Genomic DNA, 57,671 nt, shown 5'->3' on the forward strand with positions numbered 1-57,671 from the left:
AGCATGCAGCTGCGTCCGGGTGATATTCTCATTATGATGACCGATGGTATTTATGATGCGCCCGGATATGCCGTTAATAAAGAGATATGGATGAAGCGGTTAATCCAGGAGCTGGAGGGAGATGATCCTCAGGATATGGCCGACAGCCTGCTGGAAAAGGTTATCCGTTATCAAGGCAATGAAATCCATGATGACATGACCATTGTCGTCAGCCGGGTCGATCATTATCATCCGGAGTGGTCCAGCCTGCATATGCCTGGCATCGGCCGGATGGAGCGCCCGCGCACGGTCAGCTAGTAAGGTAATCTATCATCTAACTCACGTTATTCTTTCGTGAGCTATAAATGGAAGCAATGGATTATCCTAATTCGGCGGGGCCTTATCTACCCCGCCGCCCTTTGCGCCGCCCCGTTTCAAAAGCCGTTGGCTCGGCGGCGTTCTTTTTCAGGTTTCAAACATAACGTGAATCTATGGGACGGAGAGGAATTTTGGAGCTGGAGAAGCGTCAGCGTTCGCCTTTGTCCCCGGATTTGCACCATGTGGCCAATTCAATAAATCCGGGGACAACAGCGATCGGAAGCCCAAAAGTTCCTCGCAGTTCCCCGAGTTCACTATTGTTTTTATCTGAATATCTCCGCTAAGCGGCGTTTGAAATCTCTCAACCTTGGATATGCTATAAACAGATAACAAGGCAAAGGGGAGTGAACGGTCATGAAGCAAATTCTGCTCATTACGGACGGATGTTCCAATGTGGGGGAGAGTCCGGTGATGGCTGCGGCGCATGCCCGGCAGGAGGGAATCACCGTTAACGTGGTTGGCGTGGTCGATTACGGAACCATTGGCCAGCTGGGAAGCCGGGAGATTTCCGATATTGCCAAAGCAGGGGGCGGGCTGAGCCGGATTGTCGGAACGCCGCAGCTGGCGCAGACCATCCAGATGATGACCCGCAAAACTGTGGTTCAGACCATTCAGCAGGCGGTTAATAAAGAGGTAAAAAAAATACTCGGCGAAGGCTCGCTGGAAGAGCTGCCGCCATTGAAACGTTCGCAGGTCGTTACCGTCGTAGATGAGCTGACAGAAACCTCGCCGCTGCGCATCGCACTGCTGATTGACGCAAGCGCAAGTATGAAGCCTAAACTGGGTGCCGTAGAGGATGCCATCCGTGATTTGGCCCTCAGCCTGGAAGCGCGGGAAGGAAGCAGTGAGATTTCCGTGTTCCATTTTCCCGGGCGCTCGAGCAGTGAGGAGGCTATGCTGGATATGGACTGGACGAGCAATGTGTCGGAGGTCCGCTCGCTGTTCTCCAAGCTGAAAATGAGGGGAGCCACGCCTACAGGACCGGCTATTTTCAAGGTGCTCGAACATTACCGTTGTGATACACTGGATGAACACCGTGGCCGCCTTCCGGGCAGGGATCACGATGAAAGAGAAGGGATGATTGGTGGGTATGTCGTCTAATCCGCCCTACCCTGTCGGTACCGTTATTAGCGGCAAATGGCGGGGAAACCGTTATGTCATTGAACGGATGCTGGGAAGAGGGGCCAATGGAACCGTATATCTCGTGCAAAGAGAAGGCAGACGGGAGCGGTATGCGCTCAAGATCGGAAACGATACGCTTGAGCTGCAGTCAGAAATCAATGTGCTGACCTCGCTGCAATCCTGCCGGAAGCGAAGTGAGTTTCGCGCCCGCCGTGAATCCGCGCTGTCCTCTTACCTGCTGGAGTCGGATGATTTCAAAGATGGAGAGCATACCCCTTTTTATGTGATGCGTTACGTTGAAGGTAAACAGCTGCACCATTTTTTGGCCAAAAACGGGATCTCCTGGCTGGGGCTGGTAGGACTGAAGCTGTTAGAGAAGCTGCAAACGCTGCATGAATGCGGTTTTGTGTTTGGTGATCTCAAGCCCGAGAATGTAATGGTATCCGATTACGGCGAAGCCGAACTGATCGACTATGGCGGCGCAAGTCCCATGGGACGCAGTGTGAAGCAATTTACCGAATGGCATGACCGCGGATTCTGGAATGCAGGCAGCCGTACCGGCGACGAGAATTATGATCTGTTTGCTTTTGCCGTTCTCTGCCTTCGTTTGCTTAATGAAGACGGGCTGAAAGCCGCTGCCCAGCAGCTGCCGCAGACAAGAAGCGTCGATGAACTGATTAAGCTGGCCAAAAGTTTGCCCGACAGGAAGCTCTCCTCTTGGCTGTGTCTTGCACTGAAAGGCGGATTTCCCGGTTCCGCGCAGGCTGCTGAGATCTGGAAGATTCATATATACGGAACGCGCAAACAGCCGAAGGATGCCATGGCGACCCCGCGCTGGCTAAAAAGTGCGTTTGGGTTATCGTTATTTGTGCTGGCTTTTACGATTTATTGGGTATTGCGTTTTTGACCTCATACATATACCGGAATGCTTGCCATACCGGTCAAAGATTGTGTAAATGATAGGGCAAGAAAGGGAGCACCGTATGGAGCAAATGAATGAGCTTGTGGAATCCGTAATGGAGTCTGCAGACGAGCACGGGCTGTGGGCGCCCCATGACACCATAGTAGTCGCAGTTTCCGGAGGGCCGGACTCTGTGGCTCTTTTGCGTATTCTGCATGAAATATCCGTGAACCGGATACCGCTAAACCTGGTATGTGCCCATGTGAACCACGGGTTCAGAGCCGAGTCCGTTGAGGAGGCGGAGTTCGTCCGGCAAATGGCCGGGGAGCTAGGGGTGCCTTTTGAGCTGGCCGAGTTTGATATCCCTTCCCTTGCCAAAGGCAGCGGGCTTGGCCCCGAGGGGACGGCACGCGAGAAACGCTATCAGTTTCTGATCGAGACCGCGCACCGCTATGGCGCACGCTCCGTTGCACTGGCACATCATGCCGATGATCAGGCGGAGACGGTGCTTATGCGACTGTTGCGGGGCAGCGGACCTTCCGGTCTGGCCGGAATGCGCTGGAAGAGGACAGAAAAAAAGGTGGAACTCATCCGCCCCTTCCTGCGTATTAACAAAACGGCTCTTGTCGGGTTATGCCGGGATGAAGGGTTTCCCTACGCCGAAGACGCCAGCAATCTGCTGACCAAATACAAGCGGAATGTCATCCGGCTGGAGGTGCTACCTTCACTGGAAAAGTACAACCCGAAAGTCAAACAGTCGCTTCTGCAATTGTCCGAAATTGTCGGAGCCGAAGATGAATTTATGGAGGCGAACGCAGCAAAATGCTTCGATGAGCTGGTTTTGATGAAGCATGGAAAATACACCTTTAAGAGAGCTTTGTTCGCGGCCATACCCTCCGCTTTACAACGGCGTTTGATTAAACTAATATTAAATTATCTGTCGGCGGATTCATCGACCCTGGATTTTTCCAAGATCGAGGCTGTACGCCGGGGTACGCTGCAGGAACACCCCACCGTATGGAGTTTGGATTTGGGTGGAGGTCTAATCTGTGTGCGGCAATATGATACAATTTTGTTCTCGTCCAAGCCTCCGCAGCGGAAGGTAAGTTATACATATCGCCTGTCTTTGCCTCATTCCCGGCTTTTGCTGACGGAAATAGGAAAAGTAATGACGATGACGGTGCTGGAGAAAGAAACTTTTTTAGTACAGGGGGAGGACTATGGGAAGATGTCGGCTTGGTTTGACAGCGATGAGCTGGTCCTGCCGTTGACCATTCGTTCCCGATTGCCTGGAGATACCATAAGGGTTATGGGATTAAACGGAAGCAAAAAGGTAAAAGATATTTACATTGATGATAAAATACCTTCTTCCGAACGCTCTGAGATTCCCCTCGTTTGTGATGGTTTGGGCAATATCGTCTGGATTCCGGGCGTAAGGCGCTCGATGCATGCCGCAGTAGGGCGGCACACGGCCTCGGTTCTTCTCTTGTCTCTGGAGGACATGGAGCAGCACGAAGAAGCGTAATGGTCGAAGTAAGTCTTTCATAGTATAACTTAGGAGGTTCGCAAGTTGCAGAACGATATTCAAGAAATCTTGATCAGCGAAGAAGAAATCCAACAAAGAATCAGGGAGCTCGGCGCCCAGCTGAGCGCAGAATATGCAGGACGTACGCCATTGGTAATTTGTGTGCTGAAAGGCGCGTTTATCTTTATGGCAGATTTGGTTAAAGTCATCACAGTACCTGTTGAGATGGATTTCATGGCTGTATCCAGCTATGGAGCATCCACCAAATCTTCCGGTGTGGTCAAAATTATCAAAGATTTGGATGCGTCAGTTGAAGGACGCGATGTACTGATCGTCGAAGACATCATCGACAGCGGTCTTACACTCAGTTATTTAATTGAAATGCTTCAAGGACGCAACGCTGCTTCCATTTCTGTGGTTACCCTGTTTGATAAACCGACAGGACGCACTGTTAATCTCGAAGCTGCCTATACCGGCTTTGTGATTCCTGATGCTTTTGTAGTCGGCTACGGACTCGACTATGCCGAACTGTATCGGAACCTCCCTTACGTCGGTGTACTGAAGCCTGAAATTTATTCCAAATGAGCTAATTGACAGCCTTAGATCCACGGATCAGATTTCCGGACCTCTGAGCATTTGAGGACTCTGGGCAGGCTATGGTACAATAACTTGAGCGTTGTGAGAGGAGGTAGGGGATGAATCGGTTCATCCGGAATTCTGGTTTTTATTTGATTTTATTTTTAGTCGTGGTGGGCATTGTCCAGTTTGTGAGCAATGGAAATGAATCCGCCGATTTCCCTAGATACGATGAATTAAGGCAGGAATTGAAAGACAATAATGTGAAGAGCATGACGATTCAGTTTGAAGGCAATGCTTTTGCCGTTACTGGTGAATATAGAGAGCAGCCGTCAGATGCCAAATCGAAAAATTTCTCCACATTTGTTCCTCCTACAGACAAGGCCCTTGATGAGCTTATTGGAGCCAGCGAAGTCAACGGTGTAGAGCTGGTTACGAAAAAAATGGAAGGTGACAGCATTTGGCTGACATTCCTTTCTTCCATCATTCCGCTGGTTATTATGTTCATCCTGTTCTTCTTCCTGTTCAATCAGGCACAGGGTGGCGGCGGCAAAGTAATGAATTTCGGCAAGAGCAAGGCCCGGTTATATAATGAAGAGAAGAAGAAAATCAGCTTTGAGGATGTTGCAGGGGCTGATGAAGAGAAGCAAGAGCTGGTGGAAGTTGTGGAATTCCTCAAGGATCCGCGTAAATTCGCAGCTGTAGGCGCACGTATTCCTAAAGGGGTTCTCCTTGTAGGCCCTCCAGGGACCGGTAAAACCTTGCTTGCCCGTGCAGTTGCCGGTGAAGCAGGCGTTCCGTTCTTCAGTATTTCCGGTTCCGACTTTGTGGAAATGTTCGTAGGTGTCGGTGCTTCCCGTGTACGTGACTTGTTCGAAAATGCCAAGAAGAATGCACCATGTATCATTTTTATTGATGAGATCGATGCAGTGGGACGTCAGCGCGGCGCCGGACTGGGTGGCGGACATGATGAACGCGAACAGACACTTAACCAATTGCTTGTAGAAATGGACGGTTTCGGCGGCAACGAAGGCATTATTATTGTCGCAGCTACCAACCGTGCAGATATACTTGACCCGGCATTGCTTCGTCCGGGACGTTTCGACCGTCAAATTACGGTTGACCGCCCAGATGTTAAAGGCCGTGAAGCTGTACTTAAAGTTCACTCCCGCAACAAGCCGCTTACGAAAGACGTAAGACTTGATGTTATCGCCAAACGCACTACCGGATTTACCGGTGCCGATCTGGAGAACCTGCTGAATGAAGCAGCTCTGCTCGCTGCACGCCGCAACCGCAAGGATATTACCATGCGTGAGGTAGATGAAGCGATTGACCGTGTAATTGTAGGTACCGAGAAGCGCAGCCGCGTGATCAGCGACCGTGAGAAGCGTATTGTAGCTTACCACGAAGCCGGTCATACGATTGTCGGTTACTTCCTGGAACATGCAGACATGGTTCACAAAGTTACGATTATCCCGCGCGGACGCGCAGGCGGATATGTCATTATGCTTCCTAAAGAAGACCGCATGCTTGTTACGAAGCAGGAATTGCTTGATAAAGTAACCGGACTCCTCGGTGGACGTGTTGCCGAAGAGATGTTCATCGGTGAAATCGGCACAGGCGCATACAGCGACTTCCAACAGGCTACGCGTATTGTCCGCAGCATGATTATGGAATACGGTATGAGTGATAAGCTGGGACCTATGCAGTTCGGTACATCCCAAGGCCAGGTCTTCCTGGGCCGCGATATCGGGCATGAGCAGAACTACAGTGATTCCATCGCTTATGAAATCGACCAGGAGATGCAGAACTTTATCCGCAGCAGCTATGAACGCTGCCGGGAGCTGCTTACCAAGCACTCCAAGGAAATGCACCTCATTGCCAACACCTTGCTTGAGAAAGAAACGCTGGAACTGGATCAGATTAGAGAATTGATCGAGCAAGGCTATCTGACTGAAGACGGTAAACCGGAAGAGACTCCGGGTGTGACACACGAAGCCGGCGAACCCGTTATTGATTCTATCGGTGATGTGCGTGTCCGCATTCAAGGCAAGGACGACACCTCTTCTACAATTCCTGATCTGACCAAGGATATTCCGAATAATCCGGAGTCCGGGGATGGAAATGATTCTAACGACGGCAATAAAGACGGCGGCGGAGGCCTCGTCTAAAGAGCCCCTTAACTGAATGAAGCTACGCAAGCTCGTCCGGAGAACCTTAAAGTTCTCCGGATTTTTTTCGCCTTTAGGCTTCCTGCCGTACAGCTTGATCGACTCCCGGTTACATTGACAGAGGGTGGAACCTTGTGTACATTAGTGATTAAATATTAAATAATGGATAACTATCTATAGCAGAGCTGAGTGGCTGTGCAGATCCGCAAGGAACATATAATCTATTCGAATGTAGAGCCGGCTTACGCCGTGAAGAAATAAGGGGGAGAACTAACCGTGGAAGCTCTGGCGCTTGAGCGCAAGCAGGAACAAAATCGCGAACTTCGTGTGCGCCTCGAACAGCTGAAAAAAGAACGGAATGCAATCATTTTGGCTCATTATTATCAGCGTGATGAAATTCAGGAAGTTGCCGATTTTCGGGGGGACTCTTTTTTACTCGCTCAAAAAGCAGCGGAGACCGATGCGGAAGTGATTGTCTTCTGCGGTGTTCATTTCATGGGGGAAAGCGCTAAGATTCTGGCGCCTAACAAAACTGTGCTTATTCCTGATGAACGCGCCGGTTGTCCGATGGCCGATATGGTCAATGTAGATGGCTTGCGCAAGCTGAAAGCACAGCATCCGAATGCTAAAGTGGTGACTTATATCAACTCGTCGGCTGAAATTAAAGCAGAGACTGATATTTGCTGTACCTCTGCCAACGCTGTGAAGGTCATCGAATCACTCGATGCGGAAGAAATTATCTGGGTGCCGGATAAGAATCTGGGCCAATATGTCCAGGATCAGACGGGCAAGAAGCTGATTATCTGGGAAGGTTATTGCAACACTCATGATATGCTTACCGTTAAAGATGTAGTGGAAATGAAAGCAAAATATCCGGAAGCCGAGTTTGTGGTGCATCCGGAATGCCGTCCTGAAGTGGTTGCCATGGGCGATTATGTAGGCAGCACCACCTCGATTCTTGAATATTGCCGGAAATCGGACCGCCGGCAGTTCATTGTTGGGACAGAAGACGGTACCGGATACCAGCTCCGCTTGGATAGTCCGGATAAGGAATTCCATTTTGCAACGAAATTTCTTGTATGCCCTAATATGAAAGTCAATAATTTAAAGAAACTGGTCAAATGCCTGGAGACGATGAAGCCGCAGATTTACGTACCGCCCGCTGTCGCCGACAAAGCCAGAACTTCCCTAGAGCGCATGCTACAAGTCCGGTAGCATGCGCTACTCTTTCGTTGAAACAGGTGAAAAGCGGTCATGATTCCACAGTATTTGGTTGATTTCGACCTTCGCGAGCTTCCCACAATAAAGACAGATTGCATTGTTATCGGTTCAGGTATCGCCGGATTGTTCACGGCTATTAAAGCGAGTGAAGACCGGCATGTCATTATGATTACTAAAAAATCGCTGATGGAGAGCAATACTAGATATGCTCAGGGAGGAATTGCCGCTGTAATAGCCGAAGATGACTCTCCGGCATATCACCGCCAGGATACACTAATGGCTGGTGCAGGGCTCTGCTCCTCGGCTGCTGTTGATGTATTGGTGAATGAAGGACCGGGCGGGGTGCATGAGCTGATCCGGCTCGGCACCGTATTTGACAAGGAAGATGGCATATTAGCTTTGACTCAAGAAGGAGCACACAGCCACCGCCGGATTCTGCATGCCAACGGGGATGCTACGGGCTTTGAAATTGTGCGTGCACTCTCTGAACAGGTTACTGAACATGACAATATAGAGGTATGGGATGATCATTATGTTATTGATCTCGTTACCGAGGGCGGCGAATGCCTTGGGGTACTGGTACAGCGGCCGGGCGGAGGCAGATTGTTCCTGCAGGCCGATGCAACGATTCTATGCTCCGGGGGGGCGGGACAATTGTACCGCTATACTACTAATCCGGAAGTTGCGACAGGAGACGGCGTAGCCATCGCTTACCGGGCCGGAGCCCATGTGCGTGACATGGAATTTATCCAATTCCATCCGACGGCGCTTAGTTATCCGGGAGCCCCGAGGTTTCTGATCTCGGAAGCGGTACGCGGCGAGGGCGCCGTGCTGCGCAATATCAATGGAGAGCGGTTCATGGAACGATATCACGAGCTGCTGGAACTGGCACCCCGCGATATCGTGGCCCGGGCCATTGTCAGTGAGATGGAGCTGACCAAATCAACCTTTGTCTATTTGGATATTACGCATGAATCGGCCGATATGGTCAAACATCGTTTCCCCACGATATATGAGACATGTATGGGCTACGGACTGGATATTACAACGGACTGGATTCCCGTGGCTCCTGCTGCGCATTATATGATGGGGGGCATTAAGACCGATCTCAACGGAGAGAGCAATATCTCCCGTTTATTCGCCTGCGGTGAGGTGTCTTCCACCGGGGTGCATGGTGCCAACCGCTTGGCTAGCAATTCTTTGTCCGAGGCCATTGTGTTCGGACGGAGGATTATTGAACGCATTCGCCAGCTTCCTCCGCTCCGGCGGGAGACGATTTCGGCAGGCAGTCAGCAAGGCCGTGTTGAGTCTCCCACACAAGCTATTGTGGAGCGGCGGCTTAAGCTGCAGAAGGTAATGGTCCGTTACGCCGGATTGCGGCGGAATGAGGAGATGTTGTCCAAGGGGCTGGAGGAATTGAAACGGCAGCTGCCGATTTTTGCTTCGGCGCTGACCAAACGTGAGGAGTACGAGTTCGCCAATATGCTAACCTGCTGCCTGCTGATTACGGAATCGGCTTTGGCGCGGGAGGAGAGCCGCGGAGCACATTACCGTGAAGACTATCCGCTGCGGAATGATGCAGAGTGGCAGAAACATCTGCTCCAGATTCGCGAACTGGGAATAGTGGAGGAATTAAGTGATGATGTTTAATGGATATAATGAAGAGCTGGTACAGGCAATTAAAGGCTGGCTGCAGGAGGATGTCGGCTCCGGGGATATAACGACCCGTACGACGATACCTGCAGGCCATGAGTCCAAGGGTATTATTCATGCCAAAGAGGACGGCATTATCTGCGGAATCCCTGTAGCGGAGCTTGTGTTTGAGATTGTAGATCCGTCGCTTGTGTTCACGGCACTGGTGCAAGAAGGCCAGGGTGTGTCCAAGGGAACGGTCATCGCAGAAGTTGAAGGCAGCACGCATGCGATCCTCACCGGGGAACGGCTGGCACTTAATTTAATGCAGCGGTTGTCCGGCGTGGCTTCACGTACCGCCTCCTTCGTTCAGGAGCTTCATGGCTTGCCGACACGTCTGGTGGATACGCGCAAGACAACACCCGGTCACCGGATGCTGGAGAAATACGCTGTACGGGTCGGTGGTGGAGCGAATCACCGATTCGGATTATATGATGCGGTAATGATTAAGGACAACCATATCAAAGGCGCTGGCGGAATCCGTCAGGCTGTAGGACGTGCACGGGCTAATATTCCGCATACAATGACGATTGAAGTAGAGACGGAAAACCTGGAGCAGGTGGAGGAAGCACTTGTTGCCGGAGCCGATATCATCATGCTTGATAATATGTCTCCTGAACTGATGAAGGAGGCTGTGAGAAGAATTAAGGCGAAATCGCCTCATGTCAAGACTGAAGCATCGGGTAATGTGTCTTTGGAAACGGTTCGCCGTATCGCGGAGTCCGGCGTTGATGTAATTTCAGTGGGCCGTCTCACCTATTCTTTCTCCAGTCTGGATATCAGTCTGGATCTGAATGCGAAGAAGGAGGGCCCGCTGTCATGATGCTCGCCGTCGATATCGGCAATACCAATATTGTTCTCGGTGTGTACCGGCAGCGTGAGCTGCTGCACCACTTCAGGCTTAATACTGCACGCCAGTCCACTGTGGATGAGTATGGAGTTCTGATCCATAATCTATTCAGCATGTCGGGCCTTTCGGTGAAGGATATCGAAGGAGTTATTATCTCCTCGGTAGTTCCGCCGCTTGTTCAGGTCATCGTGGAGATGTGTGTGAAATATATTGGCAAGGATCCGCTGCTGGTAGGTCCAGGAATCAAGACTGGGCTTAACCTGCGCTATGAGAATCCGCGTGAGGTAGGCGCTGACCGGATTGTTAATGCGGTTGCTGCCATTGAGCAATATAAATGTCCGCTCGTAGTTGTTGATTTCGGAACTGCGACTACCTTCGATTGCATTGACGCAGGTGCCAATTATCTTGGCGGGGCGATTGTGCCGGGACTCGGCATTTCTACGGAGGCTTTATATCAGCGGGCTTCCAAACTGCCGCGGATTGAGCTGGAGAAACCGAAGAAGGTAATCGGACGGAACACGGTCCACGCTATGCAGGCAGGGATTATTTTCGGCTATGCCGGGCAGGTTGAAGGGATTGTAAGGCGCATTAAGCTGGAAATGAATGCGCCGGTGCTGAAGGTCATCGCTACGGGTGGACTTGCCCCGCTCATTGCCGGTGAAACGGATTGTATTGATGAAGTGAACCCAATGCTGACGCTGGAAGGTCTGCGTATTATTTATGACCGCAACAAATAAAATAAAGGAGGAGTATGCACCCGATGGATAACAAAAAGGACCGGCTGGTCCGGGGAACGGCGCTGGGTGGCAGAGTCAGAGCTTTTGCTGTGCGCACGACAGCGCTGGTTGATGAATTGCGGCGCAGACATGATACGTATCCAACGGCTACAGCCGCACTGGGCCGTACAGTTACCGCTGCAGCCATGATGGGCGCAATGCTCAAAGGTCAGGAGAAACTCGCCGTGATGGTCAAAGGCAATGGACCGATCGGACAGATTACTGCAGAATCAAATGCTTTTGGAGAGGTACGGGGTTATGTGACCAACCCGCATGTTCATCTGCCGAGCAATAGTCTTGGCAAGCTGGATGTCGCAGGAGCCGTGGGTACGGAAGGGTTTATTGATATCAGTAAGGATTTAGGCATGAAGGAGCCCTACCGGGGAAGTGTGCCGATTATTTCCGGTGAGCTCGGCGATGATTTCACGTATTACTTTGCAGTTTCCGAACAAACGCCGGCTGCGGTGGGTCTTGGTGTACTGGTTGAAACCGATAACTCCGTGCGCGTAGCCGGAGGATTTATTGTACAACTGCTTCCAGGGCTTACGGATGAAGAGATCACCGAGATTGAGCGGGCGGTAGGGGCGCTGCCTTCAGTAACCGCTTTACTGGAAGAGGGGCTGGAACCCGAAGAGATGCTCCGTTATCTTTTACCGGATGCAGTGATTATGGATGAGCTGGATATCAAATTTGTCTGCCAATGCTCGCGTGAACGGGTGGAGCAGACACTGGTCAGCTTGGGTGAGAAAGAGCTGGAACGTTTGATTGAAGAAGATGATCAGGCTGAGGTTGTCTGCCATTTTTGCAACGAGGCCTATGTTTTTAATAAGGATGAATTGCAGGTTATCCTGGATCAAGCGAAATCGTAGGGCTGGGGATGATGACAAGACAGGAGCGCGCGCTGCGCAATGCCGTTATTCTACTGGCTGTCGCGACTTTGATGCTCGGAGGTCTTTTATTCTGGAGTTTGCGGGCGATGTCCATTCTTAAAGGAGAGCCGGCGGACGGCGAGTCCCCGGACATCGCCTCTGCGGGAGGCCAACCGGTAACGGATCAAGCCTGGGTGGATGAACTCAAAAAAAAGTACGGTAATGATGTGCTGCTGGGCATGCTTAATCATATTGTAGTCGACAAAGAGGCCAAGGCTCTTGGTGTTGCTGTGACAGATGAGGAGATTGAGCAGGAATTGAAGCGCAGCATGACCGGTTACGGTTCGGAAGAGCAATACTATGCCCAGATGCAGTCGGAGCTGGGGCTTTCCCGTCAGGAAGTGCGTGAAGAAGCGGTGTATCGCCTGACTCTTCAGGCAGTCGCAACTGCAGGCATTACCATTACTGATGCGGAAATTGATAATTATTTAGCGGAGAATTCCGAGCGGTTCACACCGAGGAAAGAAATGCAGCTCTCGATAATCAAGGTGGCCACCTACAGCGAAGCTGAGCGTGTAATGGACCGGCTGGAGCATGGAGAGGAATTTGCTGCACTTGCCAAGGAATTGTCCATAGATGAGGAGAGCCGGGGGCGCGGCGGCAGCATCGGAACGGTGGAGGAGGAGGATCCCTTTTGGCCGGAAGATCTACTGAAGACGGCAGCGCAGCTGGACGAAGGGGATATCGCAGGTCCCCTGCAGACGGGCGATGATTATGCCATTATCCGGCTGGAGAAAATGATTGATCCCAAAAGCCAGGATCAGACGGAAATCCGTGAGCAGGTTCGCCGGGAGCTGGCACTGGAGCAGGCGGCTCCATTACAGCAGGTGGAGAGTGATTTGCGCGCTAAATATGATACAGCGATATATATTGACAACAGCCTGCAAGATTGATAATATGAAATTAAATGGAAAACCTACTGTTTTAGTCGGAAATAGATGGCGGCGAATCATATTTGGCCGTGGAACAGCGCTATAACTTGGTGCTGCGGTGTTGAATCTCCTGGTGCACACCCGGAATTACAAGCTGAAGACTTATGTATGTCACAAGTTATGCACCCATATATATCATTTATCATTCCAAGGAGGTTTTTACTCATGGCTAAAGTCGTCAACAGTGTAACAGATTTGATCGGAGGCACACCGCTCGTTCGTCTCAATCGTATTGTTCCTGAAGGATCAGCGGAAATTTATTTGAAGCTGGAATACCAAAACCCGGGCTCCAGCGTTAAAGACCGCATTGCCCTCAGTATTGTAGAAGAGGCTGAGAAGGAAGGTCTTCTGAAACCAGGCGGCACGATTGTAGAAGCAACCAGCGGCAATACAGGTATTGGCCTTGCGCTTGTAGCTGCAGCCAAAGGTTATAAGGCTATTATTGTTATGCCGGAAACGATGAGCCTTGAGCGCCGCAATCTGCTGCGTGCTTACGGCGCAGAGCTGGTGCTGACTCCAGGATCGGAAGGTATGAACGGTGCGGTTAAGAAAGCGGAGCAGATCTTAAGCGAGAACCCAAGCTTCTTCCTGGCTGAACAATTCAAGAACAAAGCCAACTTGAAAATCCACCTTGAAACAACCGGCCCGGAAATCGTGGAAGCCATTGAATCCATTGGTGGACCGCTGGATGCTTTCGTCGCTGGTGTGGGTACAGGGGGAACTATCTCCGGTGCAGGTGAAGTGTTGAAGGGTCAATATCCTGATGTGAAGATTTATGCGGTAGAACCAGCTTCTTCGCCAATTCTGGCCGGCGGCAAACCGGGACCTCACAAAATTCAGGGGATTGGCGCAAACTTCATTCCTGAAATCCTCAACCAGGACATTTACGATGAGATCATTCACGTAGAGAACGATGAGGCATTTGAAACTGCCCGTCGCGTGGCTAAAGAGGAAGGTGTGTTGTCCGGTATTTCTTCCGGTGCAGCTGTATTCGCGGCTCTTAAAGTAGCTAAGGAACTGGGCGCAGGCAAAAAAGTAGTTGTGATCATCCCAAGTAACGGCGAACGCTACTTGAGCACACCGCTGTATAACTTCGAAGCATAATTGCTGACAAAGCAAATCACTAAGAGTCCTCGCATCCGCTAAGACAGGGATAACGAAGGCTCTTTTTTGTGCATGATGAAAGATATAATCTTTCCTGTGCTTCCACAGCAGATGAGGCTGGAGTCAGTCGAAACGGTTTTTTTCAGAAAATCCATAATTCAGGCTTTTCAAAGCAGCACGAAGTACAGTATACTGACAGGCAATAAACTTTAGATTGCTTAATGCAAGAAGCGCAGACTTCACAAGACTTAAGCGAATGCTTACGAAGCAAGTTTTGTTACGAAGCAATTTCAAGAAGCGCAGCTTCACAAAACTTTTAGGAGGATGGCTTTGGAAATCATAACGGCTTGGCAGGATTGGGAGCAGTGGGCACAAGAGGACTGGAGCCTCCTCCCTTTAATCATAAAATCACCGCAGGACAAGGAGGGCTTGCCCTCTTCCTGGATGAAGGCCTGGCAGCTGGCCTCCCCCTATTCAGTGGTGCTGGAGAGCGGGAAAGGCGGACGATACACATACTTGGGGTTGCGGCCCGTTTCAGTACTAAAAGGAAAAGGCGGGGATGCCGAGGTGCTCAGCTTGTCCCCGGAGGCAGCGGGAACGAATGAACCTGTGCCGCAAGCTGTGGAGCTGCAGGGAGAGCCGCTGAAAGTGCTGCAAAACTGGATGAGCGGCTTCTCCTCACCCAAACTGCAGGTTGCCGGCCTGCCCCCGTTCCGTGGAGGCTGTGCGGGGTTCCTCAGCTATGATGTAGTCCGCTCTCTGGAGCAGCTCCCTGTGCTTGCCCAGGATGATCCCGGATTTCCGGACTATCTCTTCATGCGGCTGGAAGAGCTGTGGATCTATGACCATCTTGAGAACACGCTCTATTCCATTGTGCATGTGCCGGTTGCTGCGGCCAGCTCGTCTGATCTGGCCGCTCTGAAGTTACTGTATCAAGACGCAACCGTCAGGGCAGAAGGCATGGTCGAACAGTGGCATGGGATCTGCTCTGCTCCCGGCCTGGAGGAAGACCGCGAAGAGGAACGTGGAATTATCGCTGCTGTTGAATCAAGCGCCGACCTGTCCGGTGAATGGCCAGGCATGACCTCTGCTTTCTCGCCCGGGCAATTCCAGCAGGCTGTGCTTGACGTTCAAGAATACATCCGCCAGGGGGATGTATTCCAGGTCAACCTGTCGCTGCGCCAGGAGGCGCAGCTGAATACCTCGCCGGAGGATGTGTATGAATGGCTGCGCAAGCTTAACCCGTCCCCGTACATGGGGCTGCTGCGCTCGCCCGGCTTCGCGCTCTCCAGCGCTTCGCCGGAGCTGCTGGTCAAGCTGCACGGGGACAAGGTCAGCGCACGCCCCATTGCCGGTACCCGGCGCAGGGGCCTGACTCCCGCGGAGGATGCCGCCATGGAGGCGGAGCTGCGCGGGAGCGAGAAGGAGATCGCCGAGCATATTATGCTTGTCGATCTGGAGAGAAACGATATCGGCCGGGTCGCGGCCTATGGATCGGTCAGCGTGCCGGAGCTGCTGACCGTGGAGCGATACTCGCATGTCATGCATCTCGTCTCGCAGGTCGAGGGCAGCATCGCCCCCGGCAAGGATGCTTATGATGTCATGGCCGCCTTGTTCCCCGGCGGTACTATTACCGGCGCACCCAAGGTGCGGACAATGGAAATCATCGAGGAACTGGAGCCGGTACGGCGTGGTCCATATACTGGATCACTGGGCTGGATTGACTATAACGGCAATATGGAATTAAATATTATTATAAGAACACTGGCAGTGAAGGACGGAGTCGGATATATTCAGACGGGCGCGGGCATTGTGATTGATTCCGATCCGTACCGCGAATACCGGGAATGCCATAATAAAGCCAAAGCGGTCGTGAAGGCGGTTCTCTGCAGCGAGCATCAGCAGGAATTGCGGACGACCGGCGGCGCCGAAGGGGGAGCAATACAATGATCTTGGTCATCGATAATTATGATTCCTTTACGTACAATCTGGTGCAATACCTGGGTGAGCTGGGGGAAGAAGTGAAAGTATTCCGCAACGATGAAATCAGCATTCAGGAGATAGAGGCGCTGGCTCCGGACCATATTTTGATCTCTCCCGGACCTTGTACGCCGAACGAAGCCGGCATCAGTCTGGAAGTGCTGCAGCATTTCAAGGGGAGCATACCGATCTTTGGAGTCTGTCTCGGGCATCAGGCTATCGGACAGGCCTTTGGCGGCAATGTTATCCGTGCGGAGCGTCTGATGCATGGCAAAACATCGCCGATTCACCATCACGGCACATCCGTATTTGAAGGACTGGAATCTCCCTTTACCGCAACCCGGTATCATTCCCTGATTGTAGAGCGTGAGAGTCTGCCGGATTGTCTGGAGATTACAGCCGAGACTGCGGAAGGCGAAATTATGGCCCTGCGCCATAAAGAGTACCCGATTGAAGGCGTGCAGTTCCACCCTGAATCGATCATTACCGATCATGGGCACATCATGCTGCGCAACTTCCTGAAACGGAGAGCCGGGGAAACGGCATGAAATATATAGGACTCAACAAAAGCGTAGTTGAGGCTAAAGACGCCGTGGTCTCCACTTTGGATCACGGTTTTTTATACGGTATGGGCTTGTTTGAAACCTTTCGCACCTATAACGGCGTGCCCTTCCTGCTGCGCCGTCATCTGGACAGACTGGCTGATGGCTGCAGGCAGCTAGGCATTCCATTTGAACCGGATGAGGCATCCTTGCGGGACTGGATTACACGGGTGATGGACAAAAACGAACTGAAGGATGCCTATATACGGTACACAGTTACCGCCGGGGAGGACATTCTTGGTCTTCCGGCTGGTGACTATAGCCGCCCGAATCATTTGCTCTATATCAAAGAATTGCCGCGCCAGCCAGCCGCGCTCTACAGCGAAGGCAAAGGGATCCAGCTGTTGCAGCTGCGGCGTAATACCCCCGAAGGACCGGTAAGGCTGAAGTCACTCCACTATATGAACAATATACTGGCCAAGCGGGAGCTTGCCGGATATGCCTCTGCGGCCGGCGGCACGGAAGGGCTTATGCTGACTGCAGAAGGGAATATTGCTGAGGGAATTGTGAGCAATATTTTTTTCATCAGCAATGAGGTGCTGCATACGCCTGACCTGGCTACAGGCATCCTTCCGGGAATTACCCGGGAAATGGTCCTGAAGCTGGCTCCTGCCGCCGGACTCCGTGTGGAAGAGGGGTTGTACCGCTGGGAACAGCTTCAGGCTGCCGATGAGGTGTTTCTCACCAATTCGGTGCAGGAGATTGTCCCGGTTACCACACTGTGGCACGGTGATGAGGCGCTGACTGTAGGCACAGGGCGCTGCGGGGCACACACGGCGCAATTGATTACTTTATACAGGGAAAGGACGGGAGAGCCGGTATGAGACCCGTAATCTATAAGCGGACCTACCGCTGGAACAACAGCGAGCTGGTCCTTGGTGACCGAACATTAATTATGGGCATTTTAAATGTAACCCCGGATTCCTTCTCTGATGGCGGACTATGGACTGAACCGGATCAAGCGGTAAAGCATGCGCTGCAAATGGCTGCTGAAGGTGCTGATATTATCGATATAGGCGGAGAGTCAACCCGTCCCGGCCATCAACCGGTAAGCCTGGAAGAGGAGCTGGCCCGTGTACTGCCTGTTATTGAGAGTATCCACCGCGCTGCACCTCAGTTGATATTATCCATAGATACCTATAAGGCGGAGGTGGCTCGTCAGGCGATTCGGGCAGGGGCGCATATCATCAACGATATTTGGGGGTGCAAAGCCGATCCTGATATGGCAGCTGTGGCAGCTGAGGCGGACTGTCCGATTATTTTGATGCACAACCGCCACGACCGGAATTATCAGAATTTGGCCACGGATATGGCGGCTGACCTCAATGGCAGCATCAACCTGGCGCTGGAGGCCGGGGTGAAGCCGCATAATATCATCCTTGATCCAGGCATTGGCTTTGCCAAGGATTATGCGGAGAATTTGCAGGCGATGATGGTACTGGATGAACTGGCGATGTTGGGTTATCCCATGCTGCTTGCCACTTCCCGCAAAAAATTCATCCGTACCGTGCTGGACCTTCCGTCTGATGATGTGATGGAGGGAACCGCCGCTACCGTTGCATTCGGCATTGCTCAAGGCTGCCAGATTGTGCGGGTGCATGATGTGGCCATGATGAAACGTACCGTACTTATGTGTGATGCGATGCTCTATGCCACCTCTCCGCGGGTGCATGAATAGGTGGCTATTGCTGAACGAACTATTTTGTATTAGAAAGCAGGTATCAGGATGGATAAAATGAAGCTGCACCGCATGGAGTATTATGGATATCATGGTGTGTTCGAAGAGGAACGCAAGCTTGGACAACGTTACTATATTGACCTGGAGCTGGAGCTTGACCTGCGGGGGGCTGGTCTTCAGGATGATCTGGACCAAACCGTAAATTACGCCGAAGTGCATGCGCTCGTCAAAAAAATTGTTGAAACAAAGTCCTTTAAGCTGATTGAAGCTTTGGCGGAACATATTGCATCCTCAGTACTGGACACTTATACTATTATCAATGCAGTAACAGTCAAAGTAACCAAGCCGCATCCGCCGTTCGACATTCATTTTCAGGGAGTGACTGTAGAACTGCATAGAACGAGAAAGTGAGACAGGGCCCATGACTATACACTCCACCTCTGAGGTATCAGAGGCTTATATTGCTTTAGGGGCCAATTTGGGTGACCGCGAAGGCACCTTGAAGGAAGCTTTGAACAGGCTGGATCATTATGACGGGATTGAAGTTGTACGCTGCTCCAATGTATATGAGACAGAGCCTGTCGGCTATCTCGACCAGCCGCAGTTTTTGAATATGGCAGCCGCCCTCCGCACCACGCTTGCGCCGGAGAACTTGCTTCATGTGATGCTCGACATTGAAGCGCAGCTAGGCCGGGTTCGTGATATCCGTTATGGCCCGAGAACAGTGGATCTTGATTTATTGTGGGTAGAAGGACAGAGCTATGATACGGCAGATTTAACGCTTCCGCATCCCCGGATGCTGGAACGGGCGTTTGTGCTGTTTCCGCTCAGTGACATCGTACTGCTGGATGAGGATTCTTCCGGACTCCGGGGAATCATTACAGCAGCGCTGCAGGATATAGACGGAAAGGAAGGAATGCGCTTGTGGACATCAAACGTATGGGAACGCGGGTCAGAGCATTCCGAAAGCTGAAAGGATACACCCAGCAAGAGTTGGCGGATTCTGTCGGAATTTCACTGGCTGTGCTAGGCGCAGTCGAGAGGGGAAACCGGCATTTGGAAGATAAAATTTTAAATAAAATTGCGGATGTTCTTGAGGTTTCAGTCGAAGAGTTGGCCAATCCCTCTACTTAGGAAGACGTCCATTCATAAATAGAACTATGAGGAAGTGAAGAAATGTGCTGAAAATTGGCGGCATTGAGATGAAGAATCAGGTCGTTCTGGCCCCTATGGCCGGTGTATGTAATCCGGCGTTCCGGCTGATTGCAAAAGAATTCGGCACCGGCTTGGTATGTGCGGAAATGGTCAGTGACAAAGCTATTCTGCACGGCAATTCGCGTACGCGTGAGATGCTGTTCGTGGATGAACGGGAGAAGCCGCTTAGCCTGCAGATTTTTGGCGGAAACCGTAAGTCGCTCGTTGAGGCGGCCAAAGTTGTGGATAAGGAGACCAATGCCGATATTATCGACATTAATATGGGGTGTCCCGTACCGAAAGTAACAAAATGTGATGCCGGGGCCCGCTGGCTGCTGAATCCGGATAAAATCTACGAGATGGTCTCGGCGGTTGTAGAAGCCGTTGACAAGCCGGTTACCGTGAAAATGCGGATCGGCTGGGACAGCGAGCATATCTTTGTAGAAGAGAATGCCCGCGCAGTGGAACGTGCCGGAGGCCAGGCTGTTAGTGTGCATGGACGTACCCGTGAGCAGCTCTACACCGGCCATGCCGACTGGAAGTATATTAAAATGGCTAAAGAGGCTGTTTCGATTCCTGTCATCGGCAACGGCGACGTTAACACACCTGAGGATGCCCGGGCGATGCTGGATCAGACCGGCTGCGACGGGGTGATGATTGGACGCGGCGCGCTGGGCAATCCATGGATGCTTTACCGGACCATTCAATATTTGAGCACAGGTGAGCTGACGCCTGAGCCCGGAGCGGAAGAGAAGATTAAAGTGGCGATTCTTCACATGGACCGTTTGGTTGCCCTTAAAGGAGAGGCGGTAGCGGTTCGTGAAATGCGCAAGCATCTAGCCTGGTATTTAAAAGGTCTTAAGGCTGCTGCCCGCGTAAAGGATGTCATTATGGAAGAAACCAAACGCGATGAAATGGTGCGGATCTTGAATGATTTTGTCGTACAGCTTAAAGATGAAGAAGAACAAGAGGACCGTAATACGTCTCTCTCTGCAGTTTAATTACCGTCTCCACTGGCTTTAAGAGATAACACCGGAACATTATATGGGGCGTCATTGACATTTTGTAGCGGTTCCAATATAATTTCACAGTATAAAATCGCCGTTACAGCAAGGGCAATGCAGCATGGAGGGTTCTTATCCCTCTGGATTCGCATATAGTATGGTGTTTTCAATAAATGTATACGACAGGAGAATCGGTTGAGATGAGCGATAAAGAAGTCATCCTTACGCCGGACGGACTTAAGCGTCTGGAAGAAGAACTGGAGACCCTCAAATCCGTGAAACGCCGCGAAGTGGCCGAACGGATTAAAGTGGCGATTGGCTACGGAGATATCAGCGAGAACTCCGAATATGAGGACGCGAAGAATGAACAGGCCTTTATCGAAGGGCGTATTATCACTTTGGAAAAAATGCTCCGCAACGCGCGCATCATCAATAGCGATGAGATCGTTACCGATGTGGTAAGTATCGGGGTTACTGTAAGCGTTGAAGATATGGAATATGGCGATGTGATGGAATACACAATCGTTGGTACAGCCGAATCCGATCCGCTTAACAATAAAATCTCCAATGAAAGCCCGGTAGGCAGAGCTATTATCGGTAAGAAAATCGGCACTGTTGTAGATGTTAGTGTACCTGCAGGAGTCATTCAATATAAAATTCTTGATATCCGAATGAAGTAATCTACAGGCGCTTTGCGCCTGTGAATAGACATGCTGCCCTCGCACAGAGAACTGCACTGCACTGGCAGAAGAAGGAACAGGGCCCGGAAAGCTTCCTTAGGGAAGCTTTTTTCTAAATAAAGAAGAGATATCGCCCGAAAAATATGGCTGAACACATATAGCTTATATTTTGTACTGGAACGGACTGCCCTCAATTATGAAGGTGGAGCCGTTTCTTCTTGTGTATATGACATGAGGCATTAGAGAGGATGAGGAACATGACTGAGGAAATGAACACCGTGGAAACCACGGAAAAAGAGCTTAGTGAGCTGTTGCAGATTCGCCGTGCTAAATTGGACGAGCTGCGGGCACTGGGAATTGACCCGTTTGGCAAAAAATATGACCGCACAGCAGGTGCCGGGGACCTTCTGGCTAAGTATGACGGACAAACAAAAGAGGAATTGGACGAGCTGGCTCTGGAAGTCAGCATTGCCGGTCGGATTATGGCTAAACGTGTCATGGGTAAGGCAAGTTTTGCCCACATCCAGGATCTTAGCGGAAAAATCCAAATTTATGTGCGCCAGGACAGCATCCCTGAGGCGCAATACGCAGCCTTTAATGTTCTTGATTTGGGCGATATTATCGGAGTGCGCGGTATCGTGTTCAAAACCAAAACTGGTGAAACCTCTATTAAAGTGTCCAATCTTGAGGTTTTGTCCAAATCTTTGCTGCCGCTGCCTGAGAAGTACCATGGCCTGAAGGATGTTGAGCTGCGCTACCGCCAGCGTTATGTAGATCTGATCATTAACCCTGAAGTACAGCAGACCTTTATCGCCCGTTCACGGATCATCCAGTCGATGCGCCGTTACCTGGATTCCCTTGGTTACCTTGAGGTTGAAACCCCAACACTTCATGCGATTGCCGGCGGAGCTGCTGCACGTCCGTTCATCACATACCACAATACGCTGGATATGCAGCTGTATATGCGGATTGCGATTGAACTGCATCTGAAACGTCTGATTGTCGGCGGACTCGAAAAAGTTTATGAAATCGGCCGTGTATACCGCAATGAGGGCATTTCGACGCGTCATAATCCGGAGTTCACCATGATCGAGCTGTATGAGGCTTATGCCGACTACAAGGACATTATGCATTTGACCGAGAGCATGATCGCTCATATCGCCCAGGAGGTTCTTGGCAGCCAGAAGATTAACTATCAAGGCCAGGAAGTGGACCTATCGCCAGGATGGCGCCGTGTGACCATGGTTGATGCCGTCAAAGAAGTGACGGGTGTCGACTTTGGCGTTCAGATGACGGATGAAGAAGCACAGCGTTTGGCCAAGGAGCACCGTGTACCGGTTGAAAAGCATATGACCTTCGGCCATATCCTGAATGCCTTCTTTGAGCAGTTTGTTGAGGAAACATTGATTCAGCCTACATTTGTAATGGGGCATCCGGTTGAAATCTCGCCGCTGGCCAAAAAGAACGATCAAGACCCGCGGTTTACCGATCGATTTGAGCTGTTTATCGTCGCACGTGAGCACGCGAATGCCTTTAGTGAGCTGAACGACCCGATTGACCAGCGTCAGCGCTTTGAAGCGCAGATTCAGGAGAAGGAGCAGGGCAATGATGAAGCCCATGAGATGGACGATGACTTCATCCGTGCTCTGGAATATGGTATGCCTCCTACAGGCGGACTGGGAATCGGTGTAGACCGTCTGATCATGCTGCTGACCAATGCTGCCTCAATTCGTGATGTTCTGCTGTTCCCGCATATGCGCAACAAGACAGAATAATTTCAAATGTTCTATTTCACAGAGCCAAGGGGCGCTGTATTGTACAGAAGTTCCTTGGGCGCTGTGGGTTTAGAATGATGGCTTAGAAGTGGTGTATCCAATCTAATTCAAAAAAATGCTTGCAATGTAGAACCATACATGATATATTCTATTTCTGGCCGCGAAACATCAACGCCGGGCTCGAAAAAGAAGTTGAAAAAAAGAGCTTGCATTGATCGGCTGGATGTGATATATTATAAGAGTTGCTGGTGACGAGATAATCGACACTGACAACGAGCTTGATCTTTGAAAACTGAACAACGAGTGAGTGGGAAATCACGCAAGTGAGATCCAAAACGGATGAGTTTCACAGCGTATTTATACGCTTTAGAAATTTCATCGTGAGAATGTAAATTCTCGTCAGATGTTTCAAATTGAGCAATCGCTCTTTTCAATATCTTTTTCGGATGGTTATTTTCTCGGAGTAATTCGGGTGAAGTAACCGCTCGAAAAAACCAATTTGGAGAGTTTGATCCTGGCTCAGGACGAACGCTGGCGGCGTGCCTAATACATGCAAGTCGAGCGGAGTTATGAAGGAGCTTGCTCCGGATTAACTTAGCGGCGGACGGGTGAGTAACACGTAGGCAACCTACCTCTTTGACTGGGATAACTACCGGAAACGGTAGCTAATACCGGATAATTCCTTTGTTCACATGGACGAAGGATGAAAGGCGGAGCAATCTGCTACAAGGAGATGGGCCTGCGGCGCATTAGCTAGTTGGTGGGGTAACGGCTCACCAAGGCGACGATGCGTAGCCGACCTGAGAGGGTGAACGGCCACACTGGGACTGAGACACGGCCCAGACTCCTACGGGAGGCAGCAGTAGGGAATCTTCCGCAATGGGCGAAAGCCTGACGGAGCAACGCCGCGTGAGTGATGAAGGTTTTCGGATCGTAAAGCTCTGTTGCCAGGGAAGAACGTCCGGTAGAGTAACTGCTACCGGAGTGACGGTACCTGAGAAGAAAGCCCCGGCTAACTACGTGCCAGCAGCCGCGGTAATACGTAGGGGGCAAGCGTTGTCCGGAATTATTGGGCGTAAAGCGCGCGCAGGCGGCTATTTAAGTCTGGTGTTTAAACCTTGGGCTCAACCTGAGGTCGCACTGGAAACTGGGTGGCTTGAGTACAGAAGAGGAAAGTGGAATTCCACGTGTAGCGGTGAAATGCGTAGATATGTGGAGGAACACCAGTGGCGAAGGCGACTTTCTGGGCTGTAACTGACGCTGAGGCGCGAAAGCGTGGGGAGCAAACAGGATTAGATACCCTGGTAGTCCACGCCGTAAACGATGAGTGCTAGGTGTTAGGGGTTTCGATACCCTTGGTGCCGAAGTTAACACAGTAAGCACTCCGCCTGGGGAGTACGGTCGCAAGACTGAAACTCAAAGGAATTGACGGGGACCCGCACAAGCAGTGGAGTATGTGGTTTAATTCGAAGCAACGCGAAGAACCTTACCAGGTCTTGACATCCCTCTGAATCCACTAGAGATAGTGGCGGCCTTCGGGACAGAGGAGACAGGTGGTGCATGGTTGTCGTCAGCTCGTGTCGTGAGATGTTGGGTTAAGTCCCGCAACGAGCGCAACCCTTGACTTTAGTTGCCAGCAGGTAAGGCTGGGCACTCTAGAGTGACTGCCGGTGACAAACCGGAGGAAGGTGGGGATGACGTCAAATCATCATGCCCCTTATGACCTGGGCTACACACGTACTACAATGGCCGGTACAACGGGAAGCGAAGCCGCGAGGTGGAGCCAATCCCAGCAAAGCCGGTCTCAGTTCGGATTGCAGGCTGCAACTCGCCTGCATGAAGTCGGAATTGCTAGTAATCGCGGATCAGCATGCCGCGGTGAATACGTTCCCGGGTCTTGTACACACCGCCCGTCACACCACGAGAGTTTACAACACCCGAAGTCGGTGGGGTAACCCGCAAGGGAGCCAGCCGCCGAAGGTGGGGTAGATGATTGGGGTGAAGTCGTAACAAGGTAGCCGTATCGGAAGGTGCGGCTGGATCACCTCCTTTCTATGGAGAATCGTCACCTGCAACGGTGACATTCAAATCGGAAGCATGTCTTCCAAAACTCAGGTTTAGGCCTGTTACTCACTCGTTGGTCAGTTTTGAGAGTTTAAGCTCTCAAGTAGTACCTTGATCCTTGAAAACTGGATACCGAAACGAATTTGCGTTTTAGAACATCTTTTAGCTGAAACTTGTGTGAACAAGTTTTAATTAATAGCGATGCTAGCGATTTTCCTAACGGAAAACGCATTGGTTAAGCTAATAAGAGCACACGGAGGATGCCTAGGCGCCAGGAGCCGACGAAGGACGTGGCGAACAACGAAACTGCCTCGGGGAGCTGTAAGCAAGCTTTGATCCGGGGGTGTCCGAATGGGGAAACCCAGCTGTGGTAATTCGCAGTTACTTCTCTCTGAATACATAGGGGAGATAGAGGCAGACCAGGGGAACTGAAACATCTAAGTACCCTGAGGAAGAGAAAACAATAGTGATTCCGTCAGTAGCGGCGAGCGAACGCGGAACAGCCTAAACCAAGGGGCTTGCCCCTTGGGGTTGTGGGACGTCTCACATGGAGTTACAAAGGAATATGGTAGGCGAAGAGGTCTGGAAAGGCCCGCGATAGAGGTAAAAGCCCTGTAGCCTAAACTGTGTTCTCTCCGAGACGGATCCCGAGTAGTGCGGGGCACGTGAAACCCCGTATGAATCCAGCAGGACCATCTGCTAAGGCTAAATACTACCTGGCGACCGATAGTGAAACAGTACCGTGAGGGAAAGGTGAAAAGCACCCCGGAAGGGGAGTGAAATAGAACCTGAAACCGTGTGCTTACAAAAAGTCAGAGCCCAATCTATGGGTGATGGCGTGCCTTTTGTAGAATGAACCGGCGAGTTACGTTTAACATGCAAGGTTAAGGTGAGAAGCCGGAGCCGCAGCGAAAGCGAGTCTGAATAGGGCGATTTAGTATGTGGACGTAGACCCGAAACCGTGTGATCTACCCCTGTCCAGGGTGAAGGTGCGGTAACACGCACTGGAGGCCCGAACCCACGTATGTTGAAAAATGCGGGGATGAGGTGGGGGTAGCGGAGAAATTCCAATCGAACTCGGAGATAGCTGGTTCTCCCCGAAATAGCTTTAGGGCTAGCCTCGGTGAATGGAGTGGTGGAGGTAGAGCACTGATTGGGTGCGGGGCCCGCAAGGGTTACCAAGCTCAGTCAAACTCCGAATGCCATTAACTTCTTGCCGGGAGTCAGACAGTGAGTGCTAAGATCCATTGTCAAAAGGGAAACAGCCCAGACCATCAGCTAAGGTCCCCAAGTGTGTGTTAAGTGGGAAAGGATGTGGAGTTGCACAGACAACCAGGATGTTGGCTTAGAAGCAGCCACCATTGAAAGAGTGCGTAATAGCTCACTGGTCGAGTGACTCTGCGCCGAAAATGTAACGGGGCTAAACACACCACCGAAGCTATGGCTAGATGCACTAGCATCTGGGGTAGGGGAGCGTTGTATGCAGGTTGAAGGTGTACCGTAAGGAGCGCTGGACAGCATACAAGTGAGAATGCCGGTATGAGTAACGAAAAGATCAGTGAGAATCTGATCCGCCGAAAGCCCAAGGTTTCCTGAGGAAGGCTCGTCCGCTCAGGGTAAGTCGGGACCTAAGGCGAGGCCGAAAGGCGTAGTCGAAGGACAACAGTTTGAAATTACTGTACCACCGTAATCCGCTATGAGCGATGGGGTGACGCAGGAGGGTAGTGACGCGGACTGATGGATGTCCGTCTAAGCAGTGAGGCTGGTGTGTAGGCAAATCCGCACACCATTAAGGCTGGGCTGTGATGGGGAGCGAAAATTAGAGTAGCGAAGGTCATGATCTCACACTGCCAAGAAAAGCCTCTAGCCAGGAGAAGGTGCCCGTACCGCAAACCGACACAGGTAGGCGAGAAGAGAATTCTAAGGCGCGCGGAAGAACTCTCGTTAAGGAACTCGGCAAAATGACCCCGTAACTTCGGGAGAAGGGGTGCCTCGGTAGGGTGAATAGCCCGAGGGGGCCGCAGTGAAAAGGCCCAAGCGACTGTTTAGCAAAAACACAGGTCTGTGCGAAGCCGCAAGGCGAAGTATACGGGCTGACGCCTGCCCGGTGCTGGAAGGTTAAGGGGAGCGGTTAGGAGTAATCCGAAGCTGTGAACCGAAGCCCCAGTAAACGGCGGCCGTAACTATAACGGTCCTAAGGTAGCGAAATTCCTTGTCAGGTAAATTCTGACCCGCACGAATGGCGTAACGACTTGGGCGCTGTCTCAACGAGAGATCCGGTGAAATTTTAATACCTGTGAAGATGCAGGTTACCCGCGACAAGACGGAAAGACCCCATGGAGCTTTACTGCAGCTTGATATTGAATTTGGGTACGATCTGTACAGGATAGGTGGGAGCCGTAGAGGCAGGAGCGCAAGCTTCTGCGGAGGCGCCGTTGGGATACCACCCTGATCGTATCTAGGTTCTAACCTGGTACCCTAATCGGGTACGGGGACCGTGTCAGGCGGGCAGTTTGACTGGGGCGGTCGCCTCCTAAAGAGTAACGGAGGCGTTCAAAGGTTCCCTCAGAATGGTTGGAAATCATTCGAAGAGTGCAAAGGCATAAGGGAGCTTGACTGCGAGACCAACAAGTCGAGCAGGGACGAAAGTCGGACTTAGTGATCCGGTGGTACCGCATGGAAGGGCCATCGCTCAACGGATAAAAGCTACCCTGGGGATAACAGGCTTATCTCCCCCAAGAGTCCACATCGACGGGGAGGTTTGGCACCTCGATGTCGGCTCATCGCATCCTGGGGCTGAAGTAGGTCCCAAGGGTTGGGCTGTTCGCCCATTAAAGCGGTACGCGAGCTGGGTTCAGAACGTCGTGAGACAGTTCGGTCCCTATCTGTCGTGGGCGCAGGAAATTTGAGAGGAGCTGTCCTTAGTACGAGAGGACCGGGATGGACGTACCGCTGGTGCATCAGTTGTTCCGCCAGGAGCATGGCTGAGTAGCTACGTACGGACGGGATAAGCGCTGAAAGCATCTAAGCGTGAAGCCCCCCTCAAGATGAGATTTCCCAATTAGTAAGACCCCTTGAAGACGACGAGGTAGATAGGTTGGAGGTGGAAGTGCAGCAATGCATGGAGCTGACCAATACTAATCGGTCGAGGGCTTATCCAATAAGTAAGACGCAGATTCGTTTCGGATTCAGTTTTCAGGAATCAAGTTCTGATTCATGAGGTCCAAGTGACCAAGTGATGAAGATTTGTTTTCAGCATTTGGCGATGCTGAGACCTGAATTTAGCATTTGTACCGCAAATGCCCGTTTGGTGGCGATAGCGGAGGGGTTCCACGCGTACCCATCCCGAACACGACCGTTAAGCCCTCCAGCGCCGATGGTACTTGGACCGAAGGGTCCTGGGAGAGTAGGACGCCGCCAAGCACACAAAGCCATTGTTGAGTTTCTCAACAGTGGCTTTTTTGTTGTCTTAAAGTGCAAATGGTGGTAGTTAAAGCAATATATAGGCTAATCCCACGCCCTGAAACTACAAATGTACATATACAATAAATGGGTTATTACAGTGATTATGTCCACTGGATACGGACTTCCGTCCAAGAATTCGCTTACCCGGTGACCGTTTTCCGATTCCCTCCTCTGATGATGTAATATTCTTGACAGGCCAAAAACCCTTTGCTAAGATGGCAATAATATATTTTTGGACAAGCATCTCAAACGTTAATTGAAGATACGGATATGTATAACTTCGCTGTTTAGTTCAGTGTCTATCGGATATGGACTTCAAACCGGAGTTTCTTCATTTATAAAGTTTGTGGGCGGTTAGAATAAAGATAATCGAGGAGGAATGACCCAGGTGTGGGAAGATAAGTTTGGTAAAGAAGGTTTGACGTTTGACGATGTGCTGTTGGTGCCGCGCAAATCCGAGGTACTGCCGAAGGAAGTGGATCTGGCCACGGTACTGAGCAAAAATGTGAAGCTGAATATCCCTCTGATGAGTGCAGGCATGGATACAGTCACAGAAGCAGCTATGGCGATTGCAATTGCCCGCGAGGGAGGCATTGGCATTATTCATAAGAATATGTCAGTGGAGCAGCAGGCTGAAGAAGTAGACCGCGTAAAGCGCTCCGAGAGCGGTGTTATTACTAATCCCTTTTCTCTAACGCCAGAACACTGGGTTTCCGATGCTGAAGTCCTGATGGGTAAATACCGTATTTCCGGAGTACCTATCGTTGATGAAAGCAACAAGCTGGTTGGGATTCTGACCAATAGAGATCTGCGTTTCATTCATGATTTTAATATTCAAATCAAAGAAGTGATGACCCATGAGAATCTGGTCACTGCTGCGGTTGGCACTACTCTCCAGGAAGCAGAAGGTATCCTTCAACGCCATAAGATCGAGAAGCTGCCGCTTGTAGATGAGAACAACATTCTTAAAGGTCTGATCACGATTAAAGATATAGAAAAAGCAATTCAATTCCCGAACGGAGCAAAAGATGCTCACGGCCGTCTGCTGGTGGGTGCGGCAATTGGTATTTCCAAAGATACTTTTGAGCGTACAGAGGCGTTGGTGAAAGCCGGCGTGGATCTGATTACGGTAGATTCCGCACACGGGCATCATATTAATATTATTGATGCTGTCCGCAAATTGCGTGAACTGTACCCGGATCTTACGATTGTTGCCGGTAACGTGGCAACCGGAGACGCAACCCGTGAATTGATTGAAGCTGGCGCTTCTGTAGTTAAAGTGGGTATTGGACCGGGATCAATTTGTACCACACGCGTAATTGCCGGTATCGGTGTTCCGCAAATTACGGCCATTTACGATTGTGCAACGGTTGCCCGTGAGTACGGCATTCCGATTATTGCTGACGGGGGTATCAAATATTCCGGTGAGGTTACCAAAGCGATTGCTGCGGGAGCATCTGCGGTTATGATGGGAAGCCTGTTCGCCGGAACGGAAGAAAGCCCGGGCGAATCTGAGATTTATCAGGGACGTAAATTCAAGGTATACCGCGGCATGGGCAGTATGAGCGCCATGAAGCAGGGCAGTAAAGACCGTTACTTCCAGGATGATGACAAGAAGCTAGTTCCAGAAGGTATTGAAGGAAGAGTGGCTTTCAAAGGTTCGCTCTCTGATACGGTTCATCAGCTGATCGGCGGGCTTCGTTCTGGTATGGGGTATTGTGGAACGAAGACGCTGGAGGATCTGCGCAATGATACATCTTTCATCCGGATTACAGGAGCCGGGTTGCGTGAAAGTCACCCTCATGATGTACAAATCACTAAGGAAGCTCCCAACTATTCCCTATAATTAGGCGATTTCGATAAATTACGGACAGACAGGACTAAATTCGTCCTGTCTGTCTTTTTTTGCAGGTACCCCTGTGTTAGAATAGAACAAGCAATGGATATGAGGATCAAAAGGAGAGTAGTAATCATTGAAGCACAAGCGAAAATTTAGCAGTAAACAATTTGTGATTAAGACAGCGACAGTAGGTCTGCTTTTAAATATGTTAGCTTCTCCAGTACATTCGGTGTTCGCTGATGAAGTGAAGACACCGGCAACGACAGAAAAGGGTACTGCCGCCGGCACTACTGCGGCGAAAGCTGTAGTCAAGATTCCTAGTATAGAATCACTGAAGCTCGAAGTGGATTCGGCAGTGTTGATCGAACCCACTACAGGCGAGGTGCTTTTGTCCCTGAATGCCGATAAGCCTCTGCCTCCGGCAAGCATGACGAAGATGATGACAGAATATCTGGTTGCAGATGCCGTGAAGAATGGCCAGATTTCCTGGGACCAGAAAGTAGTTGTTCAGGAAAATGCCTCCAAGCAGATCGGCTCGCGTATTTTTTTGGCTGAAGGCGATGAACATACGGTAAGAGAGCTATACATAGCAATGGCCGTTGGTTCTGCTAATGATGCCACCGTAGCGTTGGCTGAGCTTGTTTCGTCATCGGAGCAGGAATTTGTAGCTCTAATGAATGAAACTGCAAAGAAGATGGGAATGAAGACGGCTTACTTTATCAATTCTACCGGTCTTGACCGTGCCGATATGCCGGCTAAGTTCCAGCCCAAAGTCGATCGTGAAACCGTAATGTCAGCCATGGATGCAGCGATTCTTGCCAAATATATCGTCACGGACCACCCGGATTTCACAGAATTCACAACCATTCAGTCTTACAAGTTCCGTGAACGGGATGACAAACCAATGGTTAACTACAACTGGATGCTGGAAGCGAACAAGGATATCGCCAACTTTAAGGCATACGCTTATCCCGGCCTTGACGGGCTGAAGACAGGACATACTAACAACGCCGGCAACTGTTTCACCGGTACGGCCGTCCGCGACGGTATGCGGCTGATCAGTGTCGTTATGGGCGCCAACTCAGAAGCACACCGTTTCACAGAAACCAAGAAAGTACTTGATTTTGGCTTCAATAATTTCGAAATCAAACAGGTAGTGGCCCCTAAAGCCGTCATTGCCGGCAATGAAACAGTGCCTGTGCAAAAAGGAAAAAACAAAAATGTGTCCATCGTTACCGATGCCGGAGTTACTTTTATCGTGCCTAAAGGAACGGTTGCACCACAGATTAACACAGCGGTTACCGTTAATGATGCATCAACACTGGTAGCCCCAATTGCCAATGCTTCCAAAGTGGGTAAGGTTACTTACTCCTACAAGGTTGAAGGCATGTCTCAGGTTCAGGAGAAGACGGTCAATCTGATTACCGCAGAGGAAGCGGAGAAGGCTGGCTGGTTCAAGCTGCTGATGAGAGCAATAGGCGAATTTTTTAGCGATTTGTTTACAGGAATTAAGAACCTGTTCTAGGACGGTAATGTCTGGTGCAGTGGATAATCCGAGTAAATAGGTTGTATATATAGCCGCCTTGCGGTAAAGTGGCAAGTTAGATAAGATCAATCGGGAGGCTTGAATCATGGAAACTGGAACATCGCGAGTTAAAAGAGGCATGGCAGAAATGCAAAAAGGCGGCGTCATTATGGACGTCATGAATGCAGAGCAGGCGAAAATTGCCGAGGCTGCGGGTGCAGTAGCTGTAATGGCTCTGGAACGCGTACCCTCTGATATCCGCGCAGCAGGCGGTGTAGCCCGGATGGCTGATCCTACAATCGTAGAAGAGGTTATCAAAGTGGTGAGCATTCCCGTTATGGCCAAAGCCCGTATCGGTCATTATGTAGAAGCGAAGGTTCTTGAATCTCTGGGCGTAGATTATTTGGATGAAAGCGAAGTGCTCACACCTGCCGATGAAGTATTCCATATCAACAAACGTGAGTTTACAGTTCCTTTTGTCTGCGGAGCGAAAGATCTGGGTGAAGCGCTGCGACGTATTAATGAAGGAGCTTCGATGATCCGCACCAAGGGTGAACCGGGAACGGGTAACATTGTTGAAGCCGTGCGCCATATGCGTTTTATCAACAGCCAGATCCGCAAGGTAACCAACTTGTCCAAAGACGAGCTTTTTCACGAAGCTAAGACTTTAGGTGTTCCTTACGAGCTGCTGCTTGAAGTTCACGAGCTCGGCAAGCTGCCGGTTGTTAACTTTGCCGCAGGCGGTGTAGCTACTCCGGCTGATGCAGCTTTGATGATGCATCTTGGTGCGGATGGTGTATTCGTGGGTTCCGGTATATTCAAATCGGACAACCCCGAGAAATTTGCCCGGGCGATTGTGGAGGCAACTACTCACTTCACTGACTATAAACTGATCGCTGAAGTATCCAAGAACCTTGGCGCGCCAATGAAGGGGATTGATATCGCAACTCTGACTCCGGCTGAACGTATGTCGGAGCGCGGCCGTTAATAGAGAGAAGGTTGTCCGGATGAAAATAGGAGTGTTGGCGCTTCAAGGCGCCGTAACAGAACATATTGTCAGTATAGAGAAAACCGGGGCTGAGGGCCTGCCCATCAAGCGTGTAGAGCAGCTGGCTGAGGTCCAGGGGCTCATTATACCTGGTGGAGAGAGCACAACGATAGGCAAGCTGATGCGCAAGTATGGTTTCATTGAAGCGATACGCGATTTTGCAGGCTTGGGCAAGCCTATTTTTGGAACATGTGCCGGCATGATTGTACTGGCGAAGAGAATCGCCGGCGGTGAGCCCGGACATCTCGAACTGATGGACATTACCGTTGCCCGGAATGCCTTTGGCCGCCAGCGGGAAAGTTTTGAATGTGATCTGGAGGTTAAAGGGATAAATGAGCCGGTGCGTGCCGTCTTTATCCGCGCTCCTCTTATTAATGAGACGGGTCCGAATGTGGATGTGCTCACGGTTTACAATGAAGAGATTGTAACTGCCCGTGAAGGCAATCTGCTGGTCTCCTCCTTTCATCCGGAACTGACAGAAGATTACCGGCTGCACCAGTATTTTGCCGATATGGTAGAGGCAAGTCTGGCAGCCAAACAATAGAACTGCATATAAGAACATTCTGACTCTTTCAGTGCTGCAAAACAGCAATTTGAAAGGGTTTAGGCTGTTTTCAGGAGGGAAACTTTGTGCTAGATGTGAAAGTATTGCGCAGTGATTACGCAAAGGTAGAAGAGGCGCTTAACAAACGCGGGAAATCGCTCGATTTGATCGCCGGATTTCCGCAGCTGGATTTACGCCGCCGTGAGCTGCTGCAAGAGACAGAGGGTTTGAAGAACCGCCGGAACATTGTTTCCGGTGATGTTGCCAAGAAGAAGAAAAACGGCGAACCGGCTGATGATTTAATTGCAGAGATGCGGACCGTTTCCGACCGCATTAAGGAACTCGATGATGAAGTGCGTGTTCTGGAGACTCAGATTGACGAACTGACGATGAGTATCCCGAACATTCCGCATGAATCTGTACCAGTAGGCAAATCCGAGGAAGAGAATGTTGAGTTGCGCCGCTGGTCGCAGCCAAGAGAATTCGGATTCACACCAAAATCACATTGGGAGCTGGCACAGCAGCTGGATATCATTGATTTTGAAGCTGCTGCTAAGGTAACCGGCTCCAGATTTGTTTTCTATAAGGGACTTGGAGCTCGTCTTGAACGTGCCCTGATTAACTTTATGATGGACCTTCACAGTGGAGAGCATAATTATGAAGAAATGCTGCCGCCGTATATCGTCAACAAGGATAGCTTATATGGTACAGGCCAGCTTCCGAAGTTTGAAGAGGATCTTTTCAAGCTGCGGGATACCGAGTACTACTTAATTCCTACGGCTGAAGTCCCAGTGACGAATTACTATCGTGAGGAGATTTTGACAGCGGCAGACCTACCCAAATATCATGTCGCTTACAGCTCCTGTTTCCGTTCTGAAGCAGGATCGGCAGGACGTGATACCCGCGGACTTATCCGCCAGCACCAGTTCAATAAGGTGGAGCTGGTGAAGCTCACTACCCCCGAGACCTCGTATGAGGAGCTTGAGAAGATGACTGCGGATGCGGAGCGTGTACTGCAGCTTCTGGGGCTGCCATACCGTGTCTTGGGCCTATGCACCGGAGATATGGGCTTTACATCGGCTAAGACTTACGATTTGGAGGTTTGGCTGCCGGAGAGCGGCATGTACCGTGAAATCTCCTCTTGCTCCAATACGGAGGACTTCCAGGCGCGCCGGGCGAATATCCGTTTCCGCAAGGAACCCAAATCCAAGCCGGAGTTTGTTCATACGCTGAATGGCTCTGCACTGGCTGTCGGCCGGACGGTCGCCGCTATTCTGGAGAATTACCAGCAAGAAGATGGCAGCGTCCAGATTCCAGAGGCCCTTCAGCCGTATATGCGTAATGTAAAATGTATTAGTCCTAAAGTTTCTTAATAAAACAGTTGCTTATTGTTTGTATCGTGTGGTATAATTCCTAATGCATGTGAAATTTAGATGCATTGGAGAGGTACCGAAGCGGTCATAACGGGGCGGTCTTGAAAACCGTTAGGGTGCAAGCCCACATGGGTTCGAATCCCATCCTCTCCGCCATTCCTTTTAATTGAATAAATTCACAGATAGAAGTCGCCTTCCTTGGAAGGCGGCTTTTTTGTACAGCAGGTTGAGAAAAATAAGGTGGTGGAATTTAATTTTTTTAAATATTCCTTTACAGGAATATACCCATAATGGTATATTTGTATCGAGCAAGGGAATACAAAAGCCGGACCCTTAATGAAGGGTACGTACCCTCACAGCTAAGAATGGATGATGACTATGAATTCGAATGTCATGAGTGCCTTGGCAGAGCCTAACCGTCTGCAGATTGTTGAGCTTTTGCGCGAACGCCCGCTAACTGTAGGGGAAATCGCTGAAAGGCTGCAGCTGCGCCAGCCTCAAGCATCCAAACATTTGCGTGTTCTAAGTGAGGCTGGCATCGTGGAGGCCCGGGTGGACGCTAACCGCCGGATCTATAGCCTGCTGCAGGAACCTTTTCAGGAGCTGGAGGATTGGCTGAGGAGCTATCGCCACATCTGGGAGGAACGGTTCGACCGGCTGGATGACTATTTACAGAAAGTACAAGGAAAGCAAGCAGTAGAAGAGCAGCAAGATTGAATAAGTGATGATGGCTAAGCTTTGCGAACGCTGTGGTAGAACTGTCTTAACCCACTAGGAAGATCGAGGAGGAATTTAACAATGGCAAATGAAATGGTATCCAAGGTAGAGGATAAGGTACTTATTCTGGAACGTGAGTTCAATGCCCCTCGGGAGCTGGTATTTCAGGCGTTTTCGCAAGCAGAGCATCTGAAGCATTGGTGGGGGCCAAGAGGCTGGACTCTTCCGGTATGCCATATGGATTTCCGCGTGGGCGGCGTCTGGCATTATTGTATGAAGTGCGAGGACAAGAACCAGGGTGATTTCTATGGTATGGAATCATGGGGCAAGGGTGTGTACCGTGAGATCGTTGCACCAGAGAAGATTGTGTATGTAGATTATTTCTCCGATGCGGAGGGCAACTTTGCAGATAATATGCCTGAGACGCTCGTTACCCTAATCTTCGTCGAAACAGAAGATGGGACTAAAGTCATTAATCGCGCGGAATATGCGACAGCAGAAGCATTGCAGCAGGTGCTGGATATGGGTATGCTGCAGGGCATCACGGAGACCTGGAACAGACTGGTTGAGCATTTGGACTCGATCCGGAAGATCGGTTAAAGGATAAAAGTCATGCATATACGAAGGTCATTCCTCTTAGAAGGAGTGATCTTTTTTTATTCTTATTTATGGAACCTGTTCCAGAGGGAATAAAAATCCTCTTTTCTCCGCAATGTATTAAAGAAGGGAGGCTGATAAGAACAATGAACCGACAATTACAACTGGACCAGCAAAGTCTGGTTACCGCATGGCAGGAGCGTCTGCCTGCACTGATGGAAGATGGAGACAGCTTTAGTGTGCAGGGAGATGCAGCTGACCAGAACAGTCTGCTGATTCATTTCAATGCGGCAGGGCGGCAGGATTATTCTCTTGATTTTCGCTGCACTTATGTCGATAGCCGTGAAGTGGCTGTGAATCTGATTGATGCCGAGCAGAGCGGAAGGAATACCGATGAGCGTACCGATGCCGTACAATTACTGGCCCAGCAGTATACAAGACAGATTCATGAATGTGCACAAGCGCTACAAGATTTAACTAATCCATAGGAGGGGAATAAGAAATGAGCAAGCCTAAAAGTATGCCGGTTCCCGGGGTAGACACCAATCATGAGCCTAGAGGAGAACATCATTCTTCAGCGCCCAAGCCGCTTTCCGGCTCCAAAAAGGTCAAACAGGCTAACCATGTAGATCATCATAATCCGCAGGGATAACACCTTCGGAAAAGAAAGGAGAAATGAACTGTTTCCCCTTTTTGCCAAATGGTTTATCATTAGGAAGGGGAAACAATTTTTTTACATGGGAGAGGAGAACAACAATGAACAAAAAATGGGGGTTATCCGCTTCCGCATTGCTGCTTGCAGCTGCAATTATTTTGCCGGGATGCGCGAACAAGCAAGAGGCACCAAAAGAGGCCCTGAAATCGGCCGCCGCTAAAGCGACTGCATTGACTTCATATGAAATGAAGAGCAAGCTAGTCATTAACAACCTGACTGTGGAAGCCGGTGAAGGTACAACGGATGCCACGACAGGTATGGTGCTCAGTATGCTGAAGAACGCTGATATTTCCGTGAATGGGGTATACCAGGCGGATCCGATGCAGACAGAAATGACTATGGTACTGAACCTGAAGGGTGATATGGCGATGTCCTTTAACATCCCTATGGTAATGACCGCAGAGAAGATGTACGTCAAAGTACCGTCGATTCCGTTCTTGCCGCTTCCGGAGACAATTGTAGGGAAGTACGTAGAGCTTGACCTGAAGGAACTGGCAGAGCAGGGCGGCACCGAATGGAGCCCGGCTTCAGTAGACACGCAAAAAATGCAAAAGCTCTCCAATGAAGTGGTAAGCACATTGTTGGCCGAGTATGATGAAGAGAAATATTTTACCGACATCAAACCTAAAGATGCAGCATTGCCGGAGGACGTCAAGGCTAAACAAGTGGTTCAGTTCCAGGTGACCAATGACAATGTCAAAGAAGCACTTACAATCCTCGTGAATAATGCACTGCCGAAGATTATTGATATTGTGGGTAAGGAAGAATACAAAACTATGCTGCAAATTGACGAGGCTGATTTAGCCAAAGCCAAAGAAGAGCTGCAGTCCAGCGAGACCCGTGCTGAGGTCGACAAAGGATTGGCTGATTTGAACAAGTATCTTACGATCAACCAATTCAAACTCGATACCGCTCTCGACAAAGATAGCTTCCCTGTATACCAGAACCTGCTGATGGATATCATCGTTAAAGATCCTGAGCAAGGAACGAACGTCAGCCTGTCATTAACCGGAAGCAACCAATACAGCAAAGTTAATGAGAAGCAGACCTTCACGATTGGCATCCCGCAGGGCGATGATGTAGTTACAATGGAAGAGCTGCAACAGCAGTTCGGTGGAATGGGCACTTATTAATCTAAGCAACATAGAAATCCCGCATGCGTGCGTATTGTTCGCGCTCATGCGGGATTTTTTTGTCCAAATATAAGAATTTATATGCTTCACGCTATAAATTATCCTTCTATTTCTCGCTGAGTATCATCAGCCAGAATAGCGTAGGTGCGGTGGTCCTGCCACTGACCGTTGATTTTAATGAAACGCCGGGCAATTCCTTCTGCCTGAAACCCGTTCTTCTCCAATACACGGCGGGAGCCTTCGTTATGCAGCAGGATGCAAGCCTGTACCCGATGCAGCCCAAGAGCATGGAAGGCATACTCCAGGATTAAGCCTACAGCGGCGCTGGTATACCCTTTTCCTTGTACCTCATGGTCAATAAAATACCCGATATCGGCATATTGTCCGACGCCACGTACCACATTGGAAATGGTAACCTGCCCAATTAATTGTCCGTCCAGCAGGAAGATGCCAAACATATAGGCTCTATCCTGACGGGCATCCTCTAAACGCTGGCCAACGAGCTGCTTCTGGCTTTCAAGGGTAAAATAATCGTCCTCGCGCAGTGGTTCAAACGGCTGATGCTGTACCTTGTTGCGCAGGCGCAGCTGAAGCAGCTCATCTGCATCCTGGAGCTGCAGCAGGGAGAGATAGATACCTTGAGACGTATTATACAGTTTAAGTGACATATAGTCCTCCTTGGTCATTTCTGGGAATAACTATAGCTTGGACGGCTTCTGGCGCAAGCGGCGGAAAAAGGAAGTCAGCAGATCCGCACACTCCTCCTGCAAGATACCTTGAATGACTTCGGTCCGGTGATTGAACCTCGGTTCCTCCAAGAGATTCATGAGGGTGCCTGCACAGCCGGCTTTAGGGTCTGTTGTGCCATATACCGTGAGAGGGACCCTAGATTGAACCATGGCCCCCGCACACATCGGACAGGGCTCAAGGGTAACGTAGAGCCGGCAATCGAGCAGCCTCCAGGAGTTCAAAGCTATACTGGCCTCGCGGATGGCCACCATTTCAGCATGAGCCGTGGAGTCCATTGTGGTCTCACGCAGATTGTAGCCGCGCCCGATGATTTCGCCATGGCGGACAATTACTGCTCCGATGGGTACCTCGCCGAGTGCCTCTGCTTTGCGGGCTTCCGCAATCGCCTCCCGCATCCAATATTCATGAGCCTCCCGCTCTTCGGGCGGCAGTTCATCAAGTAATATATTCAAGTGTATCTTCCCTTCGTATTCTGTACCTTGTGCAACGAACAAATATTCGTTCTGAACAAATTGTGTATAAGTCTGTGGATAACCGCCGACTTATACACAATATTGTACACATCAGAATTTAATAAAATGTTTATATGTGTATAGCCTGTGGATTAACCTTATGTTTTTCTTATCCATTGTAGAGAAACTCCCTATAAAATTCAATGCTTCGCAAAATATGCCCCGTCTCTGAAATGTCTTTTCAAATGGATAGGCAAAAGGTATGATATTCATGAACACTCCGCTAGAATTTACCAGCGGATAAGAGGTGAAAAAGCAGCTTGTCCATAAAAACAAAATTATCGGCTATTATTTTTGGTTCCGTACTGCTGATCTTGGCGCTCAATCTTACACTGAATCTTTACGCGGCCCGGGATAATCTGCGTATTGAAAGTGAAAATAATATGAAGATGACCGCCAAGCAGATTGCCGTTTCAGTCGAACAGAGCAGCTATAGCTCGAACTATGTGCAGTATCAGCTGGCCCAGAACCTGCGGATGGCCGCCATTTTAGCCTCTGAAGAGCTTGACCCGGATATCAAGAACGTGAAGAATGAACAGCTGGTGTACCTGGCGGATAAGCTCGGTGTGTCTAATATTTCACTTCTGGTCAAGACTGATGATGATATAGTGGTTGCCAAATCGTCTGATCCTAATGAGATTGGACTGCCTACCAAAGGAATGGGGTATTGGTACGTCGCATTTCTCGAGCTGTTTGCCGGTCAGAAAGTATCCGTTCAGCAGGGGCAGAGCCTTGAGAATTTCTGGTCCGGACCTTTTGAATATTCGACTTCCAATCCTAAGTTCATTGAAAAGTGGGGATATTATCACGATGCCTCGACTAACTACATCATAGATCCTTACATACGCAGTACAGCAGTGAGTGATTACGTCAAAATTATGAATCCCGACGAGATCGTTCAGCAGTCCAAAGAGGTCAATTCTGGACTTCTGGAGGTCACAGGAATCAATCCCAAAACCTTTGGCTCTGCAAGCATGATGCCTAATGGTGAAGACCGCGTGAATGAGAAGCTGCGCAGCCGTCCTATTAAATTCGGCACCTATATCTTTGGCAATGTGGAGGAGGATAAGTCGGCGATGATGGCAGCCCTCGGCAAAGGGCAGCCGGTCACGCTGGATACGGAGGCTCTTGGCAAAAGAGTGCTCAAAAGCTTCATTCCGATCAAACAGCCGGGTGCAGATGATTATGTCGTCTCAGTAGTCATGGACTATTCGGTCATTTCTTCGGTCATCAAAGACCAATTGTTCAATAATATCACTACTTCAATGTTGCTGCTTATCATTTTTTTCGTGTGCAGCTATGTGCTTGCCGGCGTGGTAACCCGTCCGATTCAGGATATTCTGGCCAAGGTCAATGATGTGGCAAAAGGAAAATTTGAGCCGCCGTTAAAGGTGGACAGCCGCGATGAGCTGGGACAGCTGGCCCACAGGATTAATGCGATGACCTCCCATCTTTCCCAGCATACGAACCGGTTAGGGCAGACGCTGGAAGAGAACCGGGCGGTTAAAGAACATTTGGAATCGGTGATCAACGGTACCTCCGATGCGATTCATACTGTAGATATGGATGGACGGATCATCAGTACGAACAGAGCATTTGAGGATCTGTACGGCTGGAGTGCCGCAGATGCCCTGGTTAAGCCGCCTTATCTGGTGCCGGCTACGGTGCAGAAACAGGAAGAAGAACGGCTGAGGGAGCTGAAGAATGGCGCTGTTCTGCCTCCGGTAGAGACTGTAAGGCTGAAGCGGGACGGCTCGATGGTCGAAGTTAGTGTCAGCACCTCGATCATTCGCGACGAAGAGGGACACCCACAGGCCTTTGTCCACGTATCCCGTGACATGACAGAGCGCAACCGGATCGAAGAGCTGCTGAGACGTTCTGAGAAGCTGACTACGGTGGGACAGCTGGCCGCCGGGGTTGCCCATGAAATCCGTAATCCGCTGACAACGCTACGGGGATTCCTGCAGCTTCAACAAGAAAAGCAGGTACTGGTTCCGCTGCACATTGACTTAATGCTCTCCGAACTGGAACGAATTAATCTTATTGTGAGTGAATTTCTGATTTTGGCCAAGCCGCAGGCAGTTCACTTTCAGCAAAAGGATGTCCGGCACATTCTAAATGATGTAATTTCCCTTCTGAGCAGCCAGGCCCATCTCTTTGGCATAGAGTTTGAGTCACGGTTCGCAGAGCTGCCGGCAACGGTGCATTGCGAGGAGAACCAGCTCAAGCAGGTGTTTATTAATATCGTCAAGAATGCCATTGAAGCCATGCCGGACGGTGGAACCATCACACTGGAGCAGTATATGGATGAAGACTCCGTTGTTATTGTGATCTCTGACGAGGGAGGCGGCATTCCCGATTATATGCTGCCCAAGCTGGGCGAGCCGTTCTATACCAATAAAGAGTCAGGGACGGGACTGGGGCTGATGGTCAGCCAGCGGATTATCCAGGCTCACAAAGGCAGTCTGGAGATCCGCAGTGAATACGGTTGCGGGACGGAGGTTATTATTAAACTGCCCGCACCAGTTGAACCTGCTGCAGAGCAGGGCATGAATAAAGAACGGAGTGAAGACAATCATGAGAATTAATAAATTCATCAGTGAGACAGGCTATTGTTCACGCCGTGAAGCAGACAAGCTGGTGGAAGGCGGCAGGGTTACCATTAACGGTGAGCCGGCCGTACTCGGCAGCCAGGCCGTTCCGGGCGATGAAGTACGGATTGATGGCAAGCCGCTGGAAACGGGAAGCCAGATCGTCTACATTGCGCTTAATAAGCCGGTGGGCATCACATCGACCACGGAAAGCCACATTCAGGGGAATATTGTTGACTTTGTCGGACATCAGGAGCGCATCTTTCCGATCGGCCGGTTGGACAAGGACTCAGAGGGGTTAATTCTGCTTACCAATGATGGAGACATCGTTAACAAGATATTGCGGGCCGAAGGCAAGCATGAGAAGGAATACGTAGTCACTGTAGACCGGCCTGTCACGCCTTCCTTCATTTCCGGGATGTCGAGTGGAGTCAAGATCCTGGGCGGCAGAACGCTGCCCTGTGAAGTGACAAGAATGACAGAGCGGGTATTCCGCATTATCCTGACTGAAGGCAAGAACCGGCAAATACGCCGCATGTGCAGCGCCTTTGGTTATGAGGTCAGAAAGCTGCAGCGCATCCGGGTCATGAATATCCGCCTTGGGACGCTGCAAACCGGGGAGTGGCGTGAGCTGTCGCCTCAGGAGAAGCAAGAGCTGGGGGAAATGCTTAACTATGAGCTGCAGTAGCCAGTAAGAAAGTGCTGCCGAAGAAAGCAAAGAGCTGTTCCAGAAGATCTCTCGCGGGATCTTTGGAACAGCTCTTTTATCTGAGTGCCTATTATTGGTTAGGGAGGGTAACGCCCTTTGGTTCAGTAACTTCTTGATATTTGCGCAGGATAGAAACTTCTACGCGGCGGTTCTTGGCCCGTCCGGCAGTTGTGTCATTTGGGGCGATTGGATGGTATTCCCCGTATCCGATAGGACTGAATTTAACGGGATTCAGATTCGGATTCAGCAGCAGAATTTTCATGAAATGTAGTGCACGGTCTACGCTGAGGTCCCAGTTAGATGAGTAGCTGCTATTGGAAATCGGAATATTATCCGTATGCCCTTGTACAAGGACGTCATAATCAGGAAATTGCTGCAGCATGTTCGAGATTGATTTGGCAAGCTGCCGGGAATCATCCTTTACGTCAGCCTGTCCTGAAGCAAACAGGGCGTTGTCGCTGATGGTAATCATCAATTGCGATTGATTCAGCTTGGTGCTGAGCAAATCGGTCAGCCCGTTCTTTTCAATATATTGATCAAACTGCTTTTTTAGTTTCTCCAGATCCTCTTGCTCTTTCGCCCGCAGCTTGGCCATGTCGGATTCGCCAGTATTCTTATCAATAACACTGTTCATTTTATCTTGTTTACCCTGATCAAGCTGGGTATTTGTCGGGGCATCGGAACGATATTCCAGAACACCGCCACCACCGCTGAGCGCAGAGCTGAAGGCGTCAGCCATGTCTTCAAATTTCTTGGCGTCTGTAGCACTCATGGCATACATAACGAGGAACAGCGCCACCAGAAGCGTCATCAGGTCGGAATAGGGTAATAGCCAGGATTCATCGGCATGCTCTTCGTGTTCTTCATGTCTAGTCTTTTTGCTCATTTGAGCCGCCTCCCTTTTCGATTAGCTTGACGCGTTCAGAAGGTGTTAGGAAGACGGAAAGCTTCTGATTGATAGCGATTGTCGATACTCCGGATTGAATAGACAGCAGACCCTCTACCATCATCAGCCGGATTTCAATTTCACGCTTGGAAATTCTTTTGAGCTTGTTGGACATAGGATGCCACATTACATAACCGGTGAAAATACCGAGCAATGTAGCAATAAAGGCTCCGGCAATTGCGTGCGCCAGAACGTCCATATCACTCATATCCGCCAGAGCGGCAATCAGCCCGATAACGGCACCCAATACCCCTAGGGTAGGAGCGTACATCCCCGCTTGTGAGAAGATCAGGGCTCCCGCTTTATGTCGATCTTCTGTAGCATGAATATCTTCCATTAACACATCGCGGACAAATTCCTGGTCGTTGCCGTCGATAATCATCCGCATACCGTTACGGAGGAAGTTATCTTCGATCTCATCGACCTTGGACTCCAGCGCCAACAGACCTTCGCGCCGGGTAATGGAAGCCCATTCCATGAACATTGTAATCAATTCAGCTTTGCTGACCATCTTCTTCTTAATAAAGAGGATCTTGAACAGCTTGGGTACATTCTTGACCTCCGATATGGGAAAGGCCACAAAGATTGAGGCAGTCGTACCAAGAAAGATAATGACATAAGCTGCCGGATTTTCCAAGCTGGTAAGCGGGGCATGCTTGAGCATCATTCCCCAGACAACTGCGATGAGACCAAATACTAAGCCTAGTAATGTTGAAATTTCCATTTATGCACCTCGTCCATGAGAATTAAGAAGTGATCCGTTCAGACCGCATATTTCATCCTTGAACAGCGGCGGGACACCCTGCACGTAACCAAATCACGTATATTCTTATTTATCGACAGCATTCCGTTTTTTGTGAAGTCATTTTTTCGGCTATAATGATAAGGTAAGTTATTATTCATCTGTGAAGAAAACGGAGTGATACACGTGGGTGTGAAACATGGAAGAGATTACAGCGAGATTCTTAGTGATTTGACAGAAGCAGTCGGACGTATTTCTGATGGGTATGTGTTTTTTGAGATGGAGCCGGATGAATGGCAGGAACTGCCGCAGGAATCCAAGCTGGAGGTATGGGAAGCGCTCGCAGAGGATCTGTTCTACGCGCTGGGCAACGAGCCTGTTATCCAGGTAGGCAGTGGTGTGGTTATCTATGACAAGGAGACGCACCGTATCAATATTTTGCTGGGTGAAGAGGATTTGGCCTCGGTTGTACTCGTTTAGAGCAGCAGAACAGCAGAGTAACGGGAGGAGGGTTTGCCCCCTGTCTGCGGCCCGTGGTAAAATTGTAGATGCCGAGTACTATTTGCCGGGATCTTAGAATACATTAAACCGAAAAAAAAAGCCTCCATCCTGGCGCATCCCTTGGACTTTACCGAAGCTGAGGGATGTTTTGTTTAAAGGATATGGGGAGCTGGGCTGTACGGACTTTACGGCTAACTTAGTAAGGGAGGAAACAAATTGCATTTTACGGAGGAAGAGCTGCGTGAGCAGGTAAGTAAGCTGGAGGGCTGGAAGCTGGAGCCGAATATGATGGTGCGCAAATATATGTTTAGTGAATATATGAAGGGTATCGCCTTTGTGGATGAGGTGGCCGCGATTTCGGAAGCCTTCGATCATCATCCGCATATTACAATTGATTACAAAACGGTAATTCTGCGCTTGTCCGCAAAAGAAGAGAGCGGGCTTGCCGCGCTAGAGTTCCGCCAGGCGCATGAATTTAACGAAGCTTTCGATAAAACGCGTTAGGCGCAGGAGAAACCGACCTATCATAGGAATGGATATAAAAATGCCCGTGCAAGGATGCTCTGAATATCCTTTGTACGGGCATTCTGTATTTTTAAGGTCAGGTTTATTTCTTCTCTGCAAGCCACATGGCGACATTCGCAATCTCTTCGGGAGCAAGCTTATCCTTGAAAGACGGCATTTGGCCGCGTCCCTTCGTAACAATGGTGTAGATTTCTTCTGCGTTATGCTGGCCGCCTTCCTGCTGCAGACTAGGGCCTAGACCGCCCTGTAGCTGATCACCGTGGCAGGTAATGCAGCTTGCCTGTACAATCGCTTCGGCGCTTGCGGCATCCAGTGTGACTTGCGGCATCGTCGGGTTATTTTCTTCGGCGACCTCTGCTTTGCCGGGTAATGTGAACAAGAGCACTACCGCAAAGGCACAGGCTGCGAAAAACAAACCGCCCATGATCCATTTCTGCATCTTCATCCGTCCCCTCCATGTAAGCTGCTTCCTACATTATATAGGATGGTGAAGCGTTATCATAGCATTTGTGTCAAAAAAGTGGACGATTTCAATACTAAAATTTTCAATTTAATGGATCGTTATGTTGTTTATCATAGACCATGCAATAAAATGGCTTATTTCCGGTTGGAGTAAGGCGTTCATAAGTATCCGTGATCGTGAAGCCGCATTTTTGGTAGGTTCGGATCGCCCGCTGGTTCCAGGTCAATACTTCCAAATCAATCTCCCGCTCGGGATAACGCTTCAGCGCGGCCTGAACGATGGCTTCCATGAAAATGTGGCCAAGACCGTGTCCGCAAAGTTCGGGGCGCATTCCAATACCCAGCCTGACGACACCCTCCATCGGAAACAACTGCGCAAAGCCGCAAAGGATGCCTTGCTCGTTGACCACGGAAACATACTGGTCTCTGCGTAGCTCTGGATCGCCAAATTCAATGCCAAGCGCCTCCATTTGGGACCAAGGCATCCATTCGTAAATATTATAAGGCGCTTTGTAATTCCATGCGGCGATGTCTTCGGCATGGCTGATCTCCATGGGGACTACATGGAATGTAACGGGGGAGCTAATCATAAGGCCACCGGCCTCCTTTCATGGGGAGCAACAGCACTGGCTATACCTAATTATATCCATAACTGGCCTGATTCGACTCAGAAATTTTCTGAAAGGCGGAAACTTGACAAAGTGGTAAAAATATTTTATAAAATGGAGGAAATTTGGGGAGATTTATGTTTTGCGGATATTGGGAGGGGTAAGTAATTTTATAGACAAAAAAAACAGGCCCCCCCTCCAGATTTCGGCAAAAATCATGGAAGAGTGCCCGTTTTACGACAACTTATTGTACGTCATCATTGTCTTGGGAATCAGAAGTAACGGATTGGTAAGCATCTGTACTCATGATCCGTTTGGCGCCAACATAGCGGTTGACGTAGTAGCTGTCACTCATCGTGCTGATGGTTACACCACGGGAGGATGAAGCATGTGCGAATTTGCCCTCACCGACATAAATGCCGACGTGGGAAACACCTTTACCGCTTGTATTATAAAATACAAGATCTCCCGCTCTCAGATCATCCCGGGAAATGGCAGTACCCATTTGGTATTGGGAACCGGATTGGTGTGGCAGATTGATACCGATCTTATCAAAAACGTACATTGTAAATCCGGAGCAATCAAAGCCGTTGGTCGATACACCGCCGGATACGTATTTACTTCCGATGGTCTTGTCGATGACTTTATCCATTTTGGAATCCGCGAAAGCGCTTCCTGCTCCGATGGTAAGCATAATGGAAAAGCTTAGTACTGCTGCTGCTAACTTCTTCTTCAAAAGTGAATACCCCTTCCAAATGCCTACGAGGTTAGCTTAAGGGTTCGGTTGAAGGTCCCCTATGACCCCTCTGTGAATAGGAGGTCAATTCACCCAAAATCGGTTCCCCCGTTTCCCTAATGGTTAGGGAACTCGGCATGACTGTTGATTAGGATTAGCTTGTTAACCAATACATGACAAAACCTTTGTAAAACCCGATTCAATAATTACAAAAATGTTACTAAAAACTCACTGCGATAATTGTAACAAAGACTTCGCCAGTTGGCAATCACTTAAAACATATTAATGCATAATATTTACGCTTTTTAAGAGTTATCTTTGCTAAAAAGGTCTTATATTTACGCGCTGAGTAAGCTTTAACTTAGATTTGTTGGGATTTTTAGTAAAAAGGTGTTTCACAGACCTCAAATACGTGTAAAAGGTAGAATAAGGAAGACAAAAAGGAAAAACCCGGAAATGATTACGGCAATAATCAGTTTCCGGATTTCTATAAGTTACAATTATTTATTAGAGGATGGAATTCCTGAGGGATGTCAATCGTAAGCGATAGCTTTGTAAGCTGTTGTGCTCATTACTCGTTTGGCTCCAACGTAGCGGTTGGCCCAGTAGGATTGACTCATTGAACTGATAGTTACACCACGGGATGAAGAAGATTGGGCGAATTTTCCGTTGCCGACATAAATGCCGACATGGGAGACTCCATTGCCAAGGGTATTGAAGAATACCAGATCGCCTGAACGGAGGTTACTCCGTGATACGGCGGTTCCAACGCTGAATTGTGCTTTGGAAGTGCGGGGCAAGGTAAGGCCAACGTTCTTAAATACATATTTGGTGAATCCAGAACAATCAAAGCCGGCAGTGCTTATGCCCCCGGTTTTATATGACGTTCCGAGTGTTTTTGTAATAACCGTATCCATTCTGGAGTCGGCGAAAGCGCTCCCTGCTCCAAGCGTGAACACCATCACCAGCCCTAATGCTGCTGCGGTGCATTTCTTCTTAAAATTATGACTTTTCAAAAGATGTACTCCTTCCAAGGCCTGCGAGGTTAGCTTAAGGATTCGGTAGAAGGTTCCCCTATGACCCCTCTAAAGCGAGATCAATTCACCCAAAATATGGTTCCCCCACTTCCCGGTGCCGGGAATTTGGCGTTTTATGCACCGAAACAGTGACGTATCGACAAGGTTAAATGTTTAAAGGCACATTCATTTACTTCAAATTAGTTTCAAAAGATTACAAAGTTGTTACTACTGGTACAGGCATCATTGTACCAGAGGATTTACAGTTTTGCAAATACCCTAAATCACGTTGTAACCAAAAGAAGAGTCCCGCCCTTTATCTGGGGCAGTGACTCTTCTATTATGCCAAGGGACTGGCGTAATTATTATGGAAATGTTTTGCTGCACCAAAGGTGATACTGCCCCGCTATGCTCCACATTTTGAACAGCGTTGAGGGAAGCGGTGAAAATTGCCGGAACAGCAGTGCGGGCAGGCCTGGACAGAAAAGTGCGGTCACTCCGGAGAGCAGCAGCAGAAGCAGGCCGCAGGCGCCGAACAGTGCAGATATACAGGTGGAAGGGAGGATTACCCTCAGGCCAACCAGCAAGGAAGAGAACATGCCTGTTCCTCCGGTGAAGCCAAACTGCATGTACAGCAGCAGAATGCGGATCAGGTAGAAGTACAGGAGCCAGGCCAGAACATAAGGAACCAGTCTCAGCAGCAGGGTATAATCGAGAATACCGCTGAGGAGAAGCCCGTACATTTTGGGGAGAAGCCAATACAGCGGTGCTGCGGCCAGAAGCCATTCCGCTAGACTGAACAGCAGTACGGGGAGTCCGTAAAGCTTCATTCCGGGAAAAAAGAACATTCCCCGCTCCCCTTTGCGCTCCTGGTGCAGCTCATGCAGCAGCCCTGCACGGATAAAGGGGGAGCATAGCAGCCGTAGCGCTGAGAGGGCCAGCAGCAACCAGAGCCAGCGCAGCACCCCGGGGTCTGTGCCGAGTGCAGTCTGTCCTTCGATGTAATACAGCAATCTGCCTACTCCGCTGCCGCCGGCGTGTGTATCGGGATAACGGAGCAGCAACGGGATGAGGGCTGACCTGACGAATCTGTACAGGAAATAGCCCCAAAGCAGCCGATAGATAAAAAGCAGAATCAGAATATAAAATTGCTCTTTCATGCTGTACCAGCCGCGGGTTATCGATCTTTTCACAATCCTTCACCTCACCAGACAAGAGTTCCGAGCAGGGTTTCAAGCAGCTTCGTTGCGCTAAGCGTCCAGCGGGAGAGCGTCTTTCGCTCCAGCTCCGCCAGTCTAAAATTGTTGATATGCTTACTCTCCAGCAGAATGGAGTGCTCCGGATCAATCTCTGCGGACAAAAGAGGCGCTTTGTAGGCTAGCTGAAAGGTGGTTTCCTTCTCTTTCCCATTCCAAAACTGCTGGACGGTATAGCCATCCAGGAAGGTGAACTTTATGGGGACGTCACCATACTGATTTCCTTTATTGCTGACCGCTACTGAGCTTTCGTAACGGGCATTGTCATCACCGCCCTCTTTTTTAGGGTCAGAGATTTTAATATGATCAATCGAAAAATCCGGAGAACCGCCGCTGTATACATATTGGTCGAAGTAGGCTTGCCAGGATTTTTTGGTCACCTTCTCCACGATTTTCTGGAAGTCAGCGGTAGAAGGATGCCGGAAGCGGAACTTACGGGTATAGGCCGCCATTAGGGTATCCATCGTCTTGGTTCCGACCTGCTGTTCGATATCCTTCAGCACCAGCTTGCCGCGGATGTACACATTTCGGGCATAGGAATCGGCAGGAGTGTATTTCCAGGTTTCCAGGTCAAGCGGCTGGGAGGATGTCACCAGGCTGGCCTGCAGGACATGATTGGATGATACCCCATACTCCTGCTCCATCAGCCTGTCTTCGGCGTAGGAAGTGAAGCTTTCGTCCAGCCAGGCCTCCTCGAATTCATTGCTGGCTAACATCCCGTAGAAATATTGATGGCCGATCTCATGAATGACCGTGCGCTCCAGAGAGGTCCCCGGAGAAGCCTCGGCTGCGCCAAAAGCAGTAACCAGCGTGGGATATTCCATCCCGCCGGCGCCATTGCCCTCTTTGGGAGGTACGACGATGGATAATGTAGAGTAAGGATAAGGTCCGTACCATTTGCTGAAGTTGGTCAGGGCGGCCTTCGCTGCCTGGAAATAACGCTCCTGCAGATGTTTATGCAGCGGGTCCAGATAAAGCTTGATTCTCACGCCCGGTACATGGTCTGTAGAGAAGGCCTCCTCGGCTACCACAAAGTCCGGGGAAGCGGCCCAGGCGAAGTCATGCACATCATCCGCATAAAATTGGTACACCTTCTGATCCTGCTTCAGCTTGGCGCTCTTGACCGGGAACCCGCTTGCGCCAACGATATAATTAGGGGGGACGGAGATGGTTACATTGTAGATACCGAAATCGCTGTAAAATTCGGATGTTCCGTGATATTGGTGCAGATTCCAGCCTTCCTCTTGTACACCCCGGGTACCGGCAGGTTCATAGACGCTCAGTTTGGGAAACCATTGCCCGGCCATCACGAAATTGCCGGCGGAACCCATGCGGGCGAATATTTTGGGCAGCTTAACTTCAAACTGGACCTTAAGCGTTACGCTTTCCCCTCCGTTAACCGGCTGCGGGAGATGCACCTTTACGAGTGTCTTGTCATTGACATTGCCATCATCAGGCTGCACGTATTGCAGCCGCTGCATAAGCGATACTCCCTCCGTAGTCCGGAGATCGGTCAGGGTCATGCTGCCAAATCCGTTCGCTGGCATGGCATCACCCCGGAGTTCGCCTCCAGATTCTTTCATAAACGTAGTATCTTCAGAAGCAAATGCGTTTGGATAAAGATGAAAGTAGAGTTCTTGTACCGGTTTTAGGCCCGGGTGAGTCCAGGTCACCGTCTCTGAGGCTCTTAGAGAGGTGGTGTCCGGCAGCAGCTGCACGTCGATATGATACTCTACTACCCGCTGGCTTAACGCTTTCGAGACCGGAAGGGGAGTGCTCTCGGGAAGAACGGGCTGCACAGCTTTGGGCTTAGGCAGGGCAGCGGGGGACTTGGCCTCTTTTTGAACAGCAGCAGTTAGAACGGCAGAGCTGTGCTCTGCACCATACCCTGAAAGGACCCCTATTCCCCCTCCCAGCAGAGTGAGGGCGGACAGGGCCGCAGAGACGATAATGTACCTTAATGACAGTGGCTTCATACTGTGATTCCTCCCGTGACAAGCATCTACGGGATGTATATGTTTGCATTCGCCGCATTATTAGCTAAAATTAAATTATTAGTGAAAGGAAAGGATGTGCACTTGTGGATAACATACAACCGGAGGGCAAGAAACAGATTGCCTTAAATATTGTGAATGCCAAGAGCAAACATAAAGGCTTCGGCGCAGGCTCCATTGATTTGAACAATGTATCGCCCGTTATTATTGACGGCGGTGAAGCAGTTATCGATATCGGTGCCATGCATGCCAAGAGTAAGGTAGAGAAGGGGATTAAGTTCTCCATGAACCGCGAGGATGTGCCGGCGGGCAGACAGGTCTGGGTTGTCTGGGTAGCTGTAGACCGTACGGCGGAGGGCCAGTTCTACGGGGGAATTACCGCTTGCGAGATGTGGATTGATACAGAAGCACGGCGCGGCTGGAAAATTCTTGCCGATCATGTGAACAAGCTGGATGCTGCTCTGAAGCGGAAGATCATTCTGGAGGGGCTCGGTACAGTGGAGAGAGCGGCGCTTAAATCACTGCTGATTTCTCATAATGAAGCTTGGTGGAATGCCTCTCCGGAAGAGCTGAAAGCGCCACTGTCGGAATAGGAGATGTCCCCCGCAACATACTTTGTTTCAAGCTAAAAGGCTTGGCCCTCCCGAAACGGGAAAGGCCAAGCCTTTTGAATGCTCATGAGGGATGAATCAAGATGTTTGTGTTCATTTATCTGCCTGCTGCATTGATCTTGCGCTTTAGCTGGCTGACTCTGGCCTGGCTGATGCCAAGAACCTCGGCAAGCTCCTTCTGGTTGGCATACGGATGGTCCGCGATGGCCTTCTCGAGACGCTGGCTCATTTCCTCTGTCTTTGTTCTCCGGCCGCCACGCAGTAATGCAGTGTTGTCTTCAACAGGACTTACCGGTTGCTCTGCCGCATCGGAAACAAGCCCGGGATCCCCCAGCTCTTTGAGGCAGCTGTTGCAAATAAACTGATCTTTAAAGTAAGTTACATGATCAAGACTTCTGCAAAAAGTGCATTCTGTAGAGGTGTACTTTCTGAGCACAATAATCTCTTCATTCAGAATGAAAAACTCGATAGGATCTCCAATGTCAATATTACGTGTCATGCGGATTTCTACGGGAACCACAATTCTACCAAGACTGTCTAAACTCCGGATCATGCCTGTATCTTTCATCTCATGTCCCTCATTTGCATCTTTATATTTTTGTGTGGATATCTATGATTATAACAGTAATTGTAAGTTAAGAGAACGGGGGAAGCGCATACATTTATAGGAATTTGGCGAATAAAGAGATGAAAAGCCTCTGCCTGCGGAGGTCCGCTAGCAGAGGCTGATTAGGGTTCATTATTTTTTACCCAATTCCGGGTTACCGAAACAGGCAGGGAGATCTTTAAACTCTGAAAGAGCTGGCCTGCTTATCATTTACCGAAACGTAAGGATTGTTCCTGAGATAGAAACGCCAGGGCAGCTCCGCATATTCTTCAGCATAGGGAATATTGATGCGGGGAGCCTGTACAATATCAAGAGTTTCGGGGCTTGCGCCCTGCTCCAGCCAGAGCGGCCCGCCCGGTACGTCCAGGCGGATTTCATTCAGGCTTTTGTCGATCCGCAGCGCCCGGCAGAGCTTGCCTGGCCCGCCCGACAGGTCGGCTGGCTTCTTGACGGTTATGCCCCGGTAAGATACCATCCGCTCCGCATCGGCGGGAGTGAGCGGCTCCACCGCGCGGATCAATACCGCATGCGGATCATCTTGCGCGGCGGTAACCACATTGAGGCAGTGGTACATACCATATATGAGATATACATAGGCGGTGCCTCCGGAGCTGAACATCACTTCGGTTCTGGCGGTGCGGCGCCCGCCATAAGCATGGCTGCCTTTGTCTTCGGCGCCTCCGTAGCTTTCCGTTTCCACGATGCGGCAGCGTATGTCCCCGTCTTCCGTGCGCCGCACCAGATGCTGGCCAAGAAGAAGCGGCGCGGCCCTAAGCGCTGTATGCGCATAGATCTCCGGGGACAGAAGTGGAGAAGAAGGGAACGCTTCCCTGCCGCTGGCAGCGTTATTCGCATTCATAGATTGTTGGCACCTCTCCCTGGCGAAGCAGGGCTTAAAGCCTGTGCTTCTGCCGTTCATTGGTCCCATCGTAGCGCAGACGGGGCAATGGCTGCAACAAGGATCAGTTCATCCACCAGCGTTTAATGTCGCTCCACAAGGAATGTTCATCCTTGGCAGGCACTGCGTTGTCCTTTGATCCGCCGGATGGAGCGGTGTCTTCGCCTGCACCATGCTGGTCACAATATTCTGTAGGTTCTGTACCGCTGATGAAGGTTTCCAGCTCCTTCTCGGGGCAGGCGGCTGTGGCCAGCTTGCCGGATTGCGGGTTAATGTACACGCTGACTACGCCGTCGGGAATCGGAAAAGTTTTTGGCGGGACGTTTGCCAGCGCTTTTTCCGTGAACTCCGCAAAAATTGGCGCAGCCCGCCTTCCGTCAGACGTGGCGATTTCACGTCCTTTATCATAGCCCACCCAGACTGCGGTAGACAGCTCGGGGGTGAAGCCGACCATCCAGCCGTCGGTATCAGTGGTGCCGGTCTTGCCGGCCACGGGACGTTTGATAACGGAGGCAACACGATTTCCCGTTCCGCCGCTCTCAAATACACCTTCCATCAGACGGGTCAGCACATAGGCAGCTGCCGGCTCAACAACCTTTTGCCCCTGGCCCTGCGGAGCCTCATAGAGCAGATTGCCTTTGGAGTCGGTAATCTTGAGGATAGCCGTCACAGGCAGCTTAACCCCTCCGCCGCCAATCACCGCGAAGGCTGAGGCCATCTCCAGCGGACTGACCGGCGAGGTGCCGAGCGCTAGTGAGGGCACGCTTTGCAGCGGGCTATCGATACCCATATTAGCGGCCATTTCGGCGACTTTATCCGCCCCTACCTTCATAATGGTATTCACGGCATAAATGTTGTCAGAGGCAGCAATTGCCTGACGCATATTGATCTCTCCAAGATATTTGTCGCCAAAGTTACGGGGCTGATAGGTTTTGCGGTTATTGTCGTAATGGAACAGCGTCGGCTGGCTGTTAAAGACAGACAGTCCGGTCATCGTCTTGGACGAGAGTGCGGTCAAATACATAATTGGCTTAAAGGAAGATCCCGGCTGGCGCGTTGTGGCCAAGGCATGGTTGAACGGGTTGGTGCGGTAATTTGTGCCTCCGACCATCGCTTTGATATAACCGGTGCGGGGGTCGATGGAGACAAGGGCGGTCTCCAGCTCACTGCTGCCGTCCATTCCTTTATCGACAGCATCCTCTGCCGCCTGCTGCATATCGGAATCAAGGGTGGTATAGACTTTCAGCCCGCCCTGGTCCAGCTCATCGCTGCTGATATGGAGGGTGTCGATGACAAGACTGCGCACATAATCGCGAAAATAAGGTGCGGCTACAGTGGTGTCCTTCTGACCCTGAGGTTTGAATTTCAAGCCTTCCCGGGCTGCCGTCTGGGCTTCCGCATCGGTAATATCGCCTAAATTGGCCATCGCGGACAAAATGATGCCCTGCCGCTTCTTGGCATTCTCCATATGCGTATACGGCGAATAGTAGGTCGGGCCTTTGGGAATCCCGGCAAGCATGGCGCTCTCGGCCAGATCCAAATCCGCCGCAGCTTTGCCGAAATACATTCGTGCAGCCGCTTCAATGCCGTAGGCTCCATGTCCGTAATAGATTTCATTTAAATACATGTTCAGGATTTCGTCTTTACTAAACTTCATCTCAAGCTGCATCGTATATAAAGCTTCCTTCGCCTTACGGGTCCAGGTCTTCTCATGGGTCAGGTAAAGATTGCGCGCAAGCTGCTGGGTCAGGGTGCTGGCCCCCTGCGTGCGTTTGCCCGCCTCCAGATTGACGAGTACAGCCCGGGCCATACCTTTTAGATCAAAGCCGGAGTGGTCGTAGAACTTACGGTCCTCCACGGCCAGTGTTGCCTGTATGAGCAGCGGAGAAATCTCTTCCAGCTTTACAGGGTCCCGGCTGCGCCCATCGTTGGTGAAGGTGGCCAGCACATTGCCCCGGGAATCGAGCAGCTTGGAGCGGATATCATCTCCGATCGGAGGAAGGTCTTTCTGATATAGATAGCCGATCAATGCCCCGGAAGCGAGCAGCAACAGTACGGTCATGACGGCCAGCAGCCGGAACAGCCCGCGGAAGCGGTGTTTCTTTGCCTTGGGTTTATCAGAATCGCGCGGCATGGCATCAGGCTCCTTCTTTATAAATATCTAAATTATAGGAAGCGACAGCTGTATTCTTTTTTCCTCATTAATTTTCATTATGGGGAAGGATGGGATCAGATATTCAGAAGACCTGTACTTTGCCTCAAAAGAGACAAGAGGGGGCCGTTTGAAGAACGGTGACCAAATTGTCTTCTTTTTGTGATTTTCTCTGGTGGATCGAGCAGCGGCGGGGGAGTATAACAGAGTAGTGTTTACTGAAATGGGTATATATCTTACAGGAGGTGTTCTCATGAATTGGACCCATAAAATACACCACACGGCTTTAACGCTCCTCTCGGCGGGCCTTTTGGCGGTTTCCGGCTGGGGAGCATCCGCTTCACCGGCGCAGGCAGCGTCAGCACCGGCACCTGCCTGCGGCAGCGGCGATCACGGGTTATTGCAGGAACTGCAGGCGAAACTGAGCAGCACCCAAAGCGCACCGCCCAGCTTTAACGATCTCCAGTTTCTGAGCGCAGATACAGGCCGGGCGGCAGGAAACGGCTTTATGATCGGTACGTCGGATGGCGGCTGTCACTTTCAGGAGATCTACAAGGGACAATGGAACTTCCGCCAAATGGATTTCCCGGACAACGTCAAAGGTTGGGCGCTGGCATCAGTTCAAGATGGATCAGCGGTCTATCTGATTACAACCTCTGACGGAGGCTCTACCTGGAAGAGACTTTCGGACAAGGCGGTAACTTTTGAGCGAATCGATTTTACAGACAGGATGCACGGCTTTGGGTACAACCGGACTTCTACCTACTACACTGCGGACGGCGGCCTTAGCTGGAGCAAGATCTCAACACCGGCCAACACGAGCGGTGCAGAGTTCAGCAGCCGCAGTAACGGTTGGGCAGTTGTAACTGCACCGGGTTCCGGCTACCGGATCATGAAGACTACGGATGGCGGCTCCACTTGGAAGCTTAGCCTGAAGTCCGCTTTTGACTATCCTGAATCAGGACGAATCTATGCGAAGGGTGATCAAGTATACGTCTTGCTATACGGGGGGAGCGGTATGTCGCAGACCTCTTATTCACTGTATGCCAGCGGTAATAAGGGCAACAGCTGGCGCAGAGTAATTGCCGAGGATTCGGCTGGGGGCGGACCTGCGCCGGGCAGCGGCGCCGAGCCGCTCAAGACTGGACCTGCTTCCGGCAAACCGGGCAACATGCAGCTGATCGGCAACAGCACCGCTTTTCTGTTCGGCTTCTCTCCGGCGGGAGAGAAGGTAGCCGTTGGCAGGACCTATAACAGCGGCAAGCAGTGGTCAAATCAGCCGGCCATTCCTGGAGTTGACGGAATGATATCCTTTACCGGCAGCAAAGCGGGCTGGATGGCCATGAAAGGCGTCAATAGTTCCTCCCTGTACGCTACGGAAGACGGCGGTACCACCTGGAAGCTGAAATTGACTTTTAAAGGAACAGAATAATTATCCGGCAGGGGACCGCATGGTCCTGCACGGATGGCGGCTCCTCTGGGGCCGCTTTTTGCATTGCGGACATCTAGTTACTACCCCGGGAAAGTGTGTTTTTTTCGCCGGTATGGTAAAATTTTATGTACTTTCTAAGGAAGGCGCCCGGCGTGTGAAAGGGTTGCTTATCCAAACAATCTTGAATAACCATTAGGAGGACTTCCAATATGGCTTTTCGCGTATCTGCTGTGCAATACCATCTGCATACGATCTCTTCATTTGAGGAGTTTTCCGCTCAATGCGAGCACTACCTAAAGACAGCGGAGGAGTATAGCGCCGACTTCATCCTGTTTCCCGAATTTTTGACGACGCAGCTAATGTCCATAGGTGATGAACAGGGTAAGGCCCTGGGAATTAACGACCTGCCGCAGTTTACCGGCCGCTACCGGGAAATGTTCTCTGGTTATGCCCGGAAGTACGGTGTACATATTATTGGCGGAACCCACGTACTGCGCAGAAATGGCAAGCTGTACAATGTGGCGCATCTCTTT

Annotated in this window: 53 protein-coding genes, 1 tRNA gene, 3 rRNA genes and 2 riboswitches (2 of these 59 cut by a window edge); of the genes, 44 read left to right on the forward strand and 13 right to left on the reverse strand. The window is 50.4% G+C overall.

The genetic code is table 11. From position 1 onward, the window contains the following. The 37 genes from spoIIE to NSS79_RS00450 form a co-directional block, all read left to right on the forward strand. A protein-coding gene (gene spoIIE, locus NSS79_RS00270) for a stage II sporulation protein E (protein ID WP_342437857.1) crosses the window boundary here: on the forward strand, positions 1 to 297 show its 3' portion. The gene continues 2,211 nt to the left of window position 1, outside the view; only the last 297 of its 2,508 coding nucleotides appear in the window; the start codon falls outside the window, past its left edge; it ends in the stop codon at positions 295 to 297. A gap of 414 nt (positions 298 to 711) precedes the next feature. Next, a complete protein-coding gene (locus tag NSS79_RS00275) occupies positions 712 to 1,458 on the forward strand; it encodes a hypothetical protein (protein WP_342437858.1) in 747 nt (248 codons plus the stop codon). Further along, positions 1,442 to 2,386: a serine/threonine protein kinase gene (locus tag NSS79_RS00280; protein ID WP_144024462.1), complete on the forward strand. Its 945-nt coding sequence runs from the start codon at positions 1,442 to 1,444 to the stop codon at positions 2,384 to 2,386. Before NSS79_RS00275 ends, NSS79_RS00280 begins: the two co-directional genes overlap by 17 nt. 76 nt (positions 2,387 to 2,462) lie before the next feature. Beyond that, entirely contained in the window at positions 2,463 to 3,905 is a 1,443-nt protein-coding gene (tilS, locus tag NSS79_RS00285) for a tRNA lysidine(34) synthetase TilS (RefSeq protein WP_038584415.1), read from the forward strand. A gap of 45 nt (positions 3,906 to 3,950) precedes the next feature. Continuing rightward, on the forward strand, positions 3,951 to 4,490 hold the full coding sequence (gene hpt / locus NSS79_RS00290; protein WP_038584418.1) for a hypoxanthine phosphoribosyltransferase: 540 nt from the start codon (positions 3,951 to 3,953) through the stop codon (positions 4,488 to 4,490). 110 nt (positions 4,491 to 4,600) lie between these two features. Further along, positions 4,601 to 6,652: an ATP-dependent zinc metalloprotease FtsH gene (gene ftsH / locus NSS79_RS00295; RefSeq protein ID WP_038584422.1), complete on the forward strand. Its 2,052-nt coding sequence runs from the start codon at positions 4,601 to 4,603 to the stop codon at positions 6,650 to 6,652. Between the two features lie 276 nt (positions 6,653 to 6,928). Next, on the forward strand, positions 6,929 to 7,867 hold the full coding sequence (nadA, locus tag NSS79_RS00300) for a quinolinate synthase NadA (protein WP_038584425.1): 939 nt from the start codon (positions 6,929 to 6,931) through the stop codon (positions 7,865 to 7,867). Between the two features lie 39 nt (positions 7,868 to 7,906). Beyond that, the gene (gene nadB, locus NSS79_RS00305) at positions 7,907 to 9,523 is read left to right on the forward strand and encodes an L-aspartate oxidase (protein ID WP_342437859.1); all 1,617 of its coding nucleotides are present in this window, start codon (positions 7,907 to 7,909) and stop codon (positions 9,521 to 9,523) included. Continuing rightward, the gene (nadC, locus tag NSS79_RS00310) at positions 9,513 to 10,388 is read left to right on the forward strand and encodes a carboxylating nicotinate-nucleotide diphosphorylase (protein WP_342437860.1); all 876 of its coding nucleotides are present in this window, start codon (positions 9,513 to 9,515) and stop codon (positions 10,386 to 10,388) included. The genes nadB and nadC overlap by 11 nt, the downstream gene beginning before the upstream one ends. Then, positions 10,385 to 11,152 (forward strand): type III pantothenate kinase, encoded by a 768-nt coding sequence (locus tag NSS79_RS00315; protein WP_038584431.1) that lies wholly within the window; start codon positions 10,385 to 10,387, stop codon positions 11,150 to 11,152. Before nadC ends, NSS79_RS00315 begins: the two co-directional genes overlap by 4 nt. Before the next feature lie 23 nt (positions 11,153 to 11,175). After that, positions 11,176 to 12,060: an Hsp33 family molecular chaperone HslO gene (gene hslO, locus NSS79_RS00320; RefSeq protein ID WP_342437861.1), complete on the forward strand. Its 885-nt coding sequence runs from the start codon at positions 11,176 to 11,178 to the stop codon at positions 12,058 to 12,060. Between the two features lie 8 nt (positions 12,061 to 12,068). Next, the gene (locus NSS79_RS00325) at positions 12,069 to 13,013 is read left to right on the forward strand and encodes a peptidyl-prolyl cis-trans isomerase (protein ID WP_342437863.1); all 945 of its coding nucleotides are present in this window, start codon (positions 12,069 to 12,071) and stop codon (positions 13,011 to 13,013) included. 204 nt (positions 13,014 to 13,217) lie between these two features. Then, the gene (gene cysK, locus NSS79_RS00330; RefSeq protein WP_342437864.1) at positions 13,218 to 14,156 is read left to right on the forward strand and encodes a cysteine synthase A; all 939 of its coding nucleotides are present in this window, start codon (positions 13,218 to 13,220) and stop codon (positions 14,154 to 14,156) included. A gap of 324 nt (positions 14,157 to 14,480) precedes the next feature. Next, on the forward strand, positions 14,481 to 16,106 hold the full coding sequence (locus NSS79_RS00335) for an anthranilate synthase component I family protein (RefSeq protein WP_342437865.1): 1,626 nt from the start codon (positions 14,481 to 14,483) through the stop codon (positions 16,104 to 16,106). Further along, positions 16,103 to 16,684, forward strand: coding sequence for an aminodeoxychorismate/anthranilate synthase component II (pabA, locus tag NSS79_RS00340; protein WP_342437866.1), 582 nt, complete (start codon positions 16,103 to 16,105; stop codon positions 16,682 to 16,684). Before NSS79_RS00335 ends, pabA begins: the two co-directional genes overlap by 4 nt. Then, entirely contained in the window at positions 16,681 to 17,562 is an 882-nt protein-coding gene (locus NSS79_RS00345; RefSeq protein ID WP_342437867.1) for an aminotransferase class IV, read from the forward strand. The genes pabA and NSS79_RS00345 overlap by 4 nt, the downstream gene beginning before the upstream one ends. Then, positions 17,559 to 18,416 carry a dihydropteroate synthase gene (folP, locus tag NSS79_RS00350; RefSeq protein ID WP_342437868.1) on the forward strand — a complete coding sequence of 286 codons (858 nt, stop codon included), beginning with the start codon at positions 17,559 to 17,561 and terminating at the stop codon, positions 18,414 to 18,416. Before NSS79_RS00345 ends, folP begins: the two co-directional genes overlap by 4 nt. A gap of 48 nt (positions 18,417 to 18,464) precedes the next feature. Then, positions 18,465 to 18,827, forward strand: coding sequence for a dihydroneopterin aldolase (gene folB, locus NSS79_RS00355; protein ID WP_076113651.1), 363 nt, complete (start codon positions 18,465 to 18,467; stop codon positions 18,825 to 18,827). 10 nt (positions 18,828 to 18,837) lie between these two features. Further along, positions 18,838 to 19,389 (forward strand): 2-amino-4-hydroxy-6-hydroxymethyldihydropteridine diphosphokinase, encoded by a 552-nt coding sequence (gene folK, locus NSS79_RS00360; RefSeq protein WP_342437869.1) that lies wholly within the window; start codon positions 18,838 to 18,840, stop codon positions 19,387 to 19,389. After that, positions 19,356 to 19,550, forward strand: a complete 195-nt coding sequence (locus tag NSS79_RS00365) for a helix-turn-helix transcriptional regulator (protein ID WP_306080843.1) — start codon at positions 19,356 to 19,358, stop codon at positions 19,548 to 19,550. The genes folK and NSS79_RS00365 overlap by 34 nt, the downstream gene beginning before the upstream one ends. A 44-nt stretch (positions 19,551 to 19,594) precedes the next feature. Beyond that, on the forward strand, positions 19,595 to 20,611 hold the full coding sequence (gene dusB / locus NSS79_RS00370; protein WP_342437870.1) for a tRNA dihydrouridine synthase DusB: 1,017 nt from the start codon (positions 19,595 to 19,597) through the stop codon (positions 20,609 to 20,611). Positions 20,612 to 20,814: 203 nt separating this feature from the next. Next, on the forward strand, positions 20,815 to 21,294 hold the full coding sequence (gene greA, locus NSS79_RS00375; RefSeq protein WP_038584463.1) for a transcription elongation factor GreA: 480 nt from the start codon (positions 20,815 to 20,817) through the stop codon (positions 21,292 to 21,294). A gap of 257 nt (positions 21,295 to 21,551) precedes the next feature. Further along, entirely contained in the window at positions 21,552 to 23,069 is a 1,518-nt protein-coding gene (gene lysS, locus NSS79_RS00380) for a lysine--tRNA ligase (RefSeq protein ID WP_156130789.1), read from the forward strand. 496 nt (positions 23,070 to 23,565) lie between these two features. After that, positions 23,566 to 25,121, forward strand: a 16S ribosomal RNA gene (locus NSS79_RS00385). A 245-nt stretch (positions 25,122 to 25,366) separates the two neighbouring features. Further along, positions 25,367 to 28,294: ribosomal RNA gene (locus NSS79_RS00390) — 23S ribosomal RNA — on the forward strand. Positions 28,295 to 28,439: 145 nt separating this feature from the next. Further along, a 5S ribosomal RNA gene (gene rrf, locus NSS79_RS00395) occupies positions 28,440 to 28,556 on the forward strand. Together the 16S, 23S and 5S rRNA genes form the textbook arrangement of a ribosomal RNA operon. Positions 28,557 to 28,986: 430 nt before the next feature. Continuing rightward, positions 28,987 to 30,444 (forward strand): IMP dehydrogenase, encoded by a 1,458-nt coding sequence (gene guaB / locus NSS79_RS00400; RefSeq protein ID WP_342437871.1) that lies wholly within the window; start codon positions 28,987 to 28,989, stop codon positions 30,442 to 30,444. 127 nt (positions 30,445 to 30,571) lie between these two features. Next, positions 30,572 to 31,963, forward strand: a complete 1,392-nt coding sequence (locus NSS79_RS00405; protein ID WP_342437872.1) for a D-alanyl-D-alanine carboxypeptidase family protein — start codon at positions 30,572 to 30,574, stop codon at positions 31,961 to 31,963. Between the two features lie 103 nt (positions 31,964 to 32,066). Next, entirely contained in the window at positions 32,067 to 32,951 is an 885-nt protein-coding gene (gene pdxS / locus NSS79_RS00410) for a pyridoxal 5'-phosphate synthase lyase subunit PdxS (protein ID WP_342440278.1), read from the forward strand. Between the two features lie 19 nt (positions 32,952 to 32,970). After that, entirely contained in the window at positions 32,971 to 33,555 is a 585-nt protein-coding gene (gene pdxT, locus NSS79_RS00415; protein ID WP_342437873.1) for a pyridoxal 5'-phosphate synthase glutaminase subunit PdxT, read from the forward strand. Positions 33,556 to 33,641: 86 nt separating this feature from the next. Further along, positions 33,642 to 34,928: a serine--tRNA ligase gene (gene serS, locus NSS79_RS00420; RefSeq protein ID WP_342437874.1), complete on the forward strand. Its 1,287-nt coding sequence runs from the start codon at positions 33,642 to 33,644 to the stop codon at positions 34,926 to 34,928. A gap of 67 nt (positions 34,929 to 34,995) precedes the next feature. Further along, positions 34,996 to 35,084: transfer RNA gene (locus tag NSS79_RS00425), tRNA-Ser, on the forward strand. Positions 35,085 to 35,306: 222 nt separating this feature from the next. Next, complete coding sequence (locus tag NSS79_RS00430; RefSeq protein ID WP_342437875.1) at positions 35,307 to 35,645, forward strand: metalloregulator ArsR/SmtB family transcription factor; 339 nt, start codon at positions 35,307 to 35,309, stop codon at positions 35,643 to 35,645. Between the two features lie 81 nt (positions 35,646 to 35,726). Then, positions 35,727 to 36,245, forward strand: coding sequence for an SRPBCC domain-containing protein (locus tag NSS79_RS00435; RefSeq protein WP_342437876.1), 519 nt, complete (start codon positions 35,727 to 35,729; stop codon positions 36,243 to 36,245). 143 nt (positions 36,246 to 36,388) lie between these two features. Continuing rightward, positions 36,389 to 36,730, forward strand: coding sequence for a hypothetical protein (locus NSS79_RS00440; RefSeq protein WP_038584483.1), 342 nt, complete (start codon positions 36,389 to 36,391; stop codon positions 36,728 to 36,730). Positions 36,731 to 36,744: 14 nt separating this feature from the next. Then, positions 36,745 to 36,894, forward strand: coding sequence for a small acid-soluble spore protein P (locus NSS79_RS00445; RefSeq protein WP_038584486.1), 150 nt, complete (start codon positions 36,745 to 36,747; stop codon positions 36,892 to 36,894). A 104-nt stretch (positions 36,895 to 36,998) separates the two neighbouring features. Continuing rightward, positions 36,999 to 38,090, forward strand: a complete 1,092-nt coding sequence (locus NSS79_RS00450) for a hypothetical protein (RefSeq protein ID WP_342437877.1) — start codon at positions 36,999 to 37,001, stop codon at positions 38,088 to 38,090. Positions 38,091 to 38,188: 98 nt separating this feature from the next. On the opposite strand, the gene NSS79_RS00455 is transcribed toward NSS79_RS00450, so the two are convergent. Both NSS79_RS00455 and tadA read right to left on the reverse strand, forming a co-directional pair. Next, on the reverse strand, positions 38,189 to 38,758 hold the full coding sequence (locus tag NSS79_RS00455) for a GNAT family protein (protein WP_342437878.1): 570 nt from the start codon (positions 38,756 to 38,758) through the stop codon (positions 38,189 to 38,191). Positions 38,759 to 38,788: 30 nt separating this feature from the next. Beyond that, positions 38,789 to 39,292, reverse strand: coding sequence for a tRNA adenosine(34) deaminase TadA (tadA, locus tag NSS79_RS00460; protein ID WP_342437879.1), 504 nt, complete (start codon positions 39,290 to 39,292; stop codon positions 38,789 to 38,791). A gap of 320 nt (positions 39,293 to 39,612) precedes the next feature. Here tadA and NSS79_RS00465 point away from each other — a divergent pair, with 320 nt between their 5' ends. Then, positions 39,613 to 41,940 (forward strand): ATP-binding protein, encoded by a 2,328-nt coding sequence (locus tag NSS79_RS00465; RefSeq protein WP_342437880.1) that lies wholly within the window; start codon positions 39,613 to 39,615, stop codon positions 41,938 to 41,940. After that, positions 41,930 to 42,631 carry a 23S rRNA pseudouridine(2604) synthase RluF gene (gene rluF, locus NSS79_RS00470; RefSeq protein WP_038584496.1) on the forward strand — a complete coding sequence of 234 codons (702 nt, stop codon included), beginning with the start codon at positions 41,930 to 41,932 and terminating at the stop codon, positions 42,629 to 42,631. The genes NSS79_RS00465 and rluF overlap by 11 nt, the downstream gene beginning before the upstream one ends. Before the next feature lie 91 nt (positions 42,632 to 42,722). Here the strand turns inward: rluF and motB are convergent, their stop codons facing one another. Together motB and motA are read right to left on the reverse strand one after the other, a co-directional pair. Then, a complete protein-coding gene (motB, locus tag NSS79_RS00475; protein ID WP_341119302.1) occupies positions 42,723 to 43,538 on the reverse strand; it encodes a flagellar motor protein MotB in 816 nt (271 codons plus the stop codon). Next, positions 43,522 to 44,322 carry a flagellar motor stator protein MotA gene (motA, locus tag NSS79_RS00480; RefSeq protein ID WP_342437881.1) on the reverse strand — a complete coding sequence of 267 codons (801 nt, stop codon included), beginning with the start codon at positions 44,320 to 44,322 and terminating at the stop codon, positions 43,522 to 43,524. The genes motB and motA overlap by 17 nt, the downstream gene beginning before the upstream one ends. Before the next feature lie 204 nt (positions 44,323 to 44,526). Between motA and NSS79_RS00485 the strand changes: the two genes are divergently transcribed. Then, positions 44,527 to 44,820, forward strand: coding sequence for a hypothetical protein (locus NSS79_RS00485; RefSeq protein ID WP_038584505.1), 294 nt, complete (start codon positions 44,527 to 44,529; stop codon positions 44,818 to 44,820). A 237-nt stretch (positions 44,821 to 45,057) separates the two neighbouring features. Continuing rightward, positions 45,058 to 45,345: a 4a-hydroxytetrahydrobiopterin dehydratase gene (locus NSS79_RS00490; RefSeq protein WP_342437882.1), complete on the forward strand. Its 288-nt coding sequence runs from the start codon at positions 45,058 to 45,060 to the stop codon at positions 45,343 to 45,345. 103 nt (positions 45,346 to 45,448) lie between these two features. Here NSS79_RS00490 and NSS79_RS00495 read toward each other — a convergent pair whose 3' ends face one another. The 6 genes from NSS79_RS00495 to NSS79_RS00520 all read right to left on the reverse strand — a co-directional run bounded on the left by NSS79_RS00495 (position 45,449) and on the right by NSS79_RS00520 (position 51,420). Next, entirely contained in the window at positions 45,449 to 45,805 is a 357-nt protein-coding gene (locus NSS79_RS00495) for a cytochrome c (RefSeq protein WP_038598290.1), read from the reverse strand. Between the two features lie 106 nt (positions 45,806 to 45,911). Next, on the reverse strand, positions 45,912 to 46,418 hold the full coding sequence (locus NSS79_RS00500) for a GNAT family N-acetyltransferase (protein ID WP_342437883.1): 507 nt from the start codon (positions 46,416 to 46,418) through the stop codon (positions 45,912 to 45,914). A gap of 262 nt (positions 46,419 to 46,680) precedes the next feature. Continuing rightward, the gene (locus NSS79_RS00505; protein WP_156130986.1) at positions 46,681 to 47,130 is read right to left on the reverse strand and encodes a C40 family peptidase; all 450 of its coding nucleotides are present in this window, start codon (positions 47,128 to 47,130) and stop codon (positions 46,681 to 46,683) included. 47 nt (positions 47,131 to 47,177) lie between these two features. Beyond that, positions 47,178 to 47,320: riboswitch (cyclic di-AMP (ydaO/yuaA leader) on the reverse strand. Between the two features lie 385 nt (positions 47,321 to 47,705). Continuing rightward, positions 47,706 to 48,134, reverse strand: coding sequence for a C40 family peptidase (locus tag NSS79_RS00510; RefSeq protein WP_342440279.1), 429 nt, complete (start codon positions 48,132 to 48,134; stop codon positions 47,706 to 47,708). A gap of 57 nt (positions 48,135 to 48,191) precedes the next feature. Then, a riboswitch (cyclic di-AMP (ydaO/yuaA leader) is annotated at positions 48,192 to 48,330 on the reverse strand. 223 nt (positions 48,331 to 48,553) lie between these two features. Further along, positions 48,554 to 49,381 carry a hypothetical protein gene (locus NSS79_RS00515; RefSeq protein WP_342437884.1) on the reverse strand — a complete coding sequence of 276 codons (828 nt, stop codon included), beginning with the start codon at positions 49,379 to 49,381 and terminating at the stop codon, positions 48,554 to 48,556. A gap of 11 nt (positions 49,382 to 49,392) precedes the next feature. Then, positions 49,393 to 51,420 (reverse strand): M1 family metallopeptidase, encoded by a 2,028-nt coding sequence (locus NSS79_RS00520; RefSeq protein ID WP_342437885.1) that lies wholly within the window; start codon positions 51,418 to 51,420, stop codon positions 49,393 to 49,395. Between the two features lie 104 nt (positions 51,421 to 51,524). Here NSS79_RS00520 and NSS79_RS00525 point away from each other — a divergent pair, with 104 nt between their 5' ends. After that, positions 51,525 to 52,031: a YwhD family protein gene (locus NSS79_RS00525; protein ID WP_342437886.1), complete on the forward strand. Its 507-nt coding sequence runs from the start codon at positions 51,525 to 51,527 to the stop codon at positions 52,029 to 52,031. 115 nt (positions 52,032 to 52,146) lie between these two features. Here NSS79_RS00525 and NSS79_RS00530 read toward each other — a convergent pair whose 3' ends face one another. From NSS79_RS00530 to NSS79_RS00540, 3 genes are all read right to left on the reverse strand, one after another. Next, positions 52,147 to 52,617 (reverse strand): AbrB/MazE/SpoVT family DNA-binding domain-containing protein, encoded by a 471-nt coding sequence (locus NSS79_RS00530; RefSeq protein ID WP_038584528.1) that lies wholly within the window; start codon positions 52,615 to 52,617, stop codon positions 52,147 to 52,149. Positions 52,618 to 52,834: 217 nt separating this feature from the next. After that, on the reverse strand, positions 52,835 to 53,515 hold the full coding sequence (locus NSS79_RS00535) for a DNA-3-methyladenine glycosylase (protein WP_342437887.1): 681 nt from the start codon (positions 53,513 to 53,515) through the stop codon (positions 52,835 to 52,837). Positions 53,516 to 53,618: 103 nt separating this feature from the next. After that, positions 53,619 to 55,688: a PBP1A family penicillin-binding protein gene (locus NSS79_RS00540; RefSeq protein ID WP_340895631.1), complete on the reverse strand. Its 2,070-nt coding sequence runs from the start codon at positions 55,686 to 55,688 to the stop codon at positions 53,619 to 53,621. A 271-nt stretch (positions 55,689 to 55,959) separates the two neighbouring features. Here NSS79_RS00540 and NSS79_RS00545 point away from each other — a divergent pair, with 271 nt between their 5' ends. Together NSS79_RS00545 and NSS79_RS00550 are read left to right on the forward strand one after the other, a co-directional pair. Continuing rightward, a complete protein-coding gene (locus tag NSS79_RS00545; RefSeq protein ID WP_342437888.1) occupies positions 55,960 to 57,138 on the forward strand; it encodes a hypothetical protein in 1,179 nt (392 codons plus the stop codon). Positions 57,139 to 57,347: 209 nt separating this feature from the next. Next, a protein-coding gene (locus tag NSS79_RS00550; RefSeq protein ID WP_076114090.1) for a carbon-nitrogen hydrolase family protein crosses the window boundary here: on the forward strand, positions 57,348 to 57,671 show its 5' end (the start). Its footprint extends 534 nt past the window's final position; only the first 324 of its 858 coding nucleotides appear in the window; the start codon lies at positions 57,348 to 57,350; the stop codon falls past the right edge of the window.

It is taken from the genome of Paenibacillus sp. FSL L8-0436, assembly GCF_038593025.1.
GTDB lineage: Bacteria > Bacillota > Bacilli > Paenibacillales > Paenibacillaceae > Paenibacillus_AQ.

Bases quoted from the DNA above. Each gene is read 5' to 3' on its own strand.
- NSS79_RS00275 (WP_342437858.1), top strand. From the start codon at position 712: ATGAAGCAAATTCTGCTCATTACGGACGGATGTTCCAATGTGGGGGAG.
- tilS (WP_038584415.1), top strand. From the start codon at position 2,463: ATGGAGCAAATGAATGAGCTTGTGGAATCCGTAATGGAGTCTGCAGAC.
- ftsH (WP_038584422.1), top strand. From the start codon at position 4,601: ATGAATCGGTTCATCCGGAATTCTGGTTTTTATTTGATTTTATTTTTA.
- nadB (WP_342437859.1), top strand. From the start codon at position 7,907: ATGATTCCACAGTATTTGGTTGATTTCGACCTTCGCGAGCTTCCCACA.
- nadC (WP_342437860.1), top strand. From the start codon at position 9,513: ATGATGTTTAATGGATATAATGAAGAGCTGGTACAGGCAATTAAAGGC.
- NSS79_RS00315 (WP_038584431.1), top strand. From the start codon at position 10,385: ATGATGCTCGCCGTCGATATCGGCAATACCAATATTGTTCTCGGTGTG.
- hslO (WP_342437861.1), top strand. From the start codon at position 11,176: ATGGATAACAAAAAGGACCGGCTGGTCCGGGGAACGGCGCTGGGTGGC.
- NSS79_RS00325 (WP_342437863.1), top strand. From the start codon at position 12,069: ATGATGACAAGACAGGAGCGCGCGCTGCGCAATGCCGTTATTCTACTG.
- cysK (WP_342437864.1), top strand. From the start codon at position 13,218: ATGGCTAAAGTCGTCAACAGTGTAACAGATTTGATCGGAGGCACACCG.
- NSS79_RS00335 (WP_342437865.1), top strand. From the start codon at position 14,481: ATGGCTTTGGAAATCATAACGGCTTGGCAGGATTGGGAGCAGTGGGCA.
- pabA (WP_342437866.1), top strand. From the start codon at position 16,103: ATGATCTTGGTCATCGATAATTATGATTCCTTTACGTACAATCTGGTG.
- NSS79_RS00345 (WP_342437867.1), top strand. From the start codon at position 16,681: ATGAAATATATAGGACTCAACAAAAGCGTAGTTGAGGCTAAAGACGCC.
- folP (WP_342437868.1), top strand. From the start codon at position 17,559: ATGAGACCCGTAATCTATAAGCGGACCTACCGCTGGAACAACAGCGAG.
- folB (WP_076113651.1), top strand. From the start codon at position 18,465: ATGGATAAAATGAAGCTGCACCGCATGGAGTATTATGGATATCATGGT.
- folK (WP_342437869.1), top strand. From the start codon at position 18,838: ATGACTATACACTCCACCTCTGAGGTATCAGAGGCTTATATTGCTTTA.
- NSS79_RS00365 (WP_306080843.1), top strand. From the start codon at position 19,356: ATGGGAACGCGGGTCAGAGCATTCCGAAAGCTGAAAGGATACACCCAG.
- greA (WP_038584463.1), top strand. From the start codon at position 20,815: ATGAGCGATAAAGAAGTCATCCTTACGCCGGACGGACTTAAGCGTCTG.
- lysS (WP_156130789.1), top strand. From the start codon at position 21,552: ATGACTGAGGAAATGAACACCGTGGAAACCACGGAAAAAGAGCTTAGT.
- pdxT (WP_342437873.1), top strand. From the start codon at position 32,971: ATGAAAATAGGAGTGTTGGCGCTTCAAGGCGCCGTAACAGAACATATT.
- NSS79_RS00430 (WP_342437875.1), top strand. From the start codon at position 35,307: ATGAATTCGAATGTCATGAGTGCCTTGGCAGAGCCTAACCGTCTGCAG.
- NSS79_RS00435 (WP_342437876.1), top strand. From the start codon at position 35,727: ATGGCAAATGAAATGGTATCCAAGGTAGAGGATAAGGTACTTATTCTG.
- NSS79_RS00440 (WP_038584483.1), top strand. From the start codon at position 36,389: ATGAACCGACAATTACAACTGGACCAGCAAAGTCTGGTTACCGCATGG.
- NSS79_RS00445 (WP_038584486.1), top strand. From the start codon at position 36,745: ATGAGCAAGCCTAAAAGTATGCCGGTTCCCGGGGTAGACACCAATCAT.
- NSS79_RS00450 (WP_342437877.1), top strand. From the start codon at position 36,999: ATGAACAAAAAATGGGGGTTATCCGCTTCCGCATTGCTGCTTGCAGCT.
- NSS79_RS00455 (WP_342437878.1), bottom strand. From the start codon at position 38,758: ATGTCACTTAAACTGTATAATACGTCTCAAGGTATCTATCTCTCCCTG.
- rluF (WP_038584496.1), top strand. From the start codon at position 41,930: ATGAGAATTAATAAATTCATCAGTGAGACAGGCTATTGTTCACGCCGT.
- motB (WP_341119302.1), bottom strand. From the start codon at position 43,538: ATGAGCAAAAAGACTAGACATGAAGAACACGAAGAGCATGCCGATGAA.
- motA (WP_342437881.1), bottom strand. From the start codon at position 44,322: ATGGAAATTTCAACATTACTAGGCTTAGTATTTGGTCTCATCGCAGTT.
- NSS79_RS00495 (WP_038598290.1), bottom strand. From the start codon at position 45,805: ATGCAGAAATGGATCATGGGCGGTTTGTTTTTCGCAGCCTGTGCCTTT.
- NSS79_RS00500 (WP_342437883.1), bottom strand. From the start codon at position 46,418: ATGATTAGCTCCCCCGTTACATTCCATGTAGTCCCCATGGAGATCAGC.
- NSS79_RS00505 (WP_156130986.1), bottom strand. From the start codon at position 47,130: ATGCTTACCATCGGAGCAGGAAGCGCTTTCGCGGATTCCAAAATGGAT.
- NSS79_RS00510 (WP_342440279.1), bottom strand. From the start codon at position 48,134: ATGGTGTTCACGCTTGGAGCAGGGAGCGCTTTCGCCGACTCCAGAATG.
- NSS79_RS00520 (WP_342437885.1), bottom strand. From the start codon at position 51,420: ATGAAGCCACTGTCATTAAGGTACATTATCGTCTCTGCGGCCCTGTCC.
- NSS79_RS00530 (WP_038584528.1), bottom strand. From the start codon at position 52,617: ATGAAAGATACAGGCATGATCCGGAGTTTAGACAGTCTTGGTAGAATT.
- NSS79_RS00535 (WP_342437887.1), bottom strand. From the start codon at position 53,515: ATGAATGCGAATAACGCTGCCAGCGGCAGGGAAGCGTTCCCTTCTTCT.
- NSS79_RS00540 (WP_340895631.1), bottom strand. From the start codon at position 55,688: ATGCCGCGCGATTCTGATAAACCCAAGGCAAAGAAACACCGCTTCCGC.
- NSS79_RS00545 (WP_342437888.1), top strand. From the start codon at position 55,960: ATGAATTGGACCCATAAAATACACCACACGGCTTTAACGCTCCTCTCG.